This window comes from Pseudomonas sp. PK-RTE-24 (assembly GCF_054052265.1).
Genome location: NZ_CM133224.1, coordinates 5,789,339 through 5,845,356 on the forward strand (window position 1 = coordinate 5,789,339; position 56,018 = coordinate 5,845,356).

Here is a 56,018-nt window from a genome sequence, read left to right on the forward strand (position 1 = left end):
CTGGCGGCCAACGCCAGGCGGTGTTGCTGGCGCGTGCGTTACTGCTCGATCCGCCGATCATGCTGCTCGACGAACCCACCAGCGCCATGGACAACAGCAGCGAAGATGCGCTGCGGCAGAAACTGCATGGCTGGGTGCAAGGCAAAACCCTGCTGCTGGTCACCCACCGCACCTCAATGCTGAGCCTGGTGGACCGGTTGCTGGTGCTGGACAACGGCCGGGTCGTCGCTGACGGCCCGAAAGAAGCGGTCATCGAAGCGCTGCGCAAGGGCCGTGTCGGCTCGGCGGCGGTCTAGGAGTTACGCCATGCCTGCTTCTTCCGATAGCAACAAGCGCGGCTACTTCGACAGCTTCGGCAAAAGCGCCGAAGCCGAGTTCATGCCGGAAACCGCCGGCGCGGCGTTGCAGGATTCGCCGCGCAAATCGCGGATCACCGTGTGGCTGGCGGCAGCGCTGCTGATCGCCGCCCTGGTCTGGGCCAAATTCGCCGTGCTCGAAGAAGTCACCATGGGCGAAGGCAAAGCGATTCCGTCGAGCAAGGTCCAGGTGATCCAGAATCTCGAGGGCGGCATCGTCACCGAGATATTCGTTCGCGAGGGCCAGATGGTCGGCAAGGGCGACACCCTGCTGCGTCTGGATGACACGCGCTTTCGCTCGAACAAGGGCGAAAGCGAGGCCGACCGTTACGCGCTGACCGCACAGGTTGAACGGCTGTCAGCGGAGGCCGAGGGACGCCCCTTCAAACTCTCCGCTGAAGTCATCGCCAAGGCGCCGCAAGTCGCCGAGGACGAGCGCTCGCTGTACGAGCAACGCCAACGGCGGCTGGCCAGCGAACAGCGCACCCTCAGTGAACAACTGCGGCAGAAAACCCAGGAACTGGCCGAGTTTCGTTCCAAGCAAGGCCAGTTCAGCTCGAGCCTGGCGCTGCTGCAACAAGAGATGAACATGTCCGAACCGCTGGTAAAAACCGGCGCCGTGTCACCAGTGGAAATCCTCCGGCTCAGGCGCAGCGCGGTGGAGATCCGTGGTTCGCTGAACGCCACCACGCTGGCGATTCCCCGGGCCGAATCGGCGATCGCCGAGATCCGCAGCAAGATCGACGAATCCGAGCAGACCTTCCGTTCCGAGGCCGCCAAAGAGCTGAATGAGAAACGCACCGACCTGTCGAAAATCACCGCGTCGAGCATCGCCATCGACGATCGCGTCAGCCGCACTACGGTGACGTCGCCGGTGCGTGGCGTGATCAAGCAGATGAAGGTCAACACCATCGGCGGCGTGGTCCAGCCGGGCAGCGACATGGTCGAAATCGTGCCGCTGGAAGACAACCTGCTGATCGAAGCCAAGGTCCGCCCGCAAGACGTCGCGTTCCTGCATCCGGGCCAGAAAGCCATGGTCAAGTTCAGCGCTTACGACTACACGATTTACGGCGGGCTGAGCGCCAAACTCGAGCTGATCGGCGCCGATACGATCACCGATGACAAGGGCAACAGCTTCTATCTGATTCAGGTGCGCACCGACAAGAATCACCTGGGCGGCGACGTGAAACCGCTGCTGATCATCCCGGGGATGGTGGCGACGGTGGACATCATTACCGGCGAGAAAAGCGTTTTGGATTACTTGCTCAAACCGGTGCTGAAAGCGCGGACCGAGGCGATGCGCGAGCGCTAGTGATCTTTGAATTGCGGTGATTGATCTGGCGCTTTCGCGAGCAGGCTCGCTCCCACAATTGGAATGCGTTCCCCTGTGGGAGCGAGCCTGCTCGCGAAGAGGCCCGCACAGACAATGATCATCTGTCGCCATGGTTACGCTGAAAAACCTCCTCCCCCATCGCCGCAATCTGCCCTTCGATCAGCGCTTCAAACGGTTTCAGTAACGGCGCAAACGTCGTCGGTGCTTCGAGGGTTTCCAGCGCCTGGACGATCGCCTCGATCGTCGATAGCGCTCCCGGCCCCGGTGCCTTGCGCAAGCGATAGCGCGACACGCCGCCCTCGGTCAGGGTCACCCGTGGCAGTGCTGCCAGCAGCGGATTGAGGTGCAGCATCTTGCGCGCTTTGCGCCAGGTGCCGTCCGGGACGACCAGCAACATTGGCTGATCATTTGGCGCGTAAACCTGCAACGACTGCGCATCGTCAGCCGGGAACAGCAAACGCGCCTGATAACCCGGCTGGTTCAACAGTTTCGGCAAATCTTCGAATACCTCGCCGACAATCAGCTCGGCATTGCTCAGTCCCAGCGCCGCCAGCCGCGCGGTATTGAGCGCGTGACTGACCTCGCTCGGATGCTGCAGCAGCAACACCCGGGTGCGGCTATCGAGGTGCGGAATCAATGGGCACAGGCAATGGGTCTGGGGGCGCAGGCAGCGCGGGCACTGGGGTCGGGACATGATGGGTTAGGCCTGATTCAATTGCGCTTTGAGCAAATCGCGGAAGGTCTGGATCAGCGGCTCGCGGCTGCGGCCCCTGCGCATGATCATCGAAAACGGCGCCTGATAACCGAAGGTCGCCGGCAGCAGAACGCGCAGATCGCCCTTGTCGGCCCAGGCCTGCGCGTAGTGTTCCGGCAGGTAACCGATGTAGGCGCCGGAGAGCACCAGAATCAGCTGCGCTTCCATACTTTCCACGGTCGCGGCACTGTGTTTGAAACCGTGGCGGGCCAGTTCCGCCTGACTCCAGTAACCGCGCCCGACCATTCGTTGCTGAGTGATGACCTGCTCGGGGATGCGCCGCTCGTTGAACAACGGGTGACGACTGCTGCAATACAGCCAGTGCTGCTCGCGGTACAGCGGCATGTAGACCAGACCGCTCATGCGCGTGGAAAACGCACCGATGGCCAGATCGAGGCGATTGTCCTGCACGCCGAGCTGCAATTCGTAAGGGCTCATCACCGACAGGTGCAGATGCACCGCCGGGTGTTCCTGGCTGTAGGCGCCGATGGCTTCGGCAAACGGCAGGGCCTTGTCGCTGACCGTGGAATCGATCACGCCAAGGTTGAGCGTGCCGCGCAGTTCGCCCTTCAGCGCGGCGGCGTATTGCTCGAAGCCTTCAAGCTCGGCGAGCAGGCGCAGGGTTTCCTGATGGAACAGCTCGCCCTTGCTGGTCAGGCTGAAGCCACCGCGCCCGCGATGGCACAGCACCAGACCGAGCGCGGTTTCGAGCTGGCTCATGTAAGTGCTGATCGCCGAGGTCGACAGGTTGAGTTCCTGCTGCGCGTTGGCAAAACCCTGATGGCGCACGACGCTGACGAAGATGCGCAGGAGTTTCAGGTCGGGTAAAGCGTTGGCCATGTCTACTCCGGGCTTTGCAACTGTGTGTATGTGGGAAAAGCCCCTCACCCCAGCCCTCTCCCCGAGGGAGAGGGAGCCGATCTCCATGGCTTTCAAATCCTGAGTTCGACTCGATTTTTCAGGTCGATGCAGATTCCGCCAACAACTCGGTCGGCCCCCTCTCCCTCTGGGAGAGGGATGGGGTGAGGGCAACAATCTTCAGCCCTACACTTCATTCGAACCCACCAAAGTCTAATCCCACCTCTCCCATTAGTTTAGAAAAATCTGAACTAAGTTTTTGCCCGTAGCGATTCTTCCCCGTCACTACATTTCGCATGATCGGCCCCACAGCGGCGTCCGAACCTGTGCTCAACGGCGCGCCGGCATAAATAAAACAAAGACGATGAGGCCTTACCCGTGGACAAGATTCTTCACCAACCACTGGGCGGCAATGAAATGCCGCGCTTCGGCGGCATCGCCACCATGCTCCGACTTCCCCATGTACCGACCGCAGCCGGCCTCGACGCTGCCTTCGTTGGCGTGCCGCTGGACATCGGCACTTCGCTGCGCCCCGGCACGCGCTTCGGGCCGCGCGACATCCGCACCGAATCGGTGATGATCCGCCCGTACAACATGGCCACCGGCGCCGCGCCGTTCGACTCGCTGTCGGTTGCCGACATCGGTGACGTGGCGATCAACACCTTCAACCTGCTCGACGCCGTGCGCATCATCGAAGAAGCCTACGACAACATCCTCGAGCACAACGTCATCCCGATGACCCTGGGTGGCGACCACACCATCACCCTGCCGATCCTGCGTGCGATTCATAAAAAGCACGGCAAGGTTGGCCTGGTACACATCGATGCCCACGCTGACGTCAACGATCACATGTTCGGCGAGAAGATCGCCCACGGCACCACGTTCCGTCGTGCCGTCGAAGAAGGTCTGCTCGATTGCGATCGCGTGGTGCAGATCGGTTTGCGTGCCCAGGGTTACACCGCCGACGACTTCAACTGGAGCCGCGATCAGGGCTTCCGCGTCGTTCAAGCCGAAGAGTGCTGGCACAAGTCGCTGGCGCCGTTGATGGCCGAAGTGCGCGAGAAGGTCGGTGGCGGTCCGGTGTATCTGAGTTTCGACATCGACGGCATCGACCCGGCCTGGGCGCCCGGCACCGGCACCCCGGAAATCGGCGGCCTGACCACCATTCAGGCGATTGAAATCGTCCGTGGCTGTCAGGGCCTCGACCTGATCGGCTGCGATCTGGTAGAAGTCTCGCCCGCTTACGACACCACCGGCAACACCTCGCTGCTGGCCGCCAACCTGCTGTACGAAATGCTCTGCGTACTGCCTGGCGTGGTTCATCGCTGAGGGTCGGTCATGCACGCACGTGATCAGGTTCTGCATGCGGCCGCCGAGTTGGTCGCCGCGTTTGCCCGTAATGATCGCGAAGCCTACTTCGGTGCGTTCAGCGCCGATGCCAGCTTCGTCTTCTACACCCTCGACCAGCCATTGCTGTCGCGCGATGCCTATCAGGCGTTGTGGGACCGCTGGCGCGCCGAGGAGGGTTTCGAGGTGCTGTCGTGCACCTCGAGCAACGCCTTTGTCAGCCTGCAGGGTGACGTGGCGGTTTTCATCCATGACGTGGCCACCGAGCTGCGCATGCAAGGGGAGCAACACTTCAGCCAGGAGCGCGAGACGATTGTTTTCAGAAGACAAGCGTCGAGCCTAGAACAACAAGGCCTATGGCTGGCCTGTCACGAACATTTGTCCGCAATGCCGGAAGGGCTGCCACCCCCTTAGCCAATGGTGACGCTCACGCACGATGAGCGCGCCTGATGATCGGAGCAGATCATGAATAACAACAACAACGAAAAAAGCCTTAGCAGCATCGAAACAAACGGGGTCGAGCAGATCCCGGATCATGAGCGCGACGCCCGACCCAGCGACCTGTTTCGCTTGATCTTCGGCGGCGCCAATACGTTTGCCACCGCTGTGCTCGGCAGTTTCCCGGTGCTCTTCGGCCTGTCGTTTCAGGCCGGTGTCTGGGCGATTGTCCTGGGTGTGGTGGTCGGTGCGCTGATCCTCGCGCCGATGGGCCTGTTCGGCCCGCTCAACGGTACCAATAACGCCGTGTCTTCCGGTGCGCACTTCGGCGTGCACGGGCGGATTGTCGGTTCGTTCCTGTCGTTGCTGACGGCGATCGCGTTCTTCTCGCTGTCAGTGTGGAGCTCGGGTGATGCGCTGGTCGGCGGCGCCAAACGCCTCGTCGATTTGCCGGAAACCGACCTGACCCTGGGCCTGGCCTACGGTCTGTTCGCGCTGCTGGTGCTGACCGTGTGCATCTACGGTTTCCGCATCATGCTGTGGGTCAACCGCATCGCCGTGTGGGCCGCGAGCCTGTTGTTCCTGCTCGGCATCTTCGCCTTCGCCCCCGCTTTCGACAGCCAGTACGCCGGCAGCGTGGCGCTGGGGCAGGCCGGGTTCTGGGCGGCATTCATCGGCGCGGCGCTGGTGGCGATGAGCAACCCGATTTCCTTCGGTGCGTTCCTCGGCGACTGGTCGCGCTATATCCCGCGTGAGACGCCGAAGGGCCGGATCATGCTGGCGGTGATCGCCGCGCAACTGGCGACGTTGATCCCATTCCTGTTCGGCCTTGCCACCGCCACCATCGTCGCGATCAAGGCGCCGGACTACATCGCCGCGAACAACTATGTCGGCGGCTTGCTGGCCGTGTCGCCGAGCTGGTTCTTCCTGCCGGTGTGCCTGATTGCGGTGATCGGCGGCATGTCCACCGGCACCACATCGCTGTATGGCACCGGGCTGGACATGTCCAGCGTGTTCCCGCGCGTGCTCTCCCGGGTCAAGGCGACCTTGCTGATCGGCGTGCTGTCGATCGCCTTTATCTTCATCGGCCGTTTTGCGGCGAACCTGGTGCAGAGCGTGTCGACCTTCGCCGTGCTGATCATCACCTGCACCACCCCATGGATGGTGATCATGATCATCGGCCTGGTGGTACGGCGCGGCTTCTACTGCCCGGATGACCTGCAAGTGTTCACCCGCGGTGAACAGGGCGGACGCTACTGGTTCAACCACGGCTGGAACTGGCGCGGCCTCGGCGCGTGGATCCCCAGCGCACTGGTCGGCCTGTGCTTCGTCAACCTGCCGGGGCAGTTCGTCGGCCCGCTGGGCGAATTGGCCGGCGGCATCGACATCAGCCTGCCGGTGACATTGGGCCTGGCGTCGGTGGTGTATCTGACGCTGCTGCGCTTGTTTCCTGAGCCTCGGGAGGTGTTTGGGCCAACGGATGTGCGCAGTGAAGCCGCCATAAAACCCGAACTACGTCAGGCCGCCTGAATAAACGCAAAACCCTGTGGGAGCGAGCCTGCTCGCGAAGACTTCAGCACATCCAACATTGGTGTGACTGACAGACCGCCTTCGCGAGCAGGCTCGCTCCCACAGGAAGCCTTGCAGACCCCATTTGCTTCACCATAAAAAAGACAATCGGAGACACGCCATCATGGCTTTGGATTTATTCGTCGTACTCATTTATGCCGCTGCGATGCTGATTCTCGGCTACTACGGCATGCGCAAGGCCAAGACTCACGAAGACTATCTGGTTGCCGGGCGCAATCTGGGACCATCGCTGTACATGGGCACCATGGCAGCAACCGTACTCGGCGGCGCGTCCACCGTCGGCACTGTGCGTCTGGGCTACGTGCATGGCATTTCCGGTTTTTGGCTGTGCGCGGCACTGGGCTGCGGCATCGTCGCGCTGAACCTGTTCCTCGCCAAACCCTTGCTGAAACTCAAGGTATTCACCGTCACCCAGGTCCTGGAGAAGCGCTACAACCCGATGGCGCGCACCGCCAGTGCGACGATCATGCTCGCTTACGCGCTGATGATCGGCGTGACCTCGATTCTGGCGATCGGCACCGTGCTGCAAGTGTTGTTCGGTCTGCCCTTCTGGATTTCCGTACTGCTGGGCGGCGGTATCGTGGTGATTTATTCAACGATCGGCGGCATGTGGTCGCTGACCCTGACGGACATCGTCCAGTTCGGCATCCAGACGGTGGGCCTGATGTTCGTGTTGTTGCCGATCTGCCTGTACCGCGTAGGCGGCTGGGACCAACTGGTCGCGCAACTGCCGGCGGCCAGCTTCAACTTCACCAGCATCGGCTGGGACACGATCATCACCTACTTCATGATCTACTTCTTCGGCATCCTGATCGGCCAGGACATCTGGCAGCGGGTGTTCACCGCCAAAAGCGAAAAAGTCGCCAAGTACGCCGGCACCTCGGCCGGGATCTACTGCATCATTTACGGCCTGGTCTGCGCCTTGATCGGCATGGCTGCCCATGTGCTGATTCCGGATCTGGACAACGTCAACAACGCCTTTGCCGCCATCGTCAAAGTCTCGCTGCCTGACGGCATCCGTGGCCTGGTGATCGCTGCCGCACTGGCGGCGATGATGTCCACCGCCAGCGCCGGCCTGCTCGCCGCGTCCACCACGCTTACCGAAGACCTGCTGCCGAAACTGCGCGGCGGCAAACAGTCCAACGTCGCGGTCAGCCGTCTGTTTACGTTGCTGACGGGGATCGCGGTGTTGGGCATTGCTCTGGTCGTCAATGACGTGATCAGCGCGTTGACCCTGGCTTACAACCTTTTGGTCGGCGGCATGCTGATTCCGCTGATGGGGGCGATTTTCTGGAAGCGTGCGACTACTGCCGGGGCGATCAGCGCCATGACGCTGGGCTTTGTCACTGCGCTGGTGTTCATGGTCAAGGACGGCATGGACGCGAACACGCCGATCTATTACAGCCTGGGTGTCAGCCTGGTGAGCTTCGTACTGGTCAGCCTGTTCTCGCCGCGCCCGGCGACCGTGGCAACGGCGGTGTGAATCGGCTGTAACGACTTGATGTTTTCTTCAGCGGGTGTGGCGTCGGTAGCCACACCCGTTTTTTTCGCTTGGCGAAAAGCAAAAGATCGCAGCCTTCGGCAGCTCCTACCATTTGTAGAAACTGCCGACGGCTGCGATCCTGAAATCTCTGATCGGAGGTATTAACGGCGACGTGGCTGGCGCCGACGCTGTTCGTCGTCCGTGCGAATCGGTACCGGTTGCAGAGGCGGTTCGATCAAACCGAGGGCAACTCCCAAATCGTGCAGCCAGTTCTGGATTTTCTCTTTCATCGTCATGCCCCCTTCAGGGTGGTGCTGAGCGGCCGGAATTCTGAGGCCGCTTCGCACTGATAATAGTCCGAAGTCCTACGCAATGCTCGGCCAAATCCGCAATGATCTGTTACTGAATTGAACAGAATCTGTTGCGATTGGTTCACGCGGTTTCCCGCACTTCATGCAAAGCCACGGGATAGACCGCTTGCTGCACGTCGATCCAGGCATTCAGGTTGGCCCCGGCCATACCCTTGCGCCACATGAGCCACGTTGTCGCACCCGCGAACGGCTCGGCCAACGGATGCACCGCGACGCTTTCGCGACCCGGCAGGCTGGCCAACATCGACTCGGCCATCAACGCCACACCGCTGCCGGCAATCACACAGGCGAGCATGCCCTGATACGACTCGATCTCCATCGGCCGGCCCATCGCCGCATGGTAGTGGGCGAACCACGCTTCCAGACGCATGCGATATGAACAGCCCTGACGGAAGGTGAATACCGAGCGCCCCTCGACATCCCGCGCGTTGTGCACCGGTGGATGGTCGATTTCGGTGATCAGCACCAGGCGTTCCTCGCACAACGGCACGCCATCAAGCCCGGCCAGTTGCAGCGGTCCGTCGACCAATGCCGCGTCGAGGCGGCCGGTGAGCAAACCTTCAAGCAGTTCGCCGGTCGGCGCCGATTGCACCTGCAAATTCACCGTCGGGTATTGCTTGTGATAGCGCGCCAGCAACGCCGGCAGATGGATCGCCGCCGTGCTGTACATGGTGCCCAGCACGAAATCCCCGGCCGGTTGCCCGCCCATCACCGCCGCACTGGCCTGATCGCGCAGGGCAAACAGTTTGCCGGTGTAGTCGAGCAGCACCTTGCCCGCCGGCGACAACTGCAAACGCTGCCGTTCGCGCACGAACAATTCGACACCCAGCTGCTCCTCGAGCTGTTTCAGGCGCGTCGACAGATTCGACGGCACCCGATGCAAGCGCTCGGCGGCGCGGGTGATCGAGCCTTCCTCGGCGACCGCCTGAAATATCCGCAGCTGGCTGAATTCCACAATCTTCTCCTGAACAGAACAAGTTACTCACTATTATTCAATTTTAAAGAAAGTCAATCGGTCCTAGCCTGACGGTCATCGCTCCGTTGAAGGAAGCCCGACCATGTCGCCGCTGATACGTTTATCCGCCTGTTTCGTTGCCCTGATGATGGCCATGGGCATCGGCCGTTTCGCCCTGACGCCACAGATGCCGCACCTGCTCAGCGAAGGGCAGATCGACCTCACCGCCGCCGGGCTGATCGCGGCGGCCAACTACCTCGGCTATCTGCTTGGTGCTGTGGATGCGATGTTCGCGCAGCGGCCGCAGCAGGTGCAGCGACGGCTGCATGGCGGGCTGTGGCTGTGCGTGCTGCTGACACTGGCGTCGTTCTGGGCCAACGGTTTCTGGTCGCACCTGCTGTTGCGCTTTGGCACCGGGGTGGCGAGTGCCTGGGTGCTGGTGATGATTACTTCGCTCAGTCAGCCGCTGGCGGCGGCAGCGGGGCGCCCGCGCTGGGGTGCCCTGGTCTTTGCCGGACCGGGTCTGGGGATTTTTCTCACAGGCTTGCTGGCGCTGGTCTCACACCGCTTGCAGCAGACATCGGCAACCCTGTGGCTGATTTACGCGGCGGCTGCGCTGCTGATGATGCTCGGCGTCTGGCGGTTGTTACCGCAGCCCACGGCCGTAGCGAGGCCAGCGACAATGCATGTGAAAACAGCGAATCGAGGCATTGTCCGGCTGGCGCTGGTGTATGCGCTGTACGGCATCGGCTACATCATTCCGGCAACGTTCCTGTCGCAGATGGCCAACGCACAGTTTCATGGCCAGTGGCAGGCGGATCTGTTCTGGCCGTGCTTTGGCCTCGGCGCGGCAATCGGTGTGTGGTTGGTGAGTCTGCGCCGACATGATCCCGAAACCACGCGGCACTGGCTGATGGCGACGTTGTGGCTGCAAGCGGCCGGAGTGTTCGCCTGTCTGCTGGGCAGCGGCCTCGGCCTGGCGTTGGGGGTGATCCTCTGCGGCACGCCGTTTCTGGCCTGCATGCAATTGGTCATGCAGCGCTCGCGAGAGCTGGCGCCCCACGCCACTCAGCGCAACGCCGGGATGCTCACGGCGTGCTTCGCCGTCGGCCAGCTGAGCGGCCCGCTGCTGGCGGCGCTGAGCAGCCATTTCAGCGGCGGTTTGCAGCCGGCGCTGCTGATCGCCGGTGCCGGCCTGTTGCTGGCCGGCGCGCTGGCGATGCAGGCCAAGGCTACTGGCCCAGCGCCTTGCGCAAACGCCGACGCAGCCACTGTTCGGCGCTGACGAAAGTGATGCCGAGCAGCACCAGCACGGCGCCGATGACGAAGTTCAGGCTCAACTGTTCGCCGAGCAGCAGCACGCCGAAGGTTACGCCGAACAACGGCGTCATGAACGAAAACACCGCAAGGTTGGCCGCCAGATAACGGTGCAGCAGCCAGAACCACACCAGGTAACTGAAGAACGACACCACCAGGCCCTGGAACAGCACACTGGCCACCGCCACGGTGGTCAGGCTGACGTGGGTGATCTGGCCGCTGAACAACGCGATCAACAGCAGACCGATAAAACCGACCAGCAACTGATAGAACAGGGTCAATGTCACCGGCGCTTCCGACAGTCGCGAGGCCCGCACCACTACGGTGGTCGCGCCCCAACAAGCGCCGGCCAATACGCCGAAGGCATCGCCCAGCAGCATGCGCCGATCAAGGTTGTCCCACGACACACCGCCGGCGAAGGCAATCGCGATGCCGATGAACGCCAGCAGAATCCCCAGCCATTGCAACGGGCGCAACCGCTCGCTGGCGAGCAGGAAATGCACGCCGAGTGCGGTGAAGATCGGCGCGGTATACAAGAACACCGACATGTGCGCGGCGGTGGTCAATTGCAGGCCTTCGGCGATGAACAGGAATTCCAGACCAAACAGCGCACCGGCCAGCAAACCGCCGCGCCAGGTGCTGCCGACCTGATCCCAACCGCCCTTCCAGCAGATCAGCAAACCGACCAGCAACGCAGAAATTCCCGAGCGCCCCGCCGCTTGCATCACCGGCGCGATGTCAGTCGCCGCCCATTTGATCAGGACTTGCTGCACACCCCAGATCAGGCACAGGCCGATCATCACTTGCAGGGCAAAACCGTCGGCATTGCGCCGCTCGGCACTCACCGCAACACCTCGAACACACACAACATGGCAGGCCATCCAATGGTCAGAAAACAGTGTCGGGGATTATCAATCAGATGCGCGGAAAAAGCCGTCTGGAAAAGACCTTTATTTGGTCAGTGGCGTCAGCGCTGAATGGTTGACGGCTGCGCCGTCATTCGCGGGCAAGCCCGCTCCCACAGAGGGTTCGGTGAACATGTGGGAGCGAGCCTGCTCGCGAAGAGGCAGCATTGCCAACACAACTGCCGGATCAACTCAGGCAAACCGCTTCGCCACCAGATAACCCACCGTGCAGGCAACCGCCGTCGCCACTGTCCCCCACGCCCAGTCCATCAAACTCACCTGCACCGACCAGTCGCGCAATGTCGCCCAATTGGTCAGGTCATAAGTGCCGTACGCCACCAGCCCCAACAGCGCACCCAGCTTCGCCGCTCGCTGCCAGCTCAGCGCCGGCAAGACCACGAATACCACGCAGCCAATGACGTACAGGCAATAAAAAACCGCTGCGGGCAACAGCAGCGGTTTATCCAGCATCAGCGAACCGAGCAGTTCGCGATAGGTCGGCGCCATCAGCAGCCCGAGCCAGATGCCATCGAGCAGCAGAAACGTCAGTAGCGTCGAGACGTATGCGATCAGCGCCTTTTTCATTGGCTCACCCCTTTAGATGTGGGAGCCGCCGATTTTCAAGATCAAGATCAAAAGATCGCAGCCTTCGGCAGCTCCTACCATGGGCCTGCGGTGAGTCAGGTTAGTTCAATGCGATCGGCGTGAATGACGATCTTGCCTTCCTTGTACAGCGAGCCGATGGCTTTCTTGAAGTTACCCTTGCTGACGCCGAACAGGCTGCTGATCAGTGCCGGATCACTCTTGTCACTGACCGCCAGGGTGCCGTCGTTTTCGCGCAGCTTGCCGAGGATCTTCGAACTCAGGCTGCTCGCCGCTTCCTGGCCAACCGGTTGCAGGCTCAGGCTGATCTTGCCGTCGGCGCGCACCTCCTTGATGAAGCCTTTCTCGCGCATGCCCGAACGCATGAACTTGAAGATCTCGTTCTTGTGGATCAGGCCCCAGTGCTTGTTGTTGATGATCGCCTTGAAGCCCATGTCGGTGGCTTCGGCAACCAGCAGATCAACTTCCTGGCCCAGGCTGTAGGTGGCCGGGGTCTTGTCCAGGTAACGATCGAGGCGCGCGGTGGCGGTGATGCGGCGCGTGTGTTTGTCGAGGTAGACGTGCACCACGCAGTACTCGCCAGCGGTCATCTGGCGCTTTTCTTCCGAGTACGGCAGCAACAGATCTTTCGGCAGCCCCCAGTCGAGGAACACGCCGATGCTGTTGACTTCAACCACTTTCAGACTGGCAAATTCGCCGACCTGAACTTTCGGTTTTTCCGTGGTGGCGAGAAGTTTGTCTTCGCTGTCCAGATAGATGAATACGTTGAGCCAGTCTTCATCTTCGCTGGGAATATCTTTGGGGATATAACGGTTGGGCAAAAGAATTTCGCCATCGGCACCGCCGTCCAGATATAAACCGAAGTTAGTGTGTTTAACCACTTGCAAACTGTTGTAACGCCCGACTAAAGCCATTTCCGAAACCCTCAATACGTGGGCGGCATTCTACCCGTTTTTGCCGCCAACGTCGGGCGACAGATCCTCGCACCGGAAAATCTGCCTCAACCTGTTGATTTTGCTTGATCACTGCCCGGTGAGGTGCCGCTCGTCAGTCCGGCCGGGCGGCTTACGGCTGCGCACAATTGCCTCACGCCGATTCGATGTTCTTATTTAAAACAGGGAGTTAGCTAAAAATTAACAGTGTCGATCAGGCAATAATACAGCGCTGCGGTTGGTTATTCCGGGGGATATTTACCAAGCTATTGTCAAGTTATTCCTGTACGATGCCTGGCCGAGTTACTTTTCTAAAGGTTAATGGCCGCCATGCGTGTAAAAGCATCCACCAGCAAAGCAAAGCCAGCTCCAGCCGTTGAAACCAGCGAATCGATCAACGATCAGATCGCAGCATTCCTCAAGTCCGGCGGCGAGATCCAGCAAATTGCCAAAGGCGTCAGTGGCCAGACATTCGGCCCGTCCAAGCAGATCAGCCTGGGCAAGAAGTAACACCGGTTTTACCCCGTCCAGAGGCGCTTTGAGCTTCGAAGCGCCTGGACTGGCACCGCGCAATACCCCTTCGCTTTAAACAATAATCCTCAAAAATCGACGAACGGCCATCAATGCCGGTTATTCGCCGGTATCCTTGCACGCGTCTAGATCAAGCGTTTCAGCAGGCCTTCGCCCTGCGCTCGCGGTTCATGGAGTGACGCATGCGCCCATTTTCCTGTTTATTGTTCGTCAGCCTGCTGTCAGGCGCGACCGCGCACGCGCAGGTTTTTCAGGGTGAACTGGGCGACTTCGATCTCAAGCTCGGCACCACGCCCAGCCGCAGCATGGCCCAGGGTCTGGTGAAACCGGCGGCGGTCGGCTCGTTTCACGGCGGCCTCGACCTGAGCCACGACAGCGGCGTGTATTTCGGTCAGTACGCGCCGAGCATGGGCATCACCCCCGGCAAAAACCTCGAGATCGATTCCTACGTCGGCTTCAAGCAGCCTTTCGATCAGGTGCTCGGCTATGAAGTCGGGATGATCCATTACAGCTATCCCCGCGTGGACACCCTCGACAGCCAGGAGCTGTTCGGCGGTCTGACTCTGCTCGGCAGTCGCTTCGGCATCGCATTGAGCAACGACCCGGATAAACAGAACAACACCTTGTTTGCCGACCTCACTGGCAATCAGCCGTTCGGCATCGGCGTGAGCATGAAATACACCACCCATCAACTGAACACACCGGTGGCGGTGGACGGTGGTTATGTCAGCAGTTTCACCGATTGGTCGGTGAAGCTGTCGCGACCATTCATGGGTGTCGATCTCGATCTGATCTACAGCAATTCCAGCCTCAGCGGCAGCGATTGCTCGGCCTATTCCGGGCACAACAGCGAGTGCGACGGCCTCCTCACCCTCAAGGCTGTACGCACGTTCTATTGATCGGCTGAACTGCCGCGCGCATCCTGCATCACATAAGAATCAGATTTCCGACGCCAGGCTCTCGCAAGGATTTGCCCATGTCTCGCTGGTTCAAACAGATTGCCGCCCTGCTGATCTTCACCCTCGCCCTCGGCGCTTGCAGCCGCGTGGGCCTGGCCTACCGCAACCTCGACGTGATTATTCCATGGTCGCTGAGTGACTACGTGGACATGAACGGCGAGCAGAAAGACTGGTTCAACGACCGGCTCAAAGAACACCTGAGCTGGCACTGCACCACGCAGTTACCGGGTTACCTCGACTGGCTGGACCGATTGCAGGCCATGGTCGAGAGCAATCAGGTCAGCGACGCCGCCCTGCAGGAGCGCACCGCCGAAGCCAAGCAGGCCATTGCCGAAACCGCCCGGGAAATCACCCCTTCGGCCATCGAGTTGCTACAAGGTCTGGACGATAGACAGGTGGCAGAAATGAACGACGCGTTTGCCAAGGATTTGCGCAAACGTCAGCAGGAATACGTGAAACCGCCGTTGGCCCAACAGATCAAGGAACGCGGCGAGCGCATGGAAAAACGCCTGAACGATTGGCTAGGACCGCTCAGTGATTCACAGAAACAACGCGTCGTGGCCTGGACCAATGCCTTGGGCGACCAGAACACCCAATGGATCGCCAACCGCGCGCACTGGCAGCAACAGTTCAGTGCCGCCGTTGCGCAACGCCAAAGCCCCGAATTCCCACAACGCATCGAGACGCTTCTGGTCAACCGCGAGCGCTTATGGACAGCAGATTACCGCAAGGCCTACGCCAACACTGAAGCCCAGGCACGCTCGCTGTTTGTCGATCTGATGGCGCAGAGCACACCGCAACAGCGTGAGCGCTTGTTGAAGAAAATCGAGAGAGTGCGCAAGGACTTCAATGACCTGAAATGCCTGAAGGCCGCTCAGAAACCTTGAGATTACTGAAATCCAATGTGGGAGCGAGCCTGCTCGCGAAAGCGGTGTATCAGACAGTTCAATGTCACTGACAAACCGTATTCGCGAGCAGGCTCGCTCCCACAGGGAGATTTCGCTGGCTCAGGCGATTTGAGCCTTTGAAGCGACTTCATCAAATGTCACCTCATCCAGCGCATCCTCCTGCTCATCCAGCACCTGACGCGGGTGGTCGTTGCCGGGGATGCTGCTGTCGATCAGGCTCAGCAGGCTGGAACCGCGCTGCGTCAGAATGAAATTGTTGCCGGTACTGCCTTCATGATCCGGACGCGGCTCGATATAACCACGGTCAAGCAGCAGACTTTCATACTCACAGGCCAGCGTTTTCAAATGGTCGAGATTCTCGATCGGCTCGCCGGCGCTGGCTTTCTCGGCCGCGTAGGCTTCGGCATAAGCGCGGGGAGCGAAGCTCTGTCCAGCGCTGTTCTGCACTTCATGCAGCAAACGTTCAATCAAATCCCAGTTATAAGTTGTCATCCTGGTTCAACCTCCGGTGCGGGTGATTTGTGCCGCTTTCAAAGGTTGTGACCCAAGCGCTGCGCAGCCGTTCAGCCGCATATCTTCGCGGCGACCGACCGGCGGTCTGTCGATTCTCTCGCTGGTTAAACGACTAGTCTGAAACAGCCGGTTCAACCCGCAGGAGACATGGTCATGAACGTTGCAAACCATCCGGTGGTATCACGCGAAGAATGGCTCGCCGCCCGTCAACAGCATCTGGCCCGCGAAAAAGCCTTCACCCGGGAACGCGATCGCCTCAGCGCCGAGCGCCGCGCCCTGCCGTGGGTAAAAGTCGACAAGGACTATCACTTCCAAGGTCCGAACGGCGAACTGAAGCTCAACGATTTGTTTGGCAACAACAGCCAGTTGATCATCTACCACTTCATGTTTGCTGAAGGCTGGGAAGAAGGCTGCCAGGGCTGCTCGTTCCTCAGTGACCACATTGACGGCGCCAACCAGCACCTGGCCCACCACGACGTCGCAGTTGTCGCCGTTTCCCACGCGCCGTTCAACGAGTTTCAGGCGTTCAAACAACGCATGGGCTGGAAATTCGACTGGGTCTCGTCAGAAGGTTGCGATTTCAATTACGACTTCGGCGTCTGCGCCCGGGCTGAAGACGTCGCCGAGGGCAAGGCTACCTACAATTACGAAAAAACCGACAGCGCCGAGGAAGAAATGCCGGGGCTGAGCGTGTTTTATCGCAACGACGAAGGCGAGATTTTTCACACCTATTCAACGTACGCACGCGGTCTGGACATGCTGGTCGGCGCTTACCACTACCTTGATCTGACGCCCAAGGGCAGGAATGAAGACGAGATCATGGAATGGGTGCGACATCATGATCGGTATGACGGTGCGACGATGTCAGGCTGCTGCCATGCCGATTGAGCGCAACCGTGTCTCCACAGTTTCTGAACTTTTGCCAGGCTTCAGCCCTCAACCGCTTGTCTGCCTTAACCGGAACTGAGGCCTGCCCATGAAAACCCTGATCAAGCTGTCCCTCGCCGCCACCCTTGCCTGCGCCCTGCCCGTCTGGGCCTGCACGCCGGAAGAGGCGACGATCAAACGCGAACAACTGGCCAAGGAAGTCTCAAAGCTCACCGAGCAGAATCCGGAAAAAGCCAAGGAGATTAACGCCGAGTTGCAGAAAATGGATCTGGGCACGGCCAGCGCCGATCTGCCGGACAAGTGCCAGTTGATCGATCAGCGTCTGAAGGAACTGGGATCGGCGGAGAAAAAAGCCGACAGTTGAGGACGAAAAAAAACCGGACATTATCCGGTTTTTTTATGCGCGTTCTAAAGCTTACTCAGCCGCAGGTTCTGCTGGCTTGCGACGCTTGAGCGGGGCCATGCCGTCGCTGCTCACCAGAGAATCCGGCTTTGGACGGTTGACGCTCTTGCGCTTGGTCGGCGTCTTGGCGGCGGTTTTCTTCTTGTCGCCCTTGGCGTCGGTCTTTTTCTTTTTCACGCCGACGGCTTTGCCCGAGGCCTTGACCTTTTTCGGCCCGCCGTAGGTGCCTTTGACTTCCTTGATCGTGCGGCGCTCGAAGCTTTGCTTCAGGTAGCGCTCGATGCTCGACATCAGGTTCCAGTCGCCGTGGCAGATCAGCGAGATCGCCAGACCATCGTTGCCGGCGCGGCCGGTACGACCGATGCGGTGCACGTACTCGTCGCCGCTGCGTGGCATGTCGAAGTTGATCACCAGGTCCAGACCGTCGACGTCCAGACCGCGGGCCGCAACGTCAGTCGCGACGAGGATCTTTACGCCGCCCTGTTTCAGTCGATCGATCGCCAGTTTGCGATCCTTCTGGTCTTTCTCGCCGTGCAGCACGAACGCCTTGTATTCCTGGGCCACGAGGCGGCCGTAGATGCGGTCGGCCATGGCGCGAGTGTTGGTGAAGACGATGGCCTTCTGGTAGGTCTCGTTGGCCAGCAGCCAGTTCACAATCTGCTCTTTGTGCTGATTGTGGTCGGCGGTGATGATTTGCTGACGAGTCGTCGAGTTGAGCTGGCTGACCGCGTTGAGCTGCAGGTGCTCCGGGTTGTTCAGGACCTTGGCGATCATTTCGCGCAGACCGGAACCGCCGGTGGTCGCGGAGAACAGCATGGTCTGCTGACGGTTCGGGCACTCATCGACCAGACGCTGCACGTCTTCGGCGAAACCCATGTCGAGCATGCGGTCGGCTTCGTCGAGCACCAGCACTTCGACTTCTTTCAGGTCGAGGTTGCCGGCGTTGAGCTGCTCGATCATCCGCCCCGGGGTGCCGATGAGGATGTCTGGCACTTTGCGCAGCATGGCGGCCTGGACTTTGAAGTCTTCGCCGCCAGTGATCAGGCCGGACTTGATGAAGGTGAACTGCGAGAAGCGTTCGACTTCCTTCAAAGTCTGCTGGGCCAGCTCACGGGTTGGCAGCAGGATCAGCGTCTTGATGCTGACGCGGATCTTCGCCGGGCCGATCAGGCGATTGAGGATCGGCAGGACGAAAGCGGCGGTTTTGCCGCTACCGGTTTGCGCCGTCACCCGTAGATCACGCCCCTGGAGCGCCAGCGGGATGGCCGCGGCTTGCACTGGCGTTGGCTCGACAAATTTCAGCTCGGCCACGGCTTTGAGCAGGCGTTCGTGCAGGGCGAATTGGGAAAACACGGGTGCTACCTCGAAGATATGCAAAAAAACAGCTGCATAGGTTACCGGTTTCGAGCGCTCAGGCCGAGTTTCTTTGTGCAAACGCCGACAATCAGTGGTTTTTTTGTTGCCCGATTTGTCACTCGCTGCAATACACAGCGGCTTAAATGCTCTAATCGGCCCTCGCGTCTTACAGAAGAAACGTTTCGCTCATGGATATCAAACAGCTCTGGCTCAAAGCCCAAGGCCTCTGGGGCACGCTCGAAGAGCACCCACTTCTGCAATCGGGACTGGCGCTGCTGGTGCTGCTGGTCATCGCGCTGGTGCTCGGGCGAGTGGCGCGTTACCTGATCCTGCACGCCAGTCGCATGCTCGGCCGCCAACCGGCGCTGCACTGGATCAACGACTTTCGCCACAACAAGGTGTTTCAACGACTGGCGCAGATGACGCCGTCGCTGGTGATCCAGTTCGGCCTGCACCTGGTGCCGGAGCTGAGCAAAACCGCGATGAATTTCCTCGGCAACGTCGCGCTGGCCTTCACCATTCTGTTCCTGCTGCTGGCGGTCAGCGCCCTGCTCAACGCCCTGCTCGACATCTACGCGCGCACCGAGCATGCGCGTACACGCTCGATCAAAGGCTACGTGCAACTGGCGAAAATGGTTTTGTACGTGTTCGGCGCGATCATCATCGTCGCCACCCTGATCGACCGCTCGCCGCTGTTGCTGTTGTCGGGCCTGGGTGCGATGTCGGCGGTGATTCTGTTGGTCTACAAGGACACGCTGCTGTCGTTCGTCGCCAGCGTGCAGCTGACCAGCAACGACATGCTGCGGGTCGGCGACTGGATCGAGATGCCACAAGTCGGCGCCGATGGCGACGTGGTCGACATCACGTTGCACACGGTCAAAGTGCAGAACTTCGACAAGACGATCGTCTCGATCCCGACCTGGCGGCTGATGTCCGAGTCGTTCAAGAACTGGCGCGGCATGCAGCAGTCCGGCGGTCGGCGGATCAAGCGCAGCCTGTTCATCGATGCCAGCGGCGTGCGCTTCATCCGCGACGACGAGGAAGAAAAGCTTTCGCAGGTGCACCTGCTGACCGACTACATGGGCCGCAAGAAAGCCGAGCTCAAGGCCTGGAATGAGGCCCAGGGCAATGTCGCGGCGATGTCGGCCAACCGCCGCCGCATGACCAATATCGGCACCTTCCGCGCCTATGCGCTGGCGTATCTGAAGAGTCACCCGGAGATTCAGCCGAACATGACCTGCATGGTCCGGCAGATGCAAACCACCGCGCAGGGCATTCCGCTGGAAATCTACTGCTTCACCCGCACCACGGTGTGGGCCGATTACGAGCGGATTCAGGGGGATATTTTCGATTACCTGCTGGCGGTGTTGCCGGAGTTCGGGCTGAGTTTGTATCAGCAGCCGAGTGGTGGGGATTTGCGCGCAGGGTTGCTGCCGGCGGTGTTGGGCTCGGCGAGTATTCCGGAGCCGGAAAAACACCTGATGTAACTTACTGATCACATGTAGGAGCTGCCGAAGGCTGCGATCTTCTGATGTTCAAGATCAAAAGATCGCAGCCTTCGGCAGCTCCTACACGGGTTACGCAGTGCGTTTAATGCCCAACCGGCTGATCCACACCGCTGCCAGAATCACACCCCCGCCAAGGAACAACCGCCCCAGTTCCTCATGCTGATTCCAGATCAGCAGATTCAACAGCAACCCCACCGGCACGTGCAGGTTGTTCATCACCGCCAGGGTACCGCCGTTGACCATGCACGCGCCCTTGTTCCACCAGTACAGACCCAGCGCCGTCGAAACCAGTCCGAGAAACAGCAACACCGCCCATTGCAGCGGCGCTTCCGGTAGAAAGTTCGACTTGCCGAACAACAGGAACGCTGGCAGCACAACCGCCAATGCACCGAGGTAGAAATAACCGAAGCGGCGGTAATGCGGCAGGTCACTCGGATGCTTCGCCACCAGATGCTTGTACAGGACCTGCCCGGCGGCATAAGTGAAGTTGGCCAGTTGCAGCAGCAGGAAGCCCATGAAGAAGTCGGGACTGATGCTGTCGAAGCGAATCACCGCCGCACCCCCGACTGCTACCAGCGCAGCAATCAACGCCCACGGGTTGAAGCGACGGTTCAGCGCGTCTTCGATCAACGTCACGTGCAGCGGCGTGAGAATCGTGAACAGCAACACCTCCGGCACCGTCAGCACGCGGAAGCTCAGGTACAGGCAGACGTAAGTCACCCCGAACTGCAACGCGCCGATCAGCAACATGCCACGCATGAACGCCGGCTCCACCGAACGCCAGCGCGTCAACGGAATAAACACCAGCCCGGCCAACACCACACGGACCAGCACCGCAAAGTAACTGTCGACATGCCCAGCCAGGTATTCGCCGATCAGACTGAAGGAAAACGCCTGGATCAGCGTGACAAAAAGTAGATAGCCCATGCTCGCCTCGAAAATCGAATGGCGGCGACGATAGCGGTTTTTCGGATGGGCTCCAACAGCAAACGGCGCCGGAATCAAAAGCCCCTCACCCTAGCCCTCTCCCGGAGGGAGAGGGGACTGACCGAGGTGGTTGGGCAAGCTACGCCGACATGAAATACCGCATCGAATCCAAAGAAGCCAAAAACCGGCCCTCCACCGCTCAACACAATGAGCGCAAGCTCGAGTACCGCTCTTGATCTTGATCCACCCGCCCCGTCGGCAGGCTGAGCGGAGGGATCGATCCCGCAGCGAAGGAACCCCGAGCCCCATCGAGCGGGCCGAACGTTGGGGCACAGACCTTTGGTTACTTTGGAGCGTTTGCCAAAGTGACCCGCTGTAAGAGCGGAACCGCCAGCCGCAACACCGCAGTAACGGATATTCACCCAAAACCCCAAGAGCCTGGTCGGCCCAAAGGCCGCCAAGAAAACCCAGACAAAAAAAAGCCCGATCTCGCTAAAGCGTTCAATCGGGCTACAGCACTCAGGAGCAAAAGTGCAAAGGGAGGTTCGATGCGCGTGGAACCTTGAAGGGGTTGCGCCAGGTCACTAGACCATCCAGCGATTATCTGGCGATTAACCGATCAAGCGACCTGAGACAATTTGGCGTTGGCCTGATTCAGGCCCTTCTCCTGGAAGTCACCGCCCAGGTTCATGCCCTCGGCATGGATAAAGGTCACGTCGTTGATCCCGATGAAACCCATCACCTGCCGCAAGTACGGTTCCTGATGATCCGCAGGACCACCGGCATACACACCACCGCGAGCAGTCAGAACAAAGGCGCGCTTGCCGCTGAGCAGACCTTGCGGGCCGGTTTCGGTGTACTTGAAGGTCACCCCCGCACGCAGCACATGGTCAAGCCAGGCCTTGAGCGTGCTCGGGATCGCAAAGTTGTACATCGGTGCAGCCATCACCAGAACGTCGGCGGCGAGCAGCTCATCAGTCAATTGGTTGGAGCGATCCAGCGACGCCTGTTCGCTGTCGTTGCGCTGCTCGGCGGGCTTCATCCAGCCGCCCAGCAAGTTGGCGTCCAGATGCGGCACCGGGTTCGCGGCGAGGTCACGCACGGTGATCTGATCGGCAGGGTGCGCGGCTTTCCACTGAGCGATGAAGGTCTGGGTCAGTTGACGGGAAACCGAGTCTTGCTGGCGGGCACTGCTTTCGATGATCAGAACGCGGGACATGGTGTGTAGCCTCCATCCGAGAATGTTGTAAGTCGATGGAGTGAAGGTTAAACAGAGTCGAATCGATGAAAAAGCGCAAATATCCGCTGTAATCCATCGATAAATTCGTTTATAAGCTAAACCCATATCCCCGTGGGAGCGAGCCTGCTCGCGAAAGCGGAATGTCAGTCACATCATCTCTGGATGACACTCCGTCTTCGCCAGCAGGCTCGCTCCCACAGGGTAATAGCGTTATTTCGGGGTGCAGGTCAGTTTGATGCGCAGCTTGATGATCTCGCGGGTGAACTTGGCCGTGGCGTTTTTATGCTTGCCCGCCGGCACGTCGATGCTGCGCGTGCGCGGTGCTTCCGGGCCGTTGCTGAACACCGCACGGCAGGTCGCGTCGACATCACCGTAGTTGGCCACGCGGATCGAGCCGATGTCGTTGTCCGTGTCGTAAGTCTCGTAGTCGATCTTCATGCCGTTGAGATCCTTTTGCACATCGATCGGATAGGCAAACGCGGTCAACGGCAGCAGCGCCAGCACCACACAACAGAATTTTTTCATTCGGCAGTCTCCATGAGGGACGGCCAGCTTAGGACAAGAGGAGCTATTGATGAAAGCGCCCCGCGTGACCCTTGATCAATGGCGAACGTTGCAGGCCGTGGTCGACCACGGCGGATTCGCCCAGGCCGCCGAGGCCCTGCACCGTTCGCAATCGTCGGTGAGCTACACCGTCGCCCGCATGCAGGATCAGCTCGGCGTGCCGTTGCTGCGCATCGACGGGCGCAAAGCTGTGCTCACCGAGGCCGGCGGCGTGTTGTTGCGCCGTTCGCGGCAATTGGTCAAACAGGCCAGCCAACTCGAAGACCTCGCCCATCACATGGAGCAAGGCTGGGAAGCGGAAGTGCGGCTGGTGGTCGACGCCGCCTACCCGAGCGCGCGGATCGTCCGCGCGCTGACCGCGTTCATGCCGCAGAGTCGCGGCTGCCGCGTTCGTCTGCGCGAAGAAGTATTGTCGGGCGTTGAGGAAGTGCTGCTCGAAGGCGTGGCGGACCTGGCGATCACCGGCCTGAGCATTCCGGGCTACCTGGGTGCGGAGTTGAGCGATGTCGAGTTCGTCGCCGTTGCCCATCCTGATCACCCGCTGCATCGGCTCAACCGCGAGCTGAGCTTTCAGGATCTGGAAACCCAGATGCAAGTGGTGATCCGCGACTCCGGGCGCCAACAGCCGCGTGATGTCGGCTGGCTCGGCGCCGAGCAGCGCTGGACCGTCGGCAGCCTTGCCACCGCCGCGACCTTTGTCAGCAGCGGCCTGGGTTTTGCCTGGCTACCGCGACACATGATCGACCGCGAATTGAAGGATGGTTCGCTCAAGCTGCTACCGTTGGATCGAGGCGGCAGCCGCAATTCGAGCTTCTATCTGTATTCGAACAAGGACAAACCCCTGGGCCCGGCCACGCAGATCCTCATCGAACTGCTGCGCACCTTCGACACCTTGCCGCTGGACGCACCGTTTGCCGCACCTGAACAAGCCTGACACGGAGTTCACCGATGGCGTATTTCGAGCACGAAGGTTGCAACCTGCACTACGAGGAATATGGCCACGGTGCGCCGTTGCTGCTGGTTCACGGGCTCGGCTCGAGCACCCTGGACTGGGAAATGCAGATCCCGGCGCTGGCCGCGCACTACCGGGTGATCGTCCCGGACATTCGCGGCCACGGGCGCTCGGACAAACCCCGCGAGCGCTACAGCATTGCCGGGTTCAGCGCCGACCTGCTGGCCTTGATCGAGCACCTGCGCCTCGGCCCGGTGCACTACGTCGGGCTGTCGATGGGCGGGATGATCGGTTTTCAGCTGGCCGTCGATCAGCCGCAGGTGCTCAAGAGCCTGACCATCGTCAACAGCGCGCCACAAGTCAAATTGCGCACCCGCGACGACTACTGGCAGTGGTTCAAACGCTGGAGCCTGATGCGCCTGCTCAGCCTGGAAACCATCGGCAAAGCCCTCGGCAGCAAACTTTTCCCCAAGCCGGAACAGGCCGATCTGCGACGGAAAATGGCCGAACGCTGGGCAAAAAACGACAAACGTGCTTATCTCGCCAGCTTCGATGCGATCGTGGGCTGGGGCGTTCAGGAACGACTTTCCCGGGTGTCCTGTCCAACGCTCGTCATCAGCGCCGACCGTGATTACACACCGGTGGCGTTAAAAGAAACCTATGTAAAACTGCTGCCGGATGCGCGGCTGGTGGTCATTGACGACTCGCGCCATGCCACCCCGCTCGATCAACCCGAACGCTTCAATCACACGCTGCTGGATTTTCTCGCCACAGCCGACCTTCACTCTCAGGATCACTGACCCATGCTGAAAAAACTCGCCCTCGCCGCCGGCTCCGTACTGTTTGCCGCCAACCTGATGGCTGCTACCCCGGCCAAGGCGCCCCACGTGCTGCTGGACACCACCAACGGCCAGATCGAAATCGAACTGGACCCGGTCAAGGCACCGATCAGCACGAAGAACTTCCTTGAATACGTCGACAGCGGTTTCTACAACAACACCATTTTCCACCGCGTGATCCCGGGCTTCATGGCTCAGGGCGGCGGCTTCACCCAGCAGATGCAACAGAAAGAAACCAAGGCGCCGATCAAGAACGAAGCCAGCAATGGCCTGCACAACGTTCGTGGCACCCTGTCGATGGCGCGTACTTCCATTCCTGACTCGGCGACCAGCCAGTTCTTTATCAACGTTGCCGACAATGCGTTCCTCGATCCGGGCCGTGACGCCGGTTACGCGGTGTTCGCCAAAGTGGTCAAGGGCATGGATGTCGTAGACGTCATCGTCAACTCGCAGACCACCACCAAAAGCGGCATGCAAAACGTGCCTGTCGACCCTGTGATCATCAAGTCGGCCAAGCGCATCGACTGAGTTTCGCCGGGCATATCGAGCGGCGCCGGGCTGAGCCTGCGCCGCTCGCACTGATAAAAGGAGAGCCCGGATTCCGGGCGGTTATCTGATGCTCTATCGCCGTTTCGAACAACTGATCGATATCTTCCGCGACGCCCCGACGGCGTCCCCGCCGGACCGCGTCTGGCCCTTCTACGTCTATTACCTGAAGCAGGTCTGGCCGAGTTTCGCTGCCCTGCTTGTTATCGGCCTGTTTGCCTCATTGATTGAGGTTGCGCTGTTCAGTTACCTGAGCCGCATCATCGATCTGGCGCAAGGCACGCCCAACCCGAATTTCTTCAGCGACCACGCCCTCGAATTGACCTGGATGCTGGTGGTCGCTCTGGTGCTGCGACCGATCTTCTTTGCTCTGCACGACCTGCTGGTGCATCAGACCCTTAGCCCCGGCATGACCAGCATGATCCGCTGGCAGAACCACAGTTACGTGCTCAAGCAGAGCCTGAATTTCTTCCAGAACGACTTCGCCGGGCGCATCGCCCAGCGCATCATGCAGACCGGCAACTCGCTGCGCGATTCCGCCGTGCAAGCGGTGGACGCGCTGTGGCACGTGGTGATCTATGCGATCAGCTCGCTGGTGCTGTTCGCCGAGGCCGACTGGCGCCTGATGATCCCGTTGCTGACCTGGATCGTCGCCTACATCGGCGCGCTGTATTACTTCGTGCCGCGCGTGAAAGAGCGTTCGGTGGAAGCCTCTGACGCGCGCTCGAAATTGATGGGCCGTATCGTCGACGGCTACACCAACATCGCCACGCTGAAACTGTTCGCCCACACCAACTTCGAACAGCACTACGCCAAGGAAGCGATCGAGGAACAGACCGTCAAAGCGCAGATGGCCGGTCGCGTGGTGACCAGCATGGACGTGGCGATTACCACCATGAACGGCCTGCTGATCGTCGGCACCACGGCGCTGGCATTGTGGCTGTGGACGCAGTCGCTGATCACCGTCGGCGCGATTGCCCTGGCCACCGGCCTGGTGATTCGCATCGTCAACATGTCCGGCTGGATCATGTGGGTGGTCACCGGCATTTTCGAAAACATCGGCATGGTCCAGGACGGTCTGCGCACCATTTCGCAACCGGTCAGCGTCACCGACCGCGAGCAGGCCAAACCGCTGGCCGTGGCCTCGGGCGAAGTGCGTTTCGAGCACGTGGATTTTCACTACGGCAAGAAGAAAGGCATCATCGGCGACCTCAATCTGACGATAAAACCGGGGGAAAAAATCGGCTTGATCGGCCCGTCCGGCGCCGGCAAATCGACCCTGGTCAACCTGTTGCTGCGCCTGTACGACGTCGAGGGCGGGCGCATCCTGATCGATGGGCAGAACATTGCCGAAGTCGGCCAGGAAAGCCTGCGTGCGCGGATCGGCATGATCACTCAGGACACCTCGCTGTTGCACCGCTCGATCCGCGACAACTTGCTTTACGGCAAACCCGACGCCACCGACGCCGAACTGTGGGAGGCGGTGCACAAGGCTCGCGCCGATGAGTTCATTCCACTGCTATCCGACGCTGAAGGCCGCAGCGGTTTCGACGCGCATGTCGGCGAGCGCGGGGTGAAACTGTCGGGCGGTCAGCGCCAGCGCATCGCGATTGCGCGGGTACTGCTCAAGGACGCGCCGATCCTGATCATGGACGAAGCCACCTCAGCACTGGATTCGGAAGTCGAAGCAGCGATTCAGGAAAGCCTCGAGACCTTGATGCAGGGCAAAACCGTGATCGCCATCGCCCACCGTCTCTCAACCATCGCGCGCATGGATCGCCTCGTGGTGCTGGAAAACGGCAAGATCGCCGAGAGCGGCACCCACGCCGAACTGCTCGCCCATCGCGGCTTGTATGCGCGCTTGTGGGCGCACCAGACCGGAGGGTTTGTCGGTATCGATTGATGCCTGGCGGTGCGGTGAAAAAACTGTGGGAGCGAGCCTGCTCGCGAATGCGATGGATCAGCGACAAATCCGTCAACTGACCCGACGCTTTCGCGAGCAGGCTCGCTCCCACAGGGGATCTGGAACTAGGTTTGGCGATAGGGCAACGCTGTCCGGGCCTCTTCGGCATACGCCAAAACCCCAGCGCGCTCTTGCTGGAGGAAATCCTTCACCGCTGCTTTCAACCCCGGATGGCGCAGGTAATGCCAGGAATGGGTGATTACCGGTTCGAAGCCGCGAATCAACTTGTGCTCGCCCTGCGCCCCGGCATCGAAACGCTGGATGCCATGGGCAATCGCGTAATCCATGCCCTGATAAAAACACGTCTCGAAATGCAGCCGATCAAACTCGGCCAGGCAGCCCCAATAACGCCCGTAGAAACTGTCGCCACCGACCAGGCTGAACGCCATCGCCACCGGCCGGGAGCCCTGTTTGGCCAAGACCACGCGAATCGCTTCGGGCATACGTTCGGCCAGCAGGCTGAAGAACTCGCGCGTCAGGTACGGCGCCTGACGCCGCACCGCATAAGTGTTGGCATAGCAGGCGTACACGAAATCCCACTGCGCCTCGCCCAGCTCTCGCCCCTCCAGCCACTCGAACTCGAAGCCCTGCCCCGCCACCTGCTCGCGTTCCTTGCGCATCTGCTTGCGCTTGCGCGAACTGAGGGCGTCGAGAAAATCCTGAAAGTCGCGGTAACCACGGTTCTGCCAGTGATATTGACAGCCGATGCGCTGCAGCCAGCCCGGCTGCTCGGCCATCGCCGCATCGGTAAACGGATCAGTGAAATTGATGTGCGCGCTGGACAGTTCTTCGATCTGCAGATAGCCCGGCAGGCTTTTCAGCAGTTCGAAACCGTCCTCGACCTTCGCCGCCAGCAAGCGCGGACCGCTGACCGGGCTGAAGGGCACAGCAGTCAGGAGTTTGGGGTAATAATCGATGCCGGCACGCGCGCAGGCATCGGCCCAGCCGTGATCGAAGACGTACTCGCCGTAGGAATGCCACTTGCGATAACTGGGCAGTGCGGCGATCAGTCGATCATCTTCGATGTGCAGTAAATGTTCGGGCTGCCAGCCCGAATGCGGGCCGACACTGCCGCTGTCTTCCAGCGCACTGAGAAAGGCGTGGCGCAGGAACGGCTGGTTGTCCGGCACCAGCGCATCCCAGCTTGCCGGGGCGATTTCTGACAGGTCTTGCAGGCGTTGCAACGGCATTCACTGGCACTCCACAGCTTGGCGACAAAGCCCGGCGAGTATCGCTGATCGCGACCCCGTTGCACACGCTCAATCGGCCGACAGCGCTCTAACTCGATAGTTCACGCCTGATACGCAGCGTCATCAACCTGCCATCACTGTGCCACCGCTCTGTCATAAACCATCGCGATACTGGCGCCTGTTTTTAGAGCGCCGGGTTCTAACCCGGACACAGTTTTCCGGCCTTCAGCCGGTTGTGCCCAGGATGGTTCAGCCATCCCCTTCATCTTCGGAGATTGCTATGCGTCTTGCTTCCACGAAAACTGCAGCGGCCCTGTGCGGCGGCTTGTTGCTGGCCATGAGCGTTCCGGCCAGTGCTGCAGTCGACGCCAAACTGCTCGACATGCTCAAGGCCAACGGGTCGATTTCCCAGGCGCAGTACATCGAGCTGCAAACAGAACTGGCCAAGGATCAGAAGGCTCAGCAAATCGCCCAACAGGCGCAGCAGGAAACCAACGAACAAGTGGCGGCGGTCGCGAAGAAGACCAACGAACAGAGCCTGTTCGACCAGAAACTGGCTTGGGCGGCGAAGACCCAGTTCAAGGGCGACGTACGTATTCGTCAGGAAACCATCAAGATCGACGGCGAGCCGAACAACGGCGGCCGCGACAAGGATCGCCAGCGCATCCGTGCGCGTCTGGGCGCCTACACCGAGATCAACCCGCAAGTCGACACCGGTATCCGCATCGCCACTGGCGGCGGTGACGACGCGCGTTCGACCAACCAGGATCAGGACAACTACTTCGACAAGAAGCAGATCTGGCTCGACCTCGGCTACATCGACTATCACCCTGATCAGATCAAGAACCTGCACGTGATCGGCGGCAAGATGCTGCAACCGTGGGTGAGCATGGGCGACGTGATCTGGGACAGCGATATCAACCCGGAAGGTCTGGCCGTTACCTACAAGTATCCACTGGGCAGCGCCGAACTGTTCGGCAGCCTGGGTAACTACAACCTCAAGGACAACGTTGACGGCGACGGCGTGCAATTCCGCCACGACCTGCGTCTGACCGCTGGCCAGTTGGGCAGCCGCTTCAACATCACCGACAACCTGAAAATGACCGTCGGCGGCAGTGTCTACGCCTACCAGAACGACGAAGACAGCCGCTGCACCGGGACCTCGACGCCATGCGCGCTGGCGGTCAACGGCAACTCGGCGAACAACGAATTCCGTCTGTACGAAGGGTTCAGCCAGATCGACATCGGCGGCCTGCCAATGCCACTGTCGTTCTACGGCCAGTACGTGAAGAACAACGATGCCGTGACCGATCAGGACACCGCATGGTTGCTCGGCGCGAAGTCGAAAGTCTTCGGCTTCAACCTCGACTACAACTATCGCGACGTGCAGCGCAACGCCGTGGTCGGCGCCTTCACCGACTCCGACTTCGCCAACGGCACCACCGGTTCGCGCGGGCACAAGTTCAAGGTCGGTTACGACATCGACAAGAACTTCGCCGTCGGCGCCACGTACTTCCTGACCAAGGCCGACTTCGCCAGCCGCAGCCAGCGCGATGCAGATGCCAACACCCTGCAGCTGGATGCTGAAGCGAAGTTCTAAAAAAGTGATAGCCCGGTGCGGGCGGGACGATCCCCATCATCCGTTCGTTTCACCCGCACCGGGTTATTTCTGCAGGATGCAAAAACCCCTGTAGGAGCTGCCGAAGGCTGCGATCTTTTGATCTTGATCCTGAAAACAAGATCAAAAGATCGCAGCCTCGTTTCACTCGACAGCTCCTACAGGGGGTTGTCTTTTCGTCGTTGCTCGGCCAGGCGTTCGGCCAAGGCATCGACGTTCTCGTCCGGTTTGTCCGGCAGCGCCTTCAGGGTTGCCTGCATCACGCGCATCTGCCGCATGAAACGCCGGCAGTTGGGGCAGAACAACAGGTGATGACGCACCATCAGCGTCTCGCGAAAGCTCAGTTGGCCGTCGAGATAATCGCTGGATCGTGCCACTTGCTCCTTGCAGGTCAACATTCTCCTGTCTCCTCAAAATGTTCCACGGTCGCAAAGACCTTCAAACGTGCCCGATGCAGCAGCACGCGGACATTGGAGAGCGAAATCTCCAGAAGATTACAGATCTCTTCCAGCTCCAGGCCCTGGCGTTCGCGCAACAGCAGGACACTGCTCTGCAACTCGGACAGACTCAGCAAAGTGTGTTCGAGGCATTCGCGCAGTTCGTTTTCGGTGAGTAGCGCTTCGGGGGTGTCCTGGTGCCAGGCGAACGGCGCGACCAGCCAGTGGCCATCGCTGGAAGAGAAGCGATCGTCACCGATGGTGCCGTGGGGCGATGGCAGGTCGTCGAGCAGGACCTCCCGGCGATTGAGCTTGTAGCGACTCTTGGCCGAATTGGCGGTGATGGTCAGCAACCAGGTCTTGAGGCTGGAACGGCCTTCGAAGCTGGCCAGATGACGCACCACCGACAGCCAGGCATCCTGCACCACTTCCTCGACATGACGCTGGCCGACAATCGCGTAAGCCACAGCGCGCATGGCGCTCTGATACGTGGTGACCAATTCCTTGAAAGCCTTTTGCTCCCCCGCCAGCAGGCGCGTGAGCAGTTGGGTGTCGTCAGCCGCCATCCATCAATCCCCTTGTCCGGACTTCGAAAATGAACGCGGCTGGTGTGCACCTGCCGCGACGTCCGAAAAATTACAGCGTTTCAATCGCTTCGGATGTAGGAAAGATCGACGCGATTAAGGGGAAATTAACCTGTTTCAGCGCTTGCGCAGCAACACACTGCCAATCGAGTAACCGGCTCCGAAGGAGCTGAGCACTGCCAGCGAACCCGAGGCCAGATCATCCTGATATTTATGGAAAGCAATGACAGAACCGGCCGAGCTGGTGTTGGCGTAGCTGTCGAGAATTACCGGAGCTTCTTCTTCGGTAGCTTCGCGGCCGAGCAGCTTGCGCACGATCAAGTGGTTCATACTCAGGTTGGCCTGGTGCAGCCAGAAACGCTTCACGTCGCCAACGTTGAGCTGGTTCTCTTCCAGGTGCTCGCCAATCAGCTCGGCGACCATCGGGCAGACATCCTTGAACACCTTGCGGCCTTCCTGCACGAACAGCTTGTCGCGGGAACCGATGCCCTCTTCTGCCGCGCGGTTGAGGAAGCCGAAGTTGTTGCGGATGTTGTTGGAGAACTTGGTCAGCAATTTGGTGCTGACCACGTCGAACTGGTACGGGGAGGTCGCCAGATCCGCGCGCTCGATGATCACCGCAGTCGCGGCATCGCCGAAGATGAAATGGCTGTCGCGATCACGGAAGTTCAGGTGCCCGGTGCAGACCTCCGGGTTGACCATCAGGATCGCCCGCGCCTGGCCCAGTTGCACGCTGTTGGCGGCGGCCTGGATGCCGAAGGTGGCCGAAGAACACGCCACGTTCATGTCGAAACCGAAACCCTGAATACCCAGCGCTTCCTGGACTTCGATGGCGATGGCCGGATAAGCGCGTTGCAGGTTCGAACAAGCAACGATAACGCCGTCGATGTCGGCTGCGGTTTTGCCGGCTCGTTGCAGGGCTTGTTCAGCCGCGCCGACGGCCATCTGGCAGAGCACCGACCATTCGTCGTTGGAGCGCTCGGGCAAGCGCGGGGCCATGCGTTGCGGATCGAGGATGCCGTCCTTGTCCATGACAAAGCGGCTCTTGATGCCAGAGGCTTTTTCGATGAACGCAGCGCTGGATTCAGTCAGGGCCTGGACTTCACCGCTGGCAATGGCCTCGGCGTTATCGGCGTTGAACTGGGCGACGTAGGTATTGAAAGACTGCACCAGCTCTTCGTTGGAGATGCTGTTGGCCGGTGTGTACAGGCCGGTGCCGCTGATGACGACATTATGCATGGTCGTTTCTCTAATCTGTTCAGGCAGAAAGTGCTGGAACCGTCGTACCAACACGCAAAGGGTCTATTCCCATCCGGGGGACGCAAACCTGGCATCGTTTTATTCCGCAGCGCGACACGGCCGAAGGCTCTGGGTCGCGAAACGGCGGGTTATGGTGGCGAAGTTTGCCATAAACCCGAGGTTTTGGCGCCGTTCTCAAGCACAACTGCCATTCACTCCATGAACTCAACTCTGTGGCGAGGGGATTTATCCCCGTTCGACTGCGAAGCAGTCGCCAACCCACCACGCTCGGTATCTGATGAACCGAGGCGTAGGTCTTGGGGCGGCTTCGCCACCCAACGGGGATAAATCCCCTCGCCACAAAGCCCGCTTTCACAGGGGGATTGTGTTTGGCTGCAGGTCAGGGCTCGACCTGGCTCCACTGTTTGCTCAGGCGCTTGTCGGAGATCGGCACTTTCGTCCCCAACTGCTGAGCAAACAACGACACGCGGTATTCCTCCAGCCACCAGCGGTACAACTCCAGCTGCGGATCACGCTTGCCTTCCTGCGCATGCTTGGCCGCGCGGGTCTGGTATTGCGCCCACAGGCCAGCGAGTTCGCCACTCCAGACGCGGTCCTTCTGCACCTGTGCACCGAGCTTCTCGAAACGCTGCTCGACCGCTTTCAGGTAACGCGGCAACTCTTTGAGCCACTGCATCGGCGTTTCGCGGACGAAACCCGGATAGACCAGATTGCCGATCTGCTGCTTGATGTCGTTCAATGCCACCGCTTGCGCCAGATCGATCTTGCCCTTGAAGCGTTTTTGCAGACCGTGCCAGATCTTGAGGATTTCCAGCGTCAGCCGCGCGACACGCTCGGCGTGCTCGGTCCAGTTGCCGCGTTTGCGTTCGGCCAATGCCGCCAATCCGGCGCCATCGCGGGGCAACGGGTCTTCACCTTCGAGAATGCAGCTGTCAAGGCTGGCCAGCAGAATGTCTTCGACCAGCGCATCGACCCGGCCCAGCTCACGATAAAGCAAGCCCAGTTCAGTCTGCCCCGGCAACTTGCCCCGCAAGAATTTCGCCGGCTCGGCCAGTTGCTGCATCAACAAACGCTGCAAGGCCCGACGATGCTGGAACTCGGCTTCGGCCGGGGTCGAGAAGCGCCCTTCCTTGACCGCGCCGCCCTCTTCCACCAGCGCCGGGTACACCGTCATCGACAGCCCGGCGATCTTCTGCTGGGTCTTTTCTGCTACCGGGGCAAAGACTTTTGCCTCGACCGGTTGCTGACTTTTCGCACTCTGCGGCACCGCCAGCGCGGCCTGGCTGGCTTCGGCGAAGCGTGCGGTCAGCTCAGCCAGATCGCGGCCTTCGCCAAGGAACTTGCCCTCGCCGTCGACAATTTCCAGGTTCATGCGCAGGTGGCTTTCAACCTGCTGCGCCGCTTCCTCCCACGCCTCATCACTGACCCGCGCGCCGGTCATGCGCAGCAGCTCGCGACCGAGCGCTTGCGGCAGCGAACCTTCGGCGAAAGTCATACGCTGCAACGCGGCCTTGATGAAGTCCGGCACCGGCACGAAGTTCTTGCGCAGGGCTTTCGGCAGGTTGCGCACCAGGGCAATGCACTTGGCCTCGATCAGGCCCGGCACCAGCCATTCCAGACGCTCCGGCGGCAGCATCGGCAGCAGCGGCGCCGGCACGCGCAAGGTCACGCCGTCGCGCGGGTGATTGGGTTCGAAATGGTAGGTCAGCGCCAGTTCCAGATCGCCGATGTGCAGGGTGTCCGGGTAATCACGGGCGGTGACTTCACTGGCCTCGCGGGCCAGCACGTCTTCTTCGCGCATGATCAGCAGCTGCGGGTCTTTCTGGCTGTTGACCTTGTACCAACTGTCGAAGGTCGCAGTCTGGTGGATCTCCGCCGGCAGACGCGCATCGTAGAAGGCGTACAAGGTTTCTTCGTCGGCGAGAATGTCGCGACGGCGAGCCTTGGCTTCCAGTTCGTCGAGCTGTTCGAGCAGTTTCTGATTGGCGCTCAGGCACTTGGCCCGCGACTGAATCTCGCCGCGCACCAGGCCTTCGCGGATAAACAGCTCACGCGACACCACCGGATCGACCGGGCCGTAATGCACCGGGCGGCGACCGACCACGATCAGGCCGAACAGGGTGATCTGCTCGTAGGCGACGACCTGGCCGCGCTTCTTCTCCCAATGCGGCTCGAAGTGATTCTTCTTGATCAGGTGCCCGGCCAGCGGCTCGATCCAGTCGGCATCGATCTTGGCAACCATCCGCGCGTAGAGTTTGGTGGTTTCCACCAGCTCAGCAGTCATCAGCCACTGCGGGCGCTTCTTGCCGATGCCCGACGACGGATGAATCCAGAAGCGCCGTTGCCGCGCGCCGAGGTAATCGCCGTCTTCGGTTTTCTGGCCAATCTGGCTGAGCAAGCCGACCAGCACCGCTTTGTGCAGCTTCGGATAATCCGCCGGCTCTTTGTTCAGGCTCAGCTGCATGTCGCGGCAGATCAGGCTCAACTGACGGTGAGAATCACGCCACTCGCGCAAGCGCAGGTAATTGAGGAAATTCTTCCGGCACCAGTTGCGCAGCGGGTTGGCGGTCAGCGCCTGACGTTGCTCTTCGAAACCACGCCACAGATTGACCAGCCCGGCGAAGTCGGAATCCGGATCCTTCCATTGCGCATGGGCCTGATCCGCCGCTTGCTGACGCTCCGGTGGACGCTCGCGCGGGTCCTGAATCGACATGGCGCTGGCGACGATCAGCACTTCCTGCAAGCTGCCGAGCCTGGCCGCTTCCAGGAGCATGCGGCCCATGCGCGGGTCGACCGGCAAGCGCGCCAATTGTCGACCGAGTGGCGTCAGCTGGCTGTTGCGATCCACCGCCGACAGTTCTTGCAGCAGGTTGAAACCGTCGCTGATCGCCTTGCCGTCCGGCGGTTCGATAAACGGGAACGCGGTGATTTCGCCAAGGCGCAGATGGAGCATCTGCAAAATAACGGCGGCGAGGTTGGTGCGCAGAATTTCCGGATCGGTAAATTCCGGGCGGCCGAGGAAATCCTCTTCGCTGTACAAACGCACGCAGATACCCGGCTCGACCCGCCCGCAGCGACCTTTACGCTGATTGGCGCTGGCCTGGGAAATCGCTTCGATCGGCAAGCGCTGAACCTTGGCCCGATAGCTGTAACGACTGATGCGCGCGGTGCCGCTGTCGATCACATAGCGAATGCCCGGGACGGTCAGCGAAGTCTCAGCGACGTTGGTCGCCAGCACCACGCGGCGGCCCGGGTGCGACTGGAAAATGCGCTGCTGTTCCGCCGGCGACAGGCGCGCGTACAGCGGCAGGATTTCGGTGTGCTTGAGCTGGGCCTTGCGCAGCATGTCGGCAGCATCGCGAATCTCCCGCTCGCCGGGCAGGAACACCAGCACATCGCCGGGGCTGCGTCGTTCGCTGCGCTCGTAGGCGGCGATTTCGTCGAGGGTGGCGAGAATCGCCTGATCGACGGTCAGGTCATCCTCGACCCGGTTGCCCTCTTCGTCCTGCTCCAGGGTCAGCGGCCGGTACCAGGTTTCCACAGGAAAAGTACGGCCCGACACTTCGACGATCGGCGCGTCATCGAAGTGCTTGGAGAAGCGCTCCAGATCGATGGTCGCCGACGTGATGATGACCTTCAGGTCGGGACGGCGTGGCAGCAGGGTTTTCAGGTAACCGAGGAGGAAATCGATGTTGAGGCTGCGTTCATGGGCTTCGTCGACGATGATCGTGTCGTAGCGTTCCAGATAACGATCGTTCTGGGTTTCCGCCAGCAGAATGCCGTCGGTCATCAGCTTGATCAGGGTGTTGGCATCGCTCTGATCCTCGAAGCGCACCTGATAGCCGACCAGCGCACCGAGCGGCGTGCCGAGCTCTTCGGCGACACGGCTGGCGACACTGCGCGCGGCGATCCGACGCGGCTGGGTATGGCCGATCAGACCGTGCTGGCCGCGCCCGATTTCCAGACAGATCTTCGGCAACTGGGTGGTTTTACCCGAGCCGGTTTCGCCAGCGATGATCAGCACCTGATGTTGTTCGAGGGCCTTTTTGATCTCGCCGCGCTTGGCTGCGATCGGCAAACTGTCGTCGTAACGAATCACCGGCAGGCTCGCGCGACGCGCCAGTACCTGATCACAGGACGCCTGCATGCGCGTCACCCACTGGGCCAGTTTGGCCTCGTCGGGTTTCTTGCGCAGCTCAAGCAACTGCCGCCGCAGCCGGTGACGGTCGGCGAGCATAGCGTGATCGAGGTTTTTCAGCAGTTTGTCGATGGAGGGCGATTCGTCGGTCATCGGGTAGGCAATTCGGTCGTCTATTTATGCAGGGGCGGATTGTCGCAGATTTGGGGGGGTTGTGGCGTGTCAGGGGGATTGCGACCCTCACCCTAGCCCTCTCCCAAAGGGAGAGGGGACCGATTGGGGGATGCTTCAAAGGTACATCGACCTGAAAGAGCTTTGCCGAATCCATAATCGCCGAGCTCTTTCAGGTCGGCGTTTGACCCAAGACACCTCGGTCAGCTCCCTCTCCCTCTGGGAGAGGGCTGGGGTGAGGGGCTTTTAAAAGAGCTACTCGTTGTCGAGGCCCTTGCGCCGGTATGGGAAGACGTCGATGACCTTCCCCGCCCGAATCGCCTCCTGCAAGCCCTTCCAGTAATCGGCGTTGTACAACTCGCCATGCAACTGATCGAACAGCTTGCGCTGTCCGGCATCGGCAAACAGGAACGGTGGAAACTCTTCGGGAAACACGTCCAGCGGGCCGATCGAGTACCACGGCTCAGAGGCCATTTCATCCTCCGGCGTGCGCGGTGCCGGGATGTGGCGGAAGTTGGCTTCGGTCAGGAAACAGATTTCGTCGTAATCGTAAAACACCACGCGCCCGTGACGGGTGACGCCGAAGTTTTTCAACAGCATGTCGCCGGGAAAGATATTTGCCGCCGCCAATTGCTTGATCGCCAGACCGTAATCTTCCAGCGCTTCACGTACCTGGGCGTCGTTGGCGTTTTCCAGATACAGGTTGAGCGGAGTCATCCGGCGTTCGGTCCAGCAGTGGCGGATCAGCACGGTTTCGCCTTCGACCGAAACCGTCGACGGCGCCACCTCTAGCAATTCCTCCAGACACGCCGGATCGAACTTGCTCAGCGGAAAGCGAAAATCGGCAAACTCCTGGGTATCGGCCATACGCCCGACCCGATCGACGCTTTTCACCAGCCGATACTTTTCGATCACCGTGGCGCGATCGACGTTCTTCGACGGTGAGAAACGGTCCTTGATTATTTTGAATACGGTGTTGAAACCCGGCAGGGTAAACACGCTCATGACCATGCCGCGCACGCCCGGGGCCATGATGAACTGGTCGTCAGTGTTGGCCAGGTGATTGATCAGCGCGCGGTAAAACTCCGACTTGCCGTGCTTGTAGAAGCCGATCGAGGTGTACAGCTCGGCGATGTGCTTGCCCGGCAGGATGCGCCGCAGAAATCCGATGAACTCCGCCGGCACCGGGACATCGACCATGAAATACGAACGGGTGAAAGAGAAGATGATCGACACATCGGCTTCGTCGGTGATCAACGCATCGATCTGAATGCCCCGACCTTCGCGGTGCAACAACGGAATCACCAGCGGCCATTGCTCGTCGCGGGTGTAGATGCGCCCGACCAGATACGCGCCCTTGTTGCGGTAAAGCACCGAGGAAAACAGCTCGACGCTTAGCTCCGGGTCCTTGCACACCCAGTCCGGCAGGTTTTCGCGCAATTGCGCTTCGAGCCGCAGCAAGTCGCCGGGCAAATCAGCGTAATCCTCGCTGAAGCGGTAATCGGCGAAGATGCTGGCGAGCATCCCGGACAACTGGCCCTGCGGCTTGTACGTACGGGTTTGCGCGGCGCGGGCACGGCGCAGGCTAGGACGCGTGGTGTGGATGAACATGCAGCCGTCGCTGATCAGGTCGTGGCTGAACAGCCCGCAGAAAATCGAGTTGTACCAGGTTTCGGACAGCTCATCGTCGAAGCGCAGGTCGATGACACTGATATAGGCGCTTTTCACCAGCGGCCAGCAGCTGACGTTCATCAGGGTCTCTTCGTCGAAATACTCGCGCAGGCGAGCGACGGTTTCGCCGACCTTTTCCTCATACAGACTGATCCGCGCCGCCGACGCGGCCTGCGCCTCCTGCCAGCGCGCCTGTTCGAAGCGCTCCCGCGCGCCATCGGTGATGCGGCGGAAATGCTCGCGGTAATCGTCGAAGCCGGCGAGGATCATCCGGGCGATCTCGGTGGCTGGCCATTGCTGCGACATAAATGAAACCTCGGCGGGAATTCGGTTGGTCTGAGCTTAGTCACGGAAGCGCTCGCAGGAAAAGCGCAATTTCTGCCAAAACCGATACGGGGCTGACCGTTGACGGGGTTTCTCGGGCAGGTAAATCCCGGGGCAGAATTAAAAGCCCGAATAGCGGTTGCCATGATCCGGACGCTCGGCAACACTCTCGTCCCGATCAAGCAAGGAGCCCGCCGTGAGCCCTGTCGATATTTTCCGCATGTTGTCGCTGGCCGCTATCTGGGGCGCGAGTTTTCTGTTCATGCGCATTATTGCCCCGGTGATCGGCACGATCCCGACCGGGTTCTTTCGCGTGTCGATCGCGGCTGCCGGGCTGCTGGTGATCCTTGGGCTGATGCGCATCAGTTGGGACTTCAAGGGCAAGCTGAAAACCGTGATGCTGCTTGGCGTGATCAACTCGGGGATTCCGGCGACGCTGTATTCGGTTGCCGCCCAGGTATTGCCGGCCGGCTATTCGGCGATCTTCAATGCAACCACGCCGCTGATGGGCGTGTTGATTGGCGGTTTGTTCTTCAGCGAGAAACTGACGATCGCCAAGCTGGGCGGTGTGTTCCTCGGCCTGTTCGGCGTCGGCGTGCTGACACGCGCCGGTCCCGTGGCCTTCGACCTGCAACTGCTGATGGGCGCGGTCGCGTGCCTGCTGGCGACCACTTGTTATGGCTTTGCCGGTTTCCTCGCGCGGCGCTGGCTGGATCAGGCCGGTGGGCTGGACAGCCGTTTGTCGGCATTGGGCAGCATGCTCGGGGCGACGTTGTTTTTGCTGCCGCTGTTCGCCTACAGCGTGATCACTGCGCCGCCGGTCAGTTGGGGTGGCTGGCATGTCTGGCTGTCGCTGCTCGGCCTGGGCCTGGGTTGCACGGCGTTTGCCTACATCATCTATTTCCGCCTGCTCAGCTCGATCGGCCCGGTAAAATCGATGACCGTGACCTTCATGATCCCGCCGTTCGGCGTGTTGTGGGGGGCGTTGTTGCTGGATGAGCCGTTGTCGATGGCGCACATTTATGGCGGGGTGCTGATTGCGGCAGCGTTGTGGCTGGTGTTGAAGCCGGCGGTGGTGAGGCCTGCAAAGGTGTCAGTCCGTTAGATTTTCTGCCGCAGATATTCGCGAGCAGGCTCGCTCCCACAGAAAAATACATTCCAATGTGGGAGCGAGCCTGCTCGCGAAAGGCGGCGCAACAAGCGCCACCTGCCTATCGGCTATCCGGTTTTACGGAACACAAATACCAATCCAACAATGATCAGCAGCATCCCCAGCACACTCAACGCCGCCAGACGATTACCGAAAATCAGGTAATCCATCACTGCCGTCACCGCCGGCACCAGATAGAACAGGCTGGTGACATTCACCAGATTGCCCCGCGCGATCAGTCGATACAGCAACAGCGTCGCCAGCACCGACACCACCAGGCCCATCCATAACACCGGGACAATAAAGCCTGCGCTGTGCTCGAAGTGAAACGGCTGGAACGGTACGAACACCGCGCACAGCGACAGGCCGGCCAGGTACTGCACTGGCAGCGTACCGAGCGGATTGTCGGTGATGCGTTTTTGCATGATCGAGCCGAGCGTCATGCTCGCCAGCGCCAGCAAACCGAACAACATGCCAGCCCAGGACATTCCGGCCAGAGCGATCCCTTGATAAACCACCATGATCAGCCCGGCCAGACCCAGCGCCAGGCCGAACAGGCGGCTCGCCGAACGCTGGCGCTCCATCAGCACCACGGTGAGAATCGGCTGAACGCCCATCAGAGTGGCCATCACCCCCGGCGTGACTTTGCAGTCCAGCGCCAGCAGATAAAAGATCTGATAGGCGCCCAACAGCACCACGCCGGTGGCGATCGCAAACAGCATCGGTTTGCCGCCCTTGGGCAGCTTCAATTTCAGCAGCGGCGCCAGCAACACCAGCCCGCACAGGGCGATGGCGAAGCGAATCAGCAGAAAGGCAAAGGGCGAAGCATGGGCCAGGCCCCATTTGGAGAAAATCGCCCCGCTGCTCCACAGCAGAACGAACAGGCTCGTGGACGTCGCCGCGAGCGCGGATTGTTTCGAAAGGACAAACATGAATACCACCTGTAGTCAGGCAAGAAGCCAACTCAGCCGAAGCTGAAATTCAGTAGGTTGTTCTGGCGGGCGCAGGGGTCAGCAGAAACTGCCGATCAACCCCGCACACCAACGCCCGGCGGCGAAACGACTGCGCACACCGGCGTGCTACTGACAGGTGGAGGGTAATGACTGATCTGCACAAACTGCCGATTCCCGCACGGCACGACGCCAGCGTTGACCGCTGAATCGACTACCGCGTTGATGAGGGAGGCAGGCATGGATGCTGATCTTTATTGGAGAAATGAAAGCGCGAGCACAGCGGCTCGGGCGGGCTGACTATAACCAGCCCGGGACACAGATTGCAATGACTTGGGCGAAGGGCCGGTAGCGACAGTCTGGCGCCGGGTGGTTAGGGTTATTGGCGTGGCAACGGATTGTCAGGAGACATGGAATGCAAGAGATCATATGCCAAGGAAACGGACGTATTTGCGGTATCAGGTTTATCGGTCGGAGGCGAGGAAGCGGGCGGCAGTTACATTTGCGAAGCTACACAGCGAACTCGAGGCGCGCGCAATTGTTGACGTTGATTATTCCAAGGTTCGCTTCGAGGCTATTGATGCGTCCGCCATGAAAGCTTATGAGCAATGGCTCGATCCGCATTTCTGCTGGGAGGAAATTGTCCGATGGAAAGCCAAAGAACCAATGAGCTTCGATCTGGCAATCTGGTTTGATCGTGAACTGTGCGGACTTTGTTTCGCCAATCCGAACCAAAGCCGACTGAGAGTCAAGATTGTGCGTCTTGAGGGGCACCCAAACGAACACCCGCTCAAGGGCCGCATAGCGACCTTCGCCCTGACTGCCGTCACTCATTTCGCACGTATCATCGGCAGCCAGCAAATCGAAATTCAGGAGCCTCTTTCGGGAGCTATACCTCTATACCGTCAACTGGGTTTCGAATTCGACTCTGAGGGCCGTCTTGTGAAGCGTATTGACCAAGTCTAGTATCTGAGCACCTGCTCATTTAGTGATCAACGTGGGAGATCCCATGAAAGCTGTCGTTGAAAAGAAAGCATCAAACTTCAAATCCAGAAAGATGGAGAAAAAGCAGCCATCTGTTGAATTATCTGAAACCGAGATGCATCGCATCAGGAATGCACTGGTCAATCCAGCCGTTGAAGAGCCAAGCGGCGCATTAGCCGGGTCGTCCTTTTCCTTCCGCTAATGAAAAACCGCTCCCAAACAGCGGTTTTCTATTGTCTGATCCAGCCTCAACCAAACAACCAGTACCCCAGCAACGTCAGCACCAGCACCGCCAGCACCGGGCGCATTACCCTGTAGGCCTTGGGATGGCGGCGCTTCCACTGCTTGACCACGCCGCTGAAACGGTCGCTGAAGTTCTTGCTCCAGGCATAAGCCTGGTTGATGCCGCCAACGCGTTCGTCATCAAGATTCTGCGGCGCGGTGGCGCGGCCGAGCCAGCCGCTGATGAAGCGGTTGATCCGGGTCATCAGGCGGTTGCTCAGCGGGCGTTCGATGTCACAGAACAGAATCACTCGAGTCTGAGCAGTTTCATTCTTGACCCAGTGCACGTAGGTCTCGTCGAACATCACGTCATCGCCGTCGCGCCAGGCATAGACCTGACCGTCGACGAAGATCCGGCAATCATCGGAGTTGGGCGTCGACAAACCGAGGTGATAGCGCAGCGAGCCGGCGAACGGATCGCGGTGCGGGTTGAGGTGACTGCCGCCCGGCAGCAGCGCAAACATCGCGCCCTTGACGTTGGGAATGGCGCTGACCAGCGCCACGGTTTTCGGGCACAGTGCTTCGGCCGATGGCAACGGTTTGTCGTACCACTTCAGATAGAAACGCTTCCAGCCTTTCTTGAAAAACGAACCGAAACCGGCATCGTTATTCTTTTCGGCAGCGCGAATGTAGCCTTCGTCGAACAGGTGCATGGCTTCGTCGCGGATGGTTTCCCAGTTGTCGCGCAGAACATTCAGTTCCGGAAACTTGCTGCGATCCAGATACGGTCTGGATGGCACTGCGGAAAACAGGTACATCAACGCGTTGTAGGGCGCGAACAGCGCGGAGTGGTTGACGAACTGGCGCAATACCGGCAAACGCGCCTTGCCGCGCAAATGCACATAGAGCGTGCTGCCCAGAAACAGCAACAGCACAAACGCCTTGGCGGCAAACGAAACGGTCATCAACAACTCCTTGAATAAAGACAACGCTGCGCAATGCCCTTTACCCGGCATGGCAGCCGGCCATGATAAACACTACCGGCTCCGGGAAAAACCCGCCTGACGCAAGATTCAGTGTTAAGCATTACGCAACAAAGCCTTTATTAACATGCAGCACCTGAACCTCGGCTGACCTGAATCAACAGGCTTACTGCTGGTTCTCCTGCTCGGTAAACAGGTCACTGAACAGCATGCTCGACAGGTAACGCTCACCCGAATCCGGCAGCACCACGACGATGGTTTTACCCTGCATCTCTGGTTTCTCCGCCAGACGCACCGCCACCGCCATGGCAGCACCGCAGGAAATGCCGCACAAAATCCCCTCTTCCTGCATCAGGCGCAGAGCCATGGCCTTGGATTCTTCATCGGTCACCTGTTCGACACGATCGACCATCGACAGATCAAGGTTCTTCGGCACAAAACCGGCGCCAATGCCCTGAATCTTGTGCGGGCTCGGCTTGATCTCGGCGCCGGCCAACGCCTGCGTAATCACCGGCGAAGAAGCGGGCTCGACAGCCACCGACAGAATCGGTTTACCGGCGGTGTTCTTGATATACCGCGAGACACCAGTAATGGTTCCGCCGGTACCTACGCCAGCCACCAGCACATCCACGGCGCCGTCGGTGTCGTTCCAGATTTCCGGGCCGGTGGTCTTTTCATGAATCGCCGGGTTGGCCGGGTTATCGAACTGCGCCGGCATGAAATATTTATCGGTATCGCTGGCGACGATTTCCGCGGCTTTCTCGATGGCGCCCTTCATGCCCTTGGCCGGCTCGGTCAACACCAGTTCCGCGCCCAAGGCTTTAAGAACCTTGCGGCGCTCGATGCTCATCGATGCCGGCATGGTCAGCATCAACTTGTAGCCACGCGCAGCGGCAACGAAGGCCAGACCGATACCGGTGTTACCGGAAGTCGGCTCGACAATGGTCATGCCCGGCTTGAGTCTGCCGCTGCCTTCGGCGTCCCAGATCATGTTGGCGCCGATTCGGCATTTGACCGAGTAACCGGGATTGCGCCCCTCGATCTTGGCCAGAATCGTAACCCCGCGCGGCGCGATGCGGTTGATCTGGACCAGCGGCGTATTACCGATGGAGTGGGCGTTGTCAGCGTAAATACGGCTCATGGCTGGGTCCTTATGCAGCGTTGAATTCAGCCTTCCAAGGTAAGCCCGTTGCCGATCACAGTCCAGTCGGGTCGAACGTCTGCAAACGCGCGGAGTCAATCGCATTGAATCGTCAAGCCACACTCTTGAAGGAACAATGGCATGAAACGTCGTTACAGCTGGCCGCTCTGGACCCTGGCGGGTGTCGTGGTGCTGCTGGTCGCCCTGCATTTCGCCCTGCCCTATCTGGTACGCGACTACCTCAATGACAAGCTCGCGGACATGGGCGATTACCGTGGCCAGATCACCGACGTCGACCTCGCGCTGTGGCGTGGTGCGTACAAAATCAACGGCCTGAAAATCGTCAAGGTCGACGGCAAGGTCCCGGTGCCGTTCGTCGATGCGCCGTTGATCGACCTGTCGGTGAGCTGGCATTCGCTGTGGTACGACCACGCCGTGGTCGCGCAGGTGCAATTCCTCAATCCCGAAATCAACTTCGTCGACGGTGGCCCCAACAAGCAGAACTCGCAAACCGGTCAGGGCACCGACTGGCGTGAACAATTGGGCAAGCTGCTGCCGATCACCCTCGATGAAGTGCAGATCAACGACGGCCGTATCACCTTCCGCAACTTCAATTCCAAGCCGCCGGTGAACATGAATGCCAGCAACGTCAACGCCAGCATCTACAACCTGACCAATGTGGTCGACAAGGAAGGCAAACGCGACGCCCGCTTTGAAGGCAAGGCCTTGCTGCTGGGCCACGCGCCATTGGAAACCACCGCCACCTTCGATCCGCTGAGCAACTTCGAAGATTTTGAATTCCGTCTGCGCGCTCGCGACATCGAGCTCAAACGCATGAACGACTTCGCCGCCGCCTACGGCAAGTTCGACTTCAACGCCGGCCACGGCGACGTGGTTATCGAAGCGAAGGCAGAGAAAGCCCGACTCACCGGCTACATCAAACCCCTGCTGCGCGACGTCGACGTATTCAACTGGCAGCAAGACGTCGAAAACAAGAACAAAGGCCTGTTCCGCTCAATCTGGGAAGCGCTGGTCGGCGGCACCGAGACCGTGCTGAAAAACCAGAACAAAAACCAGTTCGCCACCCGCGTCGAACTCAGCGGCAATGTTCACCAGCAGAACGTCAACGCCTTTGAAGCGTTTTTGCAGATTTTGCGCAATGGCTTCATCCAGGCATTCAATGCGCGATATGAGCGGCCGAAGCCGGATGAGGGTTAAGTTTTGCGGTTGACGACATATCGACCTGTGTCTTCGGCCGCTATCGATGAACGCTGTTGCAGCGAATTCCAGCCCAGACAGGCCAACGCCAAAGAACGTGGCACTGCTTCACGCCCATTGCTGTAACGGCTGATGCTGCGAGCGCTCACACCGAGCGCTTCGGCCGCATCATTGAGAGAAAGTCCGGTACGGGCGCGCCAATCGATAAAAATGCGCGTGTTCTCATCCTGGGCATTTTGCGCTAGCGCATCCATATACAAGGTGTCTGCCCCGATCTGTACGTCGGGTTCAACCCATTCAACGATCCAACCCTCGTCCCCGACTACGGCAGTCGCAAAGACTTCGCGATCAAGCAGTGGCTGCAGACCTGGATAAGTATGAATATCCATCCCCAAACCAACTGTCAGTTCCTGACCATTGATAAATGTCAGCGCCAACCTGAAATCCGACAGGACGTGCGCAGATCGCAGACGCGGCCGTTTCATGGGTAACATCGTTTTTCTGCCCTTTTTACTAACCGAGTAAGAAAGGCTATCGCCAAATCGGCGATACCGGAATACTGGCCATCCGCCGAGACTGAGTCAACATGTGACGCTCCATTCAGAGACTGAATAAGCCGTCTGCGTTCACAGTCGACCGGCGTGCGCGTTATAGTCGGGCATCCGATTATTCGCCCCGCCCTGCCCGTAAGGTCAGCGTTACCGTTCGAGGATTTGCAGATGAAGTTCGAAGGCACCCAGGCCTACGTCGCCACCGATGACCTGAAGCTGGCGGTCAACGCCGCCATCACCCTGGAACGGCCGCTGCTGGTCAAGGGTGAACCGGGCACCGGCAAGACCATGCTCGCCGAGCAACTGGCCGAATCGTTCGGTGCCAAGCTGATCACCTGGCACATCAAGTCCACCACCAAGGCCCATCAGGGTCTGTACGAGTACGACGCGGTCAGCCGTTTGCGCGACTCGCAGCTGGGCAATGAAAAAGTCCACGACGTGCGCAACTACTTGAAGAAAGGCAAGCTCTGGGAAGCCTTCGAGTCCGAGGAGCGGGTGATTCTGCTGATCGACGAAATCGACAAGGCCGACATCGAGTTCCCTAATGACCTGTTGCAAGAACTCGACAAGATGGAGTTCTACGTTTACGAAATCGACGAGACCATCAAGGCCAAGAAGCGCCCGATCATCATCATTACCTCCAACAACGAGAAAGAACTGCCGGACGCCTTCCTGCGCCGCTGCTTCTTCCACTACATCGCCTTCCCCGACCGCACTACCCTGCAGAAAATCGTCGACGTGCACTACCCGGACATCAAAAAGGACCTGGTCAGCGAAGCGCTCGACGTGTTCTTCGACGTGCGCAAGGTACCGGGCCTGAAGAAAAAGCCTTCGACGTCCGAGCTGGTCGACTGGCTGAAACTGCTGATGGCCGACAACATCGGCGAAGCGGTGCTGCGCGAGCGCGATCCGACCAAAGCCATTCCGCCGCTGGCAGGCGCACTGGTGAAAAACGAACAGGACGTGCAACTGCTTGAGCGCCTGGCGTTCATGAGCCGGCGCGGCACCCGCTAAGAGGCTGCTGCCATGTTGCTCAACCTGTTCAACGAAATGCGTGCAGCCAAGGTGCCGGTGTCGGTACGCGAGCTGCTCGACCTGATCAACGCGCTGAAACAGCGCGTGACCTTCGCCGACATGGACGAGTTCTATTACTTGTCGCGGGCGATTCTGGTGAAGGACGAGCGCCATTTCGACAAGTTCGACCGCGCGTTCGGTGCCTACTTCAATGGCCTGGAGAAACTCGACGATCACTTGCAGGCGCTGATTCCCGAAGACTGGCTGCGCAAGGAATTCGAGCGTTCGCTGAGCGACGAAGAACGCGCGCAGATCCAGTCCCTTGGCGGGCTGGACAAGCTCATCGAGGAATTCAAGAAGCGTCTGGAAGAACAGAAGGAACGTCACGCCGGCGGCAACAAATGGATCGGCACCGGCGGCACCAGCCCGTTCGGTTCCGGCGGTTTCAACCCGGAAGGCATCCGCGTTGGCGATGCCGGCAAGCGTCAGGGCAAAGCGGTCAAGGTCTGGGATCAGCGCGAGTACAAGAACCTCGACGATTCGGTGGAACTGGGCACGCGCAACATCAAGGTCGCCCTGCGTCGTCTGCGCAAGTTCGCCCGTCAGGGTGCGGCGGAAGAGCTCGACATCGACGGCACCATCGACCACACCGCCAAGGATGCCGGCCTGCTGAACATCCAGATGCGCCCGGAACGGCGCAACACGGTGAAGCTGCTGCTGTTGTTCGACATCGGCGGTTCGATGGATGCGCACGTGAAGATCTGCGAGGAATTGTTCTCGGCCTGCAAGACCGAGTTCAAGCATCTTGAGTATTTCTACTTCCACAACTTCATTTATGAATCAGTGTGGAAGAACAACATGCGCCGCACTTCCGAACGCACCTCGACCCAGGATCTGCTGCATAAATACGGCGCCGACTACAAAGTGATCTTCATCGGTGACGCCGCCATGGCGCCGTACGAAATCACCCAGGCCGGTGGCAGCGTCGAGCACTGGAACGAAGAGCCGGGTTACGTGTGGATGCAGCGCTTCATGGAGAAATACAAGAAGCTCATCTGGATCAACCCGTATCCGAAAGATACCTGGGGCTATACCTCGTCGACCAACATCGTCCGCGATCTGATCGAGGATCAGATGTATCCGCTGACGCTGCGCGGGCTTGAAGAAGGGATGCGGTTTCTTTCCAAATAATCGTTAACTCGACGAACGCCTTCGCGAGCAGGCTCGCTCCCACATTGGAATGCTTTTACCTGTGGGAGCGAGCCTGCTCGCGAAGCTTTTAGCGATCTTTAAAGCGCTGCAAATACTCGACATGCTCGCGGTGCGCGACGTCCTGCACCACCGGCCGCAATCTCACCTTCACTCCCGGCAGACATTGCGCCAATCGTGCCAGCGCCAGCGGCGTCAACGCGCCCAGGCGCGGGTATCCGCCAATGGTCTGGCGATCATTGAGCAACACGATCGGTTGGCCATCGGGCGGCACCTGCACCGCGCCCAACGGAATCCCCTCGGAGATCATCGGCGCGCCCTGATATTGCAACGCCGAGCCGAGCAGGCGGATGCCCATGCGGTCGGCGCGACTGTCGATGGTCCAGGCGCTGTTGAAGACATCGAACAGGCTCTGCCCGCTGAACTGGCCGATCTGTGCGCCGAGCACCAAGTCCAAAGGCGCGTGCGTTTTGAAATCCGGCCGCAGCGCCGAAGGCATTTCCCGTACTGCCAACGCTTCGCCGCTGTAACCGAGCACCGCCCCTTTGGCGAGCGGAAGGCCCATGCCATCAAGCCCGCCCAATTCTTCGCGCACCACCGTGGCACTGCTGCCCAGTACCTTGGGCGCAGTAAACCCAAAGGGCGCGGCCAGATACGCCCGGGCGCCGAGCGAAGGCTGCGTGAACCGCAATGTCTGGCCTTTCGCCAATTTGAAACTGCGCCACGGCGCCAGCGGCTGGCCGTCGATCTGCGCGCCGAGATCCGCTCCCGCCAGCGCCAGCAGGCAATCCTCTTCAGCCACAACAGCAAACCCGCCGAGGGTGATTTCAACCACTGCTGCATCCAGCTCATTGCCGAGCAGCCAATTGGCCCAGCTCATCGAACACCAATCCGCCGCGCCGCCCTGGGTCACGCCCAGATGCCGCACGCCAAACCGCCCGGCATCCTGCAACAGGCACAGCGGCGTGCTGGCCTCGATCATCAATCGACTCATGCCAGCGCCTCCAGTGGGGTGTCATCGCCGCCCAAGCGTATGAATTCGGCGTGATCGACGGCTTCGAAGCGCACCGTGTCGCCCGGTTGCATCAGGCTGTAGCCGTCGCGATGGCGATCAAACAGTTGCGCCGGGGTGCGCCCGATCAGGTTCCAGCCACCGGGCGAGACCACCGGATAGGCAGCGGTCTGCCGCTCGGCGATACCGACGCTGCCAGCGGCGACTTTCTTGCGCGGTGTGTTCAAGCGCGGCGCGGCGAGCATTTCTTCGACCAGGCCCATGAAGGCAAAACCCGGCGCAAAGCCCAACGCGAACACCTGATATTCCCGTGCGCTGTGGCGACGAATCACCTCCTCCACCGCGAGACCGCTGCGTTCAGCCAACAGGCTCAGTTCCGGGCCGACACTCAAGTCGTACCAGACCGGCAAGACGTGGCGCTGCCCGGCACGGCGCGCATTCGGCGTCAGATCGACCAGCGCTTCGGCGATCAAGTCACGCGCCTGAGCAGGACTCAACAGCGTCAGGTCGTAATGCACCATCAACGTCGTATAGGACGGCACCAGATCGATCAACTGTGCACCAAACGCCGTGCGCAAACGCTCGCTGGCGGCGAGCAGCCACGGCATGTTGGCTTCGGCGATTTCATCGAACAGACGCAGCATCAGGCAGTCGAGCGCCACCACTTCAATCCGTGGGTTCATGACGCACTCGACTGCTGCAAGGCCTGGCGAATGCGCTGCACGGCGGCCACGGAACTGGCGTTGTCGCCGTGTACACACAAGGTATTGGCGCGCAGGATCAAGGCGCTGCCATCGCTGGCGGTGAGCGCGCCGCCATTGGCGATGGTCAGCGCTTGCTCGACGATTTTTTCGGGATCGTGATGCACGGCGCCCGGCAGTTGCCGGGAGACCAGCCGGCCGGCGCTGTCATAGGCACGGTCGGCGAACGCTTCAAACCACAGCGTTACGCCGTATTCATCGCCAATTTGCTGCGTCGCAGCGTTGTCTCGGGTCGCCATCAACATCAGCGGCAAGCTGCGGTCATACGCGGCCACGGCCTGCACCACCGCGCGCAACTGCGCCGGGTTGGCCATCATGTCGTTGTACATCGCGCCGTGGGGTTTGACGTAGCTCACGCGCCCGCCCTGCGCCTTGCAGATGCCGTCGAGGGCACCGATCTGGTAATGCAGGATGTCTTGCAGCTCTTGCGCGGAATAGGCCATGGAACGTCGGCCGAATCCGACCAGATCCTGATAGGCCGGGTGCGCGCCAATCTGCACGCCGTGCTTGAGCGCCAGCGCCACGGTTTTGCGCATGATGCTCGGGTCGCCAGCATGGAAACCACAGGCAACGTTGGCGCAATCGATGAAGGGCATGACTTCGGCGTCCAGACCCATGGTCCAGCTGCCGAAGCTCTCGCCAATGTCGCAATTCAATAGCAGGCGGCTCACGGTGAACACTCCTGTAGCTGCTGGTCTTTTTATCTGTAGGAGACTTCTGCGCAGGGTATCAGTTACTGCGCGTCGAGTTGCTTGCCACGGGTTTCCGGCAGGCTCAGCGCCGCCAGAATCACCACGCCATACGACACCGCCGCGAAGGCGCCGATGCCCATGCTCAATGGCACTTTCTGGCTGAGCAGGCCGATCAACAGCGGGAACAACGCCGCCAGCGCGCGGCCGATGTTGTAGCAGAAACCCTGGCCCGAGCCGCGTATCCGCGTAGGGAACAATTCGGTGAGAAACGCGCCCATGCCGCTGAAAATCCCCGAGGCGAAGAAGCCCAGCGGAAAGCCCAGCCAGAGCATCACGCCATTGCTGACCGGCATCTGCGTGTAGAGCAGAACGATGGTGAACGAGCCGACGGCAAACAAAATGAAGTTCTTTTTCCGCCCCAGCAGGTCGGTCAGATAAGCGCTGATCACATAGCCGACGTAAGAACCGACGATCACCATCGCCAGATAACCACCGGTGCCAAGCACGCTCAAACCGCGCTCGTTCTTGAGGAAAGTCGGCAGCCAGGAGGTGATCGCGTAGTAGCCGCCCAGCGCACCGGTGGTCAGCAAGGAAGCGCGAAACGTGGTGAAGAGCATGCCCGGTGCGAAGATCTCGTAGAACTTCGCCGGGTTTTCCGGAGTTTGCGCGGCTTTGGCTTCGCGATATATCTCCGGATCTTTCACCAGGCGACGGACAAAAATCACGAATATCGCCGGCACGATGCCAAGGATGAACAGCGCGCGCCAGGCATCTTCCGCAGGCAACACCGAAAACAGCAGCGCGTACAGAATCGCCGTCAGGCCCCAACCCAGCGCCCAACCGGATTGCACCATGCCCACCGCTTTGCCGCGATCCTTGGCGCGGATCACTTCACCGATCAACACTGCGCCAGCGGTCCATTCACCGCCGAAACCGAAGCCCATCAGGGTGCGGGCGATCAACAATTGTTCGTAGTTTTGCGCGAAGCCGCAGAGGAAGGTGAAGAAGGCGAACCACAGCACCGTCAGTTGCAGGGTGCGCACACGGCCGATGCGGTCGGAGAGAATCCCGGCGACCCAACCGCCGATGGCCGAGGCGATCAGGGTGCTGGTGTGAATCAGTCCCGCTTCGCCCGTGGTGATGCCCCACATCGCGATCAGCGTCGGCACGACGAAGCTGAGCATCTGTGTGTCCATACCGTCCAGACCGTAGCCGATCTTGCAGCTCCAGAACGTGCGACGCTCCTGCTGGTTGATGTTGCGGTACCAGTCGAAAGGTCCGGGGCGAGCCGCAGGCTTGGATAAAGGGAGGGTATCGGGAGCACTCATGGCAAATCTCCGCAGGGCTTTTATTGGTCTTGTTCGAAGCTCCGACGACGCCTATCGTGGGAACCGGATGCGTCGATTTTTCGTCGCCCTGCCCTGCGCCGTCCAACGAATAAAAACCCGCCTTAGGCATAAGAAAAATTTGTCACTCGAGCCTTGTCCATGAATCTGAAGTTTCTCGAGACCTTTGTCTGGGTCGCGCGCCTGAAGAGTTTTCGCCTGACCGCTGACAAGCTGTTCACCACCCAGGCATCGATTTCCAGCCGCATTGCGGTGCTCGAAGGCGAGCTGGGCGTAAAGCTGTTTTTGCGCGACTCACGCGGCGTCAGCCTGACCCCGGAAGGCCTGAAAGTGCTCGACTATGCCGAGCAGATGCTCGACACCATGGCGGCGCTGAAGCAGTCGATCGAGACCCGTTCGAGCAAGGTCGGCCGGGTGCGTATCGGCGTGATGGACACAGTGATCCATACCTGGCTGAGCCCGCTGGTGGCGCAGATGACCGATCTGTACCCACGGGTGGAAATCGAATTGGTCGCGGATACCGCGCTGAACCTCTGCGATCAACTGCAAAAAGGCTTCCTTGATCTGGTTCTGCAAACCGATCTGGTCCGTCACGAAAGCGTGCGCAGCCTCGAGCTGGCGAGCCATCCGCTGGGCTGGATCGTCGCCAGCAATTCGATCTACAACCGCGACTACGCCGACCTCGCCGAACTGGCGCAGGAGCGGATCATCACCTATTCGAAAAACTCACGACCGCATCAGGATATCGTCGCGCTGATGCAGGCCAGCGGCGTCATGGCGCCACGCTTGAATTGCGTGAACTCGGTGTCGGCGATCACCCGGTTGTTGCGCGATGGCTTCGGTATCGGCGCGCTGCCGCCGGTGCTGGTGACCGAGGAGCTGGCACGGGGCGAATTGATCTTGCTCGACATCGAGCAGCGGCCGGCGAATCTGCCGGTGGTGGTGTCGTGGCGGGTCGGGGTTGAGTGGGTCGAGGAGATCGTGACGTTGTGTCAGCAGGTGCTAGCGGGGTATGCGCACAAGGTCGGCAAGGACTACATCACCCTTACTGAATGATTACGTGGCGAGGGGATTTATCCCCGCTCGGCTGCGCAGCAGTCGTGATTGCGGCCAACGCGGTCTTTCAGTGCAGGTTTTGGGGCTGCTGCGCAGCCCAACGGGGATAAATCCCCTCGCCACAGAACTCATTCACCACAGAACCCACTCGCCACGGAACTCATTCGCCACAGAACCCACTCCCCCCATAGCCCATTCACCACAGAACCCACTCACCCCAGAGCCCACTCACCACAGAATCCCCCATGCCATAAGGCCTCTCTTGCCAGAGGGGGATTGTGCAAGTCTTACAAACCGCACACATCGCGATCTTCGATCGGCCGGCTCTGGCGCAGGCGGCGGCCGCCGAGGACGACCCAGTCGATCAGGCGGAACAGGCATTCGATGCCGAACGACAGCAGCAATGCGCCGCTCATGCCCCAGATCATTGCCTCTGGCGTCAGCAAAATCTGGTAGCTGTAGCCGTTCCAGGTTTCCTTGCGAATATCCGGATCGGCGGCCAGGACCACTTGCAGGAAGCGCACATACCACGGGCCTTGCATCGCCTGGAATTGCTTGTCCAGCGCGACCTGGCGGGTGAGCAAAGTATTCAGGCTGTCGGCATCGCTGCGAAAAATCGGGTCTTCGCTGGCACGGTAATGTGCGACCAGCGCCTGCATATCGCCTTTGAAAAACTGATCCGCCGTGCCCTGGAAACCACGCAGGCCGGTCTGCGCTTCGATCAGGTGCGCTTCGACACGTTGCGCGTAATCGTTGATGAACCCCGGCACCTGGACACCGATCAACAGGCCCGCCGCAAACAACACCAGCCGTAGATAACTGAGCAACATGGGTGCAAATCCTTATTCGGTCTTGCCCTGGCTGACGCATTCGCCGCGTCGCCACAGGCTCCATTGGCCCGGTTCGTAACGGGTCCAGGTTTCGTTTTCGGTCAAAGGCTCGGTGGCAATCACCGTGACCACGTCGTTGGGCGTGGTTTCGGCCTGGAAGTCGACGATCACATCGACATCCTTGAGCCGCGCCGGGCCGAACGGGGCGCGGCGGGTGATCTGGGCGAGTTTGGTCGAGCAGTAACAGAACAGCCAGTCACCGTCGCTGAGCAGGCAATTGAACACGCCTTTGCTGCGATATTCGGCGCACGCTGCGACCAGATCCGGCAGCAGCGTTTCGATATCGACCGGCTCGGGGAAGGCTGCGCGTACCCGGTTGAGCAAATCGCAGAACGCCGCTTCGCTGTCGGTATCGCCGACCGGTCGGTAGAAACTCTTGATCGCAGTGAAGTCGGCGAGCTGGCCGTTGTGCGCGAAACACCAGTTGCGCCCCCACAGTTCGCGGACGAACGGGTGGGTGTTGGACAGGCAGACCTTGCCGACGTTGGCCTGGCGAATATGGCCGATGACCACTTCGCTCTTGATCGGATAACGCTGCACCAGGTTGGCAACTTCCGACTCGCTGCTCGCTGCCGGGTCCTGAAACAGCCGCAGGCCCCGCCCTTCGTAGAAGGCAATGCCCCAGCCGTCGCGGTGCGGGCCGGTACGGCCGCCGCGTTGCATCAGGCCGGTGAAGCTGAACACGATGTCGGTCGGCACGTTGGCACTCATGCCCAGTAATTCACACATGTGCGGACTCTCGGGTTACAGACGCGGCTCGACCCGCATGCGCTGCGGATTGTTCGGTACTGGCGGGCGACCGTAGCGGTCGTCACCGGCGCCGCCGAACGGTTGATCATCGTCGCGCTCTTCGGCACGGGCCGCAGCCTTGGCGGCCTCGGCGCGTTCACGCCGTGCTGCCGAGGCACGCTCGATCGGCAGGCGGATCAAAACGAAAACCAGATACACCCCGAAGGCGATCATGCCGTACATGAACAGATCGGAAACCGCGCGCCAGGCGTTGTTGCCGACCTTGAACAGCATGTCCAGGGCGGTGATGGCGATGGCCGGTGCAACTTTGGCTTTCACCGGATCGACGATGGTCGGGCTGAACAGCAACACCGCCATCAGCACACGCAGCGGCTCGCGCAGCCAGCGCCACATCCAGGTGGTCAGGCGCATCCATACCAGCAGGCAGCCCACGGCGGCAAAGGCGTAAAGGCCCCAGGCGATCAGATAGTCGTTCTCGGTCATGGTGTCCATGGCAAGGCAGGCAAATAGGCGCTTATAGTAACGACTTTTCGCCCATGCGGCTTGTCCCAATACCAGACGGCCAGCAGCCGCCCCTGTGGGAGCGAGCCTGCTCGCGAATACGGACTGTCAGTTGCAACAGCGTTGCCTGACACACCGCTTTCGCGAGCAGGCTCGCTCCCACACGGGCTGCGGCGCTTTCAAGACCTGCGAACAACCCAATTCCGAATATTGTCCGAGAGCCTTCCATGCCCGAATCCGCCAATGTCATGACTGCCCCGATTGCCCAGCGGGCGCCCGGCGCCGACCCGTATGCCTGGCTGCAGGAACGCGATACCGACGCGGTGCTCGATTACCTCAAGGCTGAAAACGCTTATCAGGAAGCGCAAACCGCCGATCAGGCCGAGCTGCGTGAAAGCCTGTTCAACGAGATCAAGGGCCGGATTCTCGAGACTGATCTGTCCCTGCCCTCGCCCTGGGGCCCCTACCTTTATTACACGCGCACCACCGCCGGTGACGAATATGCCCGGCACTACCGCTGCCCGCGCCCGGCGGACGACAGCCTGACCCTCGATGAAAGCCGCGAGCAACTGTTGCTCGACCCGAATGCGCTGGCCAACGGCGGTTTCTTCTCGCTCGGTGCTTTCAGCATCAGCCCCGATCACCAGCGCCTGGCCTACAGCGTCGATACCTCGGGCGACGAGATCTACACGCTGTTCGTCAAGGAGCTGTCCAACGACAAGGTCAGCGAACTGGAATTCGAGGACTGCGACGGCAGCATGACCTGGGCCAACGACAGCCTGACCCTGTTCTTCGGCGTGCTCGACGACACCCATCGCCCGCACAAACTGTTCCGCTATCGCCTTGATGGCACTGC

Annotated in this window: 55 protein-coding genes (2 of these 55 running past the window's edge); 26 read left to right on the top strand and 29 right to left on the bottom strand. The window is 60.2% G+C overall.

Annotated features, from left to right (window positions below; translation table 11 throughout):
• Positions 1-296: the 3' portion of a type I secretion system permease/ATPase gene (locus ACV8MC_RS26010; protein WP_457264029.1), read on the top strand. The gene continues 1,864 nt to the left of window position 1, outside the view; 296 of the gene's 2,160 nt are visible here — the last part of the coding sequence; its start codon lies beyond the left edge, outside the window; the stop codon is at positions 294-296.
• A gap of 10 nt (positions 297-306) precedes the next feature.
• Entirely contained in the window at positions 307-1,668 is a 1,362-nt protein-coding gene (locus ACV8MC_RS26015) for an HlyD family type I secretion periplasmic adaptor subunit (protein WP_039761043.1), read from the top strand.
• Between the two features lie 118 nt (positions 1,669-1,786).
• Here ACV8MC_RS26015 and ACV8MC_RS26020 read toward each other — a convergent pair whose 3' ends face one another.
• A complete protein-coding gene (locus tag ACV8MC_RS26020) occupies positions 1,787-2,383 on the bottom strand; it encodes a tRNA-uridine aminocarboxypropyltransferase (RefSeq protein WP_041478969.1) in 597 nt (198 codons plus the stop codon).
• A 6-nt stretch (positions 2,384-2,389) separates the two neighbouring features.
• Entirely contained in the window at positions 2,390-3,283 is an 894-nt protein-coding gene (locus tag ACV8MC_RS26025) for a LysR family transcriptional regulator (protein ID WP_095180681.1), read from the bottom strand.
• Between the two features lie 396 nt (positions 3,284-3,679).
• On the opposite strand from ACV8MC_RS26025, the gene speB reads away from it, so the two are divergent.
• The 4 genes from speB to ACV8MC_RS26045 all read left to right on the top strand — a co-directional run bounded on the left by speB (position 3,680) and on the right by ACV8MC_RS26045 (position 8,159).
• Positions 3,680-4,630 carry an agmatinase gene (speB, locus tag ACV8MC_RS26030; RefSeq protein ID WP_003222717.1) on the top strand — a complete coding sequence of 317 codons (951 nt, stop codon included), beginning with the start codon at positions 3,680-3,682 and terminating at the stop codon, positions 4,628-4,630.
• A 9-nt stretch (positions 4,631-4,639) separates the two neighbouring features.
• Positions 4,640-5,062: a YybH family protein gene (locus ACV8MC_RS26035; RefSeq protein WP_039761033.1), complete on the top strand. Its 423-nt coding sequence runs from the start codon at positions 4,640-4,642 to the stop codon at positions 5,060-5,062.
• Between the two features lie 51 nt (positions 5,063-5,113).
• On the top strand, positions 5,114-6,616 hold the full coding sequence (locus ACV8MC_RS26040; RefSeq protein ID WP_073472863.1) for a purine-cytosine permease family protein: 1,503 nt from the start codon (positions 5,114-5,116) through the stop codon (positions 6,614-6,616).
• Positions 6,617-6,779: 163 nt separating this feature from the next.
• Entirely contained in the window at positions 6,780-8,159 is a 1,380-nt protein-coding gene (locus ACV8MC_RS26045; RefSeq protein ID WP_323621229.1) for a sodium:solute symporter, read from the top strand.
• A 161-nt stretch (positions 8,160-8,320) separates the two neighbouring features.
• On the opposite strand, the gene ACV8MC_RS26050 is transcribed toward ACV8MC_RS26045, so the two are convergent.
• Positions 8,321-8,449, bottom strand: a complete 129-nt coding sequence (locus ACV8MC_RS26050; RefSeq protein ID WP_003184145.1) for a PA1414 family protein — start codon at positions 8,447-8,449, stop codon at positions 8,321-8,323.
• Positions 8,450-8,591: 142 nt separating this feature from the next.
• Entirely contained in the window at positions 8,592-9,485 is an 894-nt protein-coding gene (ptrR, locus tag ACV8MC_RS26055) for a putrescine utilization regulator PtrR (RefSeq protein WP_457264033.1), read from the bottom strand.
• A gap of 103 nt (positions 9,486-9,588) precedes the next feature.
• Here ptrR and ACV8MC_RS26060 point away from each other — a divergent pair, with 103 nt between their 5' ends.
• Positions 9,589-10,770: an MFS transporter gene (locus ACV8MC_RS26060; protein WP_457264035.1), complete on the top strand. Its 1,182-nt coding sequence runs from the start codon at positions 9,589-9,591 to the stop codon at positions 10,768-10,770.
• Here the strand turns inward: ACV8MC_RS26060 and ACV8MC_RS26065 are convergent.
• The 3 genes from ACV8MC_RS26065 to ACV8MC_RS26075 all read right to left on the bottom strand — a co-directional run bounded on the left by ACV8MC_RS26065 (position 10,718) and on the right by ACV8MC_RS26075 (position 13,224).
• Positions 10,718-11,647 (bottom strand): DMT family transporter, encoded by a 930-nt coding sequence (locus ACV8MC_RS26065; protein WP_457264037.1) that lies wholly within the window; start codon positions 11,645-11,647, stop codon positions 10,718-10,720. The genes ACV8MC_RS26060 and ACV8MC_RS26065 overlap by 53 nt on opposite strands.
• 252 nt (positions 11,648-11,899) lie before the next feature.
• A complete protein-coding gene (locus ACV8MC_RS26070; protein ID WP_150636587.1) occupies positions 11,900-12,292 on the bottom strand; it encodes a DUF2177 family protein in 393 nt (130 codons plus the stop codon).
• A 95-nt stretch (positions 12,293-12,387) separates the two neighbouring features.
• Positions 12,388-13,224: a CvfB family protein gene (locus ACV8MC_RS26075; RefSeq protein WP_056783668.1), complete on the bottom strand. Its 837-nt coding sequence runs from the start codon at positions 13,222-13,224 to the stop codon at positions 12,388-12,390.
• A 339-nt stretch (positions 13,225-13,563) separates the two neighbouring features.
• On the opposite strand from ACV8MC_RS26075, the gene ACV8MC_RS26080 reads away from it, so the two are divergent.
• From ACV8MC_RS26080 to ACV8MC_RS26090, 3 genes are all read left to right on the top strand, one after another.
• The gene (locus ACV8MC_RS26080; RefSeq protein ID WP_016985943.1) at positions 13,564-13,752 is read left to right on the top strand and encodes a hypothetical protein; all 189 of its coding nucleotides are present in this window, start codon (positions 13,564-13,566) and stop codon (positions 13,750-13,752) included.
• A gap of 203 nt (positions 13,753-13,955) precedes the next feature.
• Complete coding sequence (locus ACV8MC_RS26085; protein WP_457264040.1) at positions 13,956-14,672, top strand: TorF family putative porin; 717 nt, start codon at positions 13,956-13,958, stop codon at positions 14,670-14,672.
• Between the two features lie 77 nt (positions 14,673-14,749).
• The gene (locus ACV8MC_RS26090; protein ID WP_252868975.1) at positions 14,750-15,619 is read left to right on the top strand and encodes a DUF6279 family lipoprotein; all 870 of its coding nucleotides are present in this window, start codon (positions 14,750-14,752) and stop codon (positions 15,617-15,619) included.
• 120 nt (positions 15,620-15,739) lie between these two features.
• Here ACV8MC_RS26090 and ACV8MC_RS26095 read toward each other — a convergent pair whose 3' ends face one another.
• Complete coding sequence (locus tag ACV8MC_RS26095) at positions 15,740-16,132, bottom strand: transcriptional regulator (protein ID WP_095180673.1); 393 nt, start codon at positions 16,130-16,132, stop codon at positions 15,740-15,742.
• A gap of 174 nt (positions 16,133-16,306) precedes the next feature.
• Here ACV8MC_RS26095 and ACV8MC_RS26100 point away from each other — a divergent pair, with 174 nt between their 5' ends.
• Both ACV8MC_RS26100 and ACV8MC_RS26105 read left to right on the top strand, forming a co-directional pair.
• Positions 16,307-17,041: a DUF899 domain-containing protein gene (locus ACV8MC_RS26100; protein WP_406228509.1), complete on the top strand. Its 735-nt coding sequence runs from the start codon at positions 16,307-16,309 to the stop codon at positions 17,039-17,041.
• A gap of 88 nt (positions 17,042-17,129) precedes the next feature.
• Complete coding sequence (locus tag ACV8MC_RS26105; protein ID WP_039761007.1) at positions 17,130-17,405, top strand: hypothetical protein; 276 nt, start codon at positions 17,130-17,132, stop codon at positions 17,403-17,405.
• A gap of 51 nt (positions 17,406-17,456) precedes the next feature.
• On the opposite strand, the gene ACV8MC_RS26110 is transcribed toward ACV8MC_RS26105, so the two are convergent.
• Complete coding sequence (locus ACV8MC_RS26110; RefSeq protein WP_024012040.1) at positions 17,457-18,797, bottom strand: DEAD/DEAH box helicase; 1,341 nt, start codon at positions 18,795-18,797, stop codon at positions 17,457-17,459.
• A gap of 191 nt (positions 18,798-18,988) precedes the next feature.
• On the opposite strand from ACV8MC_RS26110, the gene ACV8MC_RS26115 reads away from it, so the two are divergent.
• Positions 18,989-20,287, top strand: coding sequence for a mechanosensitive ion channel family protein (locus ACV8MC_RS26115; RefSeq protein WP_056783642.1), 1,299 nt, complete (start codon positions 18,989-18,991; stop codon positions 20,285-20,287).
• A 90-nt stretch (positions 20,288-20,377) separates the two neighbouring features.
• Here the strand turns inward: ACV8MC_RS26115 and ACV8MC_RS26120 are convergent, their stop codons facing one another.
• The 3 genes from ACV8MC_RS26120 to ACV8MC_RS26130 all read right to left on the bottom strand — a co-directional run bounded on the left by ACV8MC_RS26120 (position 20,378) and on the right by ACV8MC_RS26130 (position 23,000).
• Positions 20,378-21,235, bottom strand: coding sequence for a carboxylate/amino acid/amine transporter (locus ACV8MC_RS26120; protein WP_122882071.1), 858 nt, complete (start codon positions 21,233-21,235; stop codon positions 20,378-20,380).
• A gap of 619 nt (positions 21,236-21,854) precedes the next feature.
• Positions 21,855-22,454, bottom strand: a complete 600-nt coding sequence (locus ACV8MC_RS26125; RefSeq protein ID WP_041478822.1) for an FMN-dependent NADH-azoreductase — start codon at positions 22,452-22,454, stop codon at positions 21,855-21,857.
• 231 nt (positions 22,455-22,685) lie between these two features.
• Positions 22,686-23,000 (bottom strand): hypothetical protein, encoded by a 315-nt coding sequence (locus tag ACV8MC_RS26130; protein WP_016771198.1) that lies wholly within the window; start codon positions 22,998-23,000, stop codon positions 22,686-22,688.
• Positions 23,001-23,049: 49 nt separating this feature from the next.
• Between ACV8MC_RS26130 and ACV8MC_RS26135 the strand changes: the two genes are divergently transcribed.
• From ACV8MC_RS26135 to ACV8MC_RS26150, 4 genes are all read left to right on the top strand, one after another.
• Positions 23,050-23,973, top strand: coding sequence for a LysR family transcriptional regulator (locus ACV8MC_RS26135; protein ID WP_016771199.1), 924 nt, complete (start codon positions 23,050-23,052; stop codon positions 23,971-23,973).
• Between the two features lie 14 nt (positions 23,974-23,987).
• Positions 23,988-24,791 (top strand): alpha/beta fold hydrolase, encoded by an 804-nt coding sequence (locus ACV8MC_RS26140; RefSeq protein ID WP_252885531.1) that lies wholly within the window; start codon positions 23,988-23,990, stop codon positions 24,789-24,791.
• Between the two features lie 3 nt (positions 24,792-24,794).
• Positions 24,795-25,358 (top strand): peptidylprolyl isomerase, encoded by a 564-nt coding sequence (locus ACV8MC_RS26145; RefSeq protein ID WP_252868970.1) that lies wholly within the window; start codon positions 24,795-24,797, stop codon positions 25,356-25,358.
• An 88-nt stretch (positions 25,359-25,446) separates the two neighbouring features.
• Positions 25,447-27,279, top strand: a complete 1,833-nt coding sequence (locus ACV8MC_RS26150; RefSeq protein WP_426783210.1) for an ABC transporter ATP-binding protein — start codon at positions 25,447-25,449, stop codon at positions 27,277-27,279.
• A gap of 125 nt (positions 27,280-27,404) precedes the next feature.
• Here ACV8MC_RS26150 and ACV8MC_RS26155 read toward each other — a convergent pair whose 3' ends face one another.
• Complete coding sequence (locus ACV8MC_RS26155) at positions 27,405-28,529, bottom strand: GNAT family N-acetyltransferase (RefSeq protein WP_056783630.1); 1,125 nt, start codon at positions 28,527-28,529, stop codon at positions 27,405-27,407.
• A gap of 280 nt (positions 28,530-28,809) precedes the next feature.
• Between ACV8MC_RS26155 and ACV8MC_RS26160 the strand changes: the two genes are divergently transcribed.
• Positions 28,810-30,129: a putative porin gene (locus ACV8MC_RS26160; protein ID WP_457264046.1), complete on the top strand. Its 1,320-nt coding sequence runs from the start codon at positions 28,810-28,812 to the stop codon at positions 30,127-30,129.
• A 176-nt stretch (positions 30,130-30,305) separates the two neighbouring features.
• Here the strand turns inward: ACV8MC_RS26160 and ACV8MC_RS26165 are convergent, their stop codons facing one another.
• The 5 genes from ACV8MC_RS26165 to aceK all read right to left on the bottom strand — a co-directional run bounded on the left by ACV8MC_RS26165 (position 30,306) and on the right by aceK (position 38,714).
• Positions 30,306-30,545, bottom strand: coding sequence for an anti-sigma factor family protein (locus tag ACV8MC_RS26165; RefSeq protein ID WP_056783624.1), 240 nt, complete (start codon positions 30,543-30,545; stop codon positions 30,306-30,308).
• Positions 30,539-31,150 carry an RNA polymerase sigma factor gene (locus ACV8MC_RS26170; RefSeq protein ID WP_041478829.1) on the bottom strand — a complete coding sequence of 204 codons (612 nt, stop codon included), beginning with the start codon at positions 31,148-31,150 and terminating at the stop codon, positions 30,539-30,541. Before ACV8MC_RS26170 ends, ACV8MC_RS26165 begins: the two co-directional genes overlap by 7 nt.
• Positions 31,151-31,285: 135 nt before the next feature.
• Positions 31,286-32,407, bottom strand: coding sequence for a beta-ketoacyl-ACP synthase III (locus ACV8MC_RS26175; protein ID WP_457264048.1), 1,122 nt, complete (start codon positions 32,405-32,407; stop codon positions 31,286-31,288).
• 400 nt (positions 32,408-32,807) lie between these two features.
• Positions 32,808-36,719, bottom strand: a complete 3,912-nt coding sequence (hrpA, locus tag ACV8MC_RS26180) for an ATP-dependent RNA helicase HrpA (RefSeq protein WP_457264050.1) — start codon at positions 36,717-36,719, stop codon at positions 32,808-32,810.
• Between the two features lie 273 nt (positions 36,720-36,992).
• Entirely contained in the window at positions 36,993-38,714 is a 1,722-nt protein-coding gene (aceK, locus tag ACV8MC_RS26185; protein ID WP_056783617.1) for a bifunctional isocitrate dehydrogenase kinase/phosphatase, read from the bottom strand.
• Between the two features lie 214 nt (positions 38,715-38,928).
• Here aceK and ACV8MC_RS26190 point away from each other — a divergent pair, with 214 nt between their 5' ends.
• Entirely contained in the window at positions 38,929-39,837 is a 909-nt protein-coding gene (locus ACV8MC_RS26190; RefSeq protein WP_056783615.1) for a DMT family transporter, read from the top strand.
• 113 nt (positions 39,838-39,950) lie between these two features.
• Here the strand turns inward: ACV8MC_RS26190 and ACV8MC_RS26195 are convergent, their stop codons facing one another.
• Complete coding sequence (locus ACV8MC_RS26195) at positions 39,951-40,814, bottom strand: DMT family transporter (RefSeq protein WP_406228503.1); 864 nt, start codon at positions 40,812-40,814, stop codon at positions 39,951-39,953.
• Positions 40,815-41,261: 447 nt separating this feature from the next.
• Here ACV8MC_RS26195 and ACV8MC_RS26200 point away from each other — a divergent pair, with 447 nt between their 5' ends.
• Positions 41,262-41,798: a hypothetical protein gene (locus ACV8MC_RS26200; protein WP_056783608.1), complete on the top strand. Its 537-nt coding sequence runs from the start codon at positions 41,262-41,264 to the stop codon at positions 41,796-41,798.
• Between the two features lie 43 nt (positions 41,799-41,841).
• Positions 41,842-42,018, top strand: a complete 177-nt coding sequence (locus ACV8MC_RS26205; protein WP_191622380.1) for a hypothetical protein — start codon at positions 41,842-41,844, stop codon at positions 42,016-42,018.
• Between the two features lie 46 nt (positions 42,019-42,064).
• Here ACV8MC_RS26205 and ACV8MC_RS26210 read toward each other — a convergent pair whose 3' ends face one another.
• Complete coding sequence (locus ACV8MC_RS26210; protein WP_457264053.1) at positions 42,065-43,003, bottom strand: aspartyl/asparaginyl beta-hydroxylase domain-containing protein; 939 nt, start codon at positions 43,001-43,003, stop codon at positions 42,065-42,067.
• 184 nt (positions 43,004-43,187) lie between these two features.
• The gene (gene cysK, locus ACV8MC_RS26215; protein ID WP_095180659.1) at positions 43,188-44,162 is read right to left on the bottom strand and encodes a cysteine synthase A; all 975 of its coding nucleotides are present in this window, start codon (positions 44,160-44,162) and stop codon (positions 43,188-43,190) included.
• A 141-nt stretch (positions 44,163-44,303) separates the two neighbouring features.
• Here cysK and ACV8MC_RS26220 point away from each other — a divergent pair, with 141 nt between their 5' ends.
• Entirely contained in the window at positions 44,304-45,380 is a 1,077-nt protein-coding gene (locus ACV8MC_RS26220; protein WP_056783605.1) for a DUF748 domain-containing protein, read from the top strand.
• Here ACV8MC_RS26220 and ACV8MC_RS26225 read toward each other — a convergent pair.
• On the bottom strand, positions 45,377-45,874 hold the full coding sequence (locus tag ACV8MC_RS26225) for a helix-turn-helix domain-containing protein (RefSeq protein WP_457264055.1): 498 nt from the start codon (positions 45,872-45,874) through the stop codon (positions 45,377-45,379). The two genes, ACV8MC_RS26220 and ACV8MC_RS26225, sit on opposite strands and share 4 nt — an antisense overlap.
• 225 nt (positions 45,875-46,099) lie before the next feature.
• Between ACV8MC_RS26225 and ACV8MC_RS26230 the strand changes: the two genes are divergently transcribed.
• A complete protein-coding gene (locus ACV8MC_RS26230) occupies positions 46,100-46,945 on the top strand; it encodes an AAA family ATPase (RefSeq protein ID WP_007911294.1) in 846 nt (281 codons plus the stop codon).
• Positions 46,946-46,957: 12 nt separating this feature from the next.
• Complete coding sequence (locus tag ACV8MC_RS26235; RefSeq protein WP_016771218.1) at positions 46,958-48,136, top strand: vWA domain-containing protein; 1,179 nt, start codon at positions 46,958-46,960, stop codon at positions 48,134-48,136.
• Between the two features lie 88 nt (positions 48,137-48,224).
• Here ACV8MC_RS26235 and ACV8MC_RS26240 read toward each other — a convergent pair whose 3' ends face one another.
• From ACV8MC_RS26240 to ACV8MC_RS26255, 4 genes are all read right to left on the bottom strand, one after another.
• On the bottom strand, positions 48,225-49,148 hold the full coding sequence (locus ACV8MC_RS26240) for a 5-oxoprolinase subunit C family protein (protein ID WP_256809410.1): 924 nt from the start codon (positions 49,146-49,148) through the stop codon (positions 48,225-48,227).
• Positions 49,145-49,849, bottom strand: coding sequence for a 5-oxoprolinase subunit PxpB (gene pxpB, locus ACV8MC_RS26245; RefSeq protein ID WP_457264058.1), 705 nt, complete (start codon positions 49,847-49,849; stop codon positions 49,145-49,147). The genes ACV8MC_RS26240 and pxpB overlap by 4 nt, the downstream gene beginning before the upstream one ends.
• Positions 49,846-50,598, bottom strand: coding sequence for a 5-oxoprolinase subunit PxpA (locus tag ACV8MC_RS26250; protein WP_457264059.1), 753 nt, complete (start codon positions 50,596-50,598; stop codon positions 49,846-49,848). Before ACV8MC_RS26250 ends, pxpB begins: the two co-directional genes overlap by 4 nt.
• A gap of 62 nt (positions 50,599-50,660) precedes the next feature.
• Complete coding sequence (locus tag ACV8MC_RS26255; protein WP_016771221.1) at positions 50,661-51,947, bottom strand: MFS transporter; 1,287 nt, start codon at positions 51,945-51,947, stop codon at positions 50,661-50,663.
• 159 nt (positions 51,948-52,106) lie between these two features.
• Between ACV8MC_RS26255 and ACV8MC_RS26260 the strand changes: the two genes are divergently transcribed.
• Positions 52,107-53,021: a LysR family transcriptional regulator gene (locus ACV8MC_RS26260; protein ID WP_095180652.1), complete on the top strand. Its 915-nt coding sequence runs from the start codon at positions 52,107-52,109 to the stop codon at positions 53,019-53,021.
• 287 nt (positions 53,022-53,308) lie between these two features.
• Here ACV8MC_RS26260 and ACV8MC_RS26265 read toward each other — a convergent pair whose 3' ends face one another.
• Genes ACV8MC_RS26265 through ACV8MC_RS26275 form a run of 3 tightly spaced genes read right to left on the bottom strand, consistent with a single transcriptional unit; the run spans position 53,309 to position 55,153 of the window.
• Complete coding sequence (locus ACV8MC_RS26265; RefSeq protein WP_457264060.1) at positions 53,309-53,851, bottom strand: DUF2937 family protein; 543 nt, start codon at positions 53,849-53,851, stop codon at positions 53,309-53,311.
• A 12-nt stretch (positions 53,852-53,863) separates the two neighbouring features.
• Entirely contained in the window at positions 53,864-54,640 is a 777-nt protein-coding gene (locus tag ACV8MC_RS26270) for a class II glutamine amidotransferase (protein WP_252887460.1), read from the bottom strand.
• A gap of 15 nt (positions 54,641-54,655) precedes the next feature.
• Positions 54,656-55,153, bottom strand: coding sequence for a hypothetical protein (locus ACV8MC_RS26275; RefSeq protein WP_041478845.1), 498 nt, complete (start codon positions 55,151-55,153; stop codon positions 54,656-54,658).
• A 236-nt stretch (positions 55,154-55,389) separates the two neighbouring features.
• Here ACV8MC_RS26275 and ACV8MC_RS26280 point away from each other — a divergent pair, with 236 nt between their 5' ends.
• Positions 55,390-56,018: the 5' portion of a S9 family peptidase gene (locus ACV8MC_RS26280; RefSeq protein ID WP_457264063.1), read on the top strand. It continues 1,426 nt past the right edge of the window; 629 of the gene's 2,055 nt are visible here — the first part of the coding sequence; its start codon is at positions 55,390-55,392; its stop codon lies beyond the right edge, outside the window.

Bases quoted from the DNA above. Each gene is read 5' to 3' on its own strand.
- ACV8MC_RS26195 (WP_406228503.1), bottom strand. From the start codon at position 40,814: ATGTTTGTCCTTTCGAAACAATCCGCGCTCGCGGCGACGTCCACGAGC.
- ACV8MC_RS26155 (WP_056783630.1), bottom strand. From the start codon at position 28,529: ATGCCGTTGCAACGCCTGCAAGACCTGTCAGAAATCGCCCCGGCAAGC.
- ACV8MC_RS26125 (WP_041478822.1), bottom strand. From the start codon at position 22,454: ATGTCCCGCGTTCTGATCATCGAAAGCAGTGCCCGCCAGCAAGACTCG.
- ACV8MC_RS26130 (WP_016771198.1), bottom strand. From the start codon at position 23,000: ATGAAAAAATTCTGTTGTGTGGTGCTGGCGCTGCTGCCGTTGACCGCG.
- ACV8MC_RS26080 (WP_016985943.1), top strand. From the start codon at position 13,564: ATGGCCGCCATGCGTGTAAAAGCATCCACCAGCAAAGCAAAGCCAGCT.
- ACV8MC_RS26210 (WP_457264053.1), bottom strand. From the start codon at position 43,003: ATGACCGTTTCGTTTGCCGCCAAGGCGTTTGTGCTGTTGCTGTTTCTG.
- ACV8MC_RS26045 (WP_323621229.1), top strand. From the start codon at position 6,780: ATGGCTTTGGATTTATTCGTCGTACTCATTTATGCCGCTGCGATGCTG.
- ACV8MC_RS26260 (WP_095180652.1), top strand. From the start codon at position 52,107: ATGAATCTGAAGTTTCTCGAGACCTTTGTCTGGGTCGCGCGCCTGAAG.
- ACV8MC_RS26100 (WP_406228509.1), top strand. From the start codon at position 16,307: ATGAACGTTGCAAACCATCCGGTGGTATCACGCGAAGAATGGCTCGCC.
- ACV8MC_RS26040 (WP_073472863.1), top strand. From the start codon at position 5,114: ATGAATAACAACAACAACGAAAAAAGCCTTAGCAGCATCGAAACAAAC.
- ACV8MC_RS26050 (WP_003184145.1), bottom strand. From the start codon at position 8,449: ATGAAAGAGAAAATCCAGAACTGGCTGCACGATTTGGGAGTTGCCCTC.
- aceK (WP_056783617.1), bottom strand. From the start codon at position 38,714: ATGTCGCAGCAATGGCCAGCCACCGAGATCGCCCGGATGATCCTCGCC.
- ACV8MC_RS26120 (WP_122882071.1), bottom strand. From the start codon at position 21,235: ATGGGCTATCTACTTTTTGTCACGCTGATCCAGGCGTTTTCCTTCAGT.
- cysK (WP_095180659.1), bottom strand. From the start codon at position 44,162: ATGAGCCGTATTTACGCTGACAACGCCCACTCCATCGGTAATACGCCG.
- ACV8MC_RS26145 (WP_252868970.1), top strand. From the start codon at position 24,795: ATGCTGAAAAAACTCGCCCTCGCCGCCGGCTCCGTACTGTTTGCCGCC.
- ACV8MC_RS26230 (WP_007911294.1), top strand. From the start codon at position 46,100: ATGAAGTTCGAAGGCACCCAGGCCTACGTCGCCACCGATGACCTGAAG.
- ACV8MC_RS26140 (WP_252885531.1), top strand. From the start codon at position 23,988: ATGGCGTATTTCGAGCACGAAGGTTGCAACCTGCACTACGAGGAATAT.
- hrpA (WP_457264050.1), bottom strand. From the start codon at position 36,719: ATGACCGACGAATCGCCCTCCATCGACAAACTGCTGAAAAACCTCGAT.
- ACV8MC_RS26015 (WP_039761043.1), top strand. From the start codon at position 307: ATGCCTGCTTCTTCCGATAGCAACAAGCGCGGCTACTTCGACAGCTTC.
- ACV8MC_RS26070 (WP_150636587.1), bottom strand. From the start codon at position 12,292: ATGAAAAAGGCGCTGATCGCATACGTCTCGACGCTACTGACGTTTCTG.
- ACV8MC_RS26175 (WP_457264048.1), bottom strand. From the start codon at position 32,407: ATGCATAATGTCGTCATCAGCGGCACCGGCCTGTACACACCGGCCAAC.
- ACV8MC_RS26085 (WP_457264040.1), top strand. From the start codon at position 13,956: ATGCGCCCATTTTCCTGTTTATTGTTCGTCAGCCTGCTGTCAGGCGCG.
- ACV8MC_RS26255 (WP_016771221.1), bottom strand. From the start codon at position 51,947: ATGAGTGCTCCCGATACCCTCCCTTTATCCAAGCCTGCGGCTCGCCCC.
- ACV8MC_RS26115 (WP_056783642.1), top strand. From the start codon at position 18,989: ATGGATATCAAACAGCTCTGGCTCAAAGCCCAAGGCCTCTGGGGCACG.
- ACV8MC_RS26165 (WP_056783624.1), bottom strand. From the start codon at position 30,545: ATGTTGACCTGCAAGGAGCAAGTGGCACGATCCAGCGATTATCTCGAC.
- ACV8MC_RS26135 (WP_016771199.1), top strand. From the start codon at position 23,050: ATGAAAGCGCCCCGCGTGACCCTTGATCAATGGCGAACGTTGCAGGCC.
- ACV8MC_RS26090 (WP_252868975.1), top strand. From the start codon at position 14,750: ATGTCTCGCTGGTTCAAACAGATTGCCGCCCTGCTGATCTTCACCCTC.
- ACV8MC_RS26225 (WP_457264055.1), bottom strand. From the start codon at position 45,874: ATGTTACCCATGAAACGGCCGCGTCTGCGATCTGCGCACGTCCTGTCG.
- ACV8MC_RS26095 (WP_095180673.1), bottom strand. From the start codon at position 16,132: ATGACAACTTATAACTGGGATTTGATTGAACGTTTGCTGCATGAAGTG.
- ACV8MC_RS26035 (WP_039761033.1), top strand. From the start codon at position 4,640: ATGCACGCACGTGATCAGGTTCTGCATGCGGCCGCCGAGTTGGTCGCC.
- ACV8MC_RS26075 (WP_056783668.1), bottom strand. From the start codon at position 13,224: ATGGCTTTAGTCGGGCGTTACAACAGTTTGCAAGTGGTTAAACACACT.
- ACV8MC_RS26220 (WP_056783605.1), top strand. From the start codon at position 44,304: ATGAAACGTCGTTACAGCTGGCCGCTCTGGACCCTGGCGGGTGTCGTG.
- ACV8MC_RS26200 (WP_056783608.1), top strand. From the start codon at position 41,262: ATGCCAAGGAAACGGACGTATTTGCGGTATCAGGTTTATCGGTCGGAG.
- ACV8MC_RS26025 (WP_095180681.1), bottom strand. From the start codon at position 3,283: ATGGCCAACGCTTTACCCGACCTGAAACTCCTGCGCATCTTCGTCAGC.
- ACV8MC_RS26105 (WP_039761007.1), top strand. From the start codon at position 17,130: ATGAAAACCCTGATCAAGCTGTCCCTCGCCGCCACCCTTGCCTGCGCC.
- ACV8MC_RS26060 (WP_457264035.1), top strand. From the start codon at position 9,589: ATGTCGCCGCTGATACGTTTATCCGCCTGTTTCGTTGCCCTGATGATG.
- ACV8MC_RS26240 (WP_256809410.1), bottom strand. From the start codon at position 49,148: ATGAGTCGATTGATGATCGAGGCCAGCACGCCGCTGTGCCTGTTGCAG.
- ACV8MC_RS26160 (WP_457264046.1), top strand. From the start codon at position 28,810: ATGCGTCTTGCTTCCACGAAAACTGCAGCGGCCCTGTGCGGCGGCTTG.
- ACV8MC_RS26170 (WP_041478829.1), bottom strand. From the start codon at position 31,150: ATGGCGGCTGACGACACCCAACTGCTCACGCGCCTGCTGGCGGGGGAG.
- ACV8MC_RS26150 (WP_426783210.1), top strand. From the start codon at position 25,447: ATGCTCTATCGCCGTTTCGAACAACTGATCGATATCTTCCGCGACGCC.
- ACV8MC_RS26205 (WP_191622380.1), top strand. From the start codon at position 41,842: ATGAAAGCTGTCGTTGAAAAGAAAGCATCAAACTTCAAATCCAGAAAG.
- ACV8MC_RS26020 (WP_041478969.1), bottom strand. From the start codon at position 2,383: ATGTCCCGACCCCAGTGCCCGCGCTGCCTGCGCCCCCAGACCCATTGC.
- ACV8MC_RS26275 (WP_041478845.1), bottom strand. From the start codon at position 55,153: ATGGACACCATGACCGAGAACGACTATCTGATCGCCTGGGGCCTTTAC.
- ACV8MC_RS26265 (WP_457264060.1), bottom strand. From the start codon at position 53,851: ATGTTGCTCAGTTATCTACGGCTGGTGTTGTTTGCGGCGGGCCTGTTG.
- pxpB (WP_457264058.1), bottom strand. From the start codon at position 49,849: ATGAACCCACGGATTGAAGTGGTGGCGCTCGACTGCCTGATGCTGCGT.
- ACV8MC_RS26235 (WP_016771218.1), top strand. From the start codon at position 46,958: ATGTTGCTCAACCTGTTCAACGAAATGCGTGCAGCCAAGGTGCCGGTG.
- ACV8MC_RS26270 (WP_252887460.1), bottom strand. From the start codon at position 54,640: ATGTGTGAATTACTGGGCATGAGTGCCAACGTGCCGACCGACATCGTG.